40 protein-coding genes and 1 riboswitch (2 of these 41 cut by a window edge) are annotated in these 57671 nt (G+C 74.2%); of the genes, 15 read left to right on the top strand and 25 right to left on the bottom strand.

Annotated features, from left to right (window positions below):
- The 8 genes from hpnE to ACFVU3_RS06165 all read left to right on the top strand — a co-directional run.
- Positions 1-466: the final stretch of a hydroxysqualene dehydroxylase HpnE gene (gene hpnE, locus ACFVU3_RS06200; RefSeq protein WP_390064108.1), read on the top strand. Its footprint begins 935 nt before the window's first position; 466 of the gene's 1401 nt are visible here — the last part of the coding sequence; its start codon lies off the left edge, out of view; it ends in the stop codon at positions 464-466.
- Positions 463-1563: a polyprenyl synthetase family protein gene (locus tag ACFVU3_RS06195; protein WP_390064106.1), complete on the top strand. Its 1101-nt coding sequence runs from the start codon at positions 463-465 to the stop codon at positions 1561-1563. Before hpnE ends, ACFVU3_RS06195 begins: the two co-directional genes overlap by 4 nt.
- Before the next feature lie 108 nt (positions 1564-1671).
- Positions 1672-3690, top strand: coding sequence for a squalene--hopene cyclase (gene shc / locus ACFVU3_RS06190; protein WP_390064105.1), 2019 nt, complete (start codon positions 1672-1674; stop codon positions 3688-3690).
- On the top strand, positions 3690-4352 hold the full coding sequence (locus tag ACFVU3_RS06185) for a 1-hydroxy-2-methyl-2-butenyl 4-diphosphate reductase (RefSeq protein WP_390064104.1): 663 nt from the start codon (positions 3690-3692) through the stop codon (positions 4350-4352). The genes shc and ACFVU3_RS06185 overlap by 1 nt, the downstream gene beginning before the upstream one ends.
- 7 nt (positions 4353-4359) lie before the next feature.
- Positions 4360-5376, top strand: coding sequence for an adenosyl-hopene transferase HpnH (hpnH, locus tag ACFVU3_RS06180; RefSeq protein ID WP_390064102.1), 1017 nt, complete (start codon positions 4360-4362; stop codon positions 5374-5376).
- Positions 5377-5386: 10 nt separating this feature from the next.
- Positions 5387-6772, top strand: coding sequence for an aspartate aminotransferase family protein (locus ACFVU3_RS06175; RefSeq protein WP_390064100.1), 1386 nt, complete (start codon positions 5387-5389; stop codon positions 6770-6772).
- A gap of 73 nt (positions 6773-6845) precedes the next feature.
- Positions 6846-7475 carry a helix-turn-helix domain-containing protein gene (locus tag ACFVU3_RS06170; protein WP_390064099.1) on the top strand — a complete coding sequence of 210 codons (630 nt, stop codon included), beginning with the start codon at positions 6846-6848 and terminating at the stop codon, positions 7473-7475.
- Between the two features lie 22 nt (positions 7476-7497).
- On the top strand, positions 7498-7662 hold the full coding sequence (locus ACFVU3_RS06165) for a DUF6126 family protein (RefSeq protein ID WP_189848334.1): 165 nt from the start codon (positions 7498-7500) through the stop codon (positions 7660-7662).
- A 58-nt stretch (positions 7663-7720) separates the two neighbouring features.
- On the opposite strand, the gene ACFVU3_RS06160 is transcribed toward ACFVU3_RS06165, so the two are convergent.
- Entirely contained in the window at positions 7721-8542 is an 822-nt protein-coding gene (locus tag ACFVU3_RS06160) for a tyrosine-protein phosphatase (protein WP_390064098.1), read from the bottom strand.
- 388 nt (positions 8543-8930) lie between these two features.
- A riboswitch (cyclic di-AMP (ydaO/yuaA leader) is annotated at positions 8931-9094 on the top strand.
- 4 nt (positions 9095-9098) lie between these two features.
- Between ACFVU3_RS06160 and ACFVU3_RS06155 the strand changes: the two genes are divergently transcribed.
- Together ACFVU3_RS06155 and ACFVU3_RS06150 are read left to right on the top strand one after the other, a co-directional pair.
- Complete coding sequence (locus tag ACFVU3_RS06155; protein WP_390064097.1) at positions 9099-10082, top strand: peptidoglycan DD-metalloendopeptidase family protein; 984 nt, start codon at positions 9099-9101, stop codon at positions 10080-10082.
- A gap of 160 nt (positions 10083-10242) precedes the next feature.
- Positions 10243-11046: an SGNH/GDSL hydrolase family protein gene (locus ACFVU3_RS06150; protein WP_390064095.1), complete on the top strand. Its 804-nt coding sequence runs from the start codon at positions 10243-10245 to the stop codon at positions 11044-11046.
- Here the strand turns inward: ACFVU3_RS06150 and ACFVU3_RS06145 are convergent.
- From ACFVU3_RS06145 to ACFVU3_RS06125, 5 genes are read right to left on the bottom strand one after another with little or no spacing between them, the layout of a single operon-like run.
- Positions 11033-11899, bottom strand: a complete 867-nt coding sequence (locus ACFVU3_RS06145; RefSeq protein WP_390064093.1) for an STM4011 family radical SAM protein — start codon at positions 11897-11899, stop codon at positions 11033-11035. The two genes, ACFVU3_RS06150 and ACFVU3_RS06145, sit on opposite strands and share 14 nt — an antisense overlap.
- An 8-nt stretch (positions 11900-11907) precedes the next feature.
- A complete protein-coding gene (locus ACFVU3_RS06140) occupies positions 11908-13245 on the bottom strand; it encodes an STM4012 family radical SAM protein (RefSeq protein ID WP_390064092.1) in 1338 nt (445 codons plus the stop codon).
- Positions 13242-14063, bottom strand: coding sequence for an STM4013/SEN3800 family hydrolase (locus ACFVU3_RS06135; RefSeq protein ID WP_390064312.1), 822 nt, complete (start codon positions 14061-14063; stop codon positions 13242-13244). Before ACFVU3_RS06135 ends, ACFVU3_RS06140 begins: the two co-directional genes overlap by 4 nt.
- A gap of 29 nt (positions 14064-14092) precedes the next feature.
- Complete coding sequence (locus ACFVU3_RS06130) at positions 14093-15256, bottom strand: STM4014 family protein (RefSeq protein WP_390064091.1); 1164 nt, start codon at positions 15254-15256, stop codon at positions 14093-14095.
- The gene (locus ACFVU3_RS06125) at positions 15253-16212 is read right to left on the bottom strand and encodes an STM4015 family protein (RefSeq protein ID WP_390064089.1); all 960 of its coding nucleotides are present in this window, start codon (positions 16210-16212) and stop codon (positions 15253-15255) included. The genes ACFVU3_RS06130 and ACFVU3_RS06125 overlap by 4 nt, the downstream gene beginning before the upstream one ends.
- A gap of 168 nt (positions 16213-16380) precedes the next feature.
- On the opposite strand from ACFVU3_RS06125, the gene ACFVU3_RS06120 reads away from it, so the two are divergent.
- The 3 genes from ACFVU3_RS06120 (at position 16381) to ACFVU3_RS06110 (ending at position 18838) form a co-directional block, all read left to right on the top strand.
- Positions 16381-16707 (top strand): hypothetical protein, encoded by a 327-nt coding sequence (locus ACFVU3_RS06120; protein WP_390064087.1) that lies wholly within the window; start codon positions 16381-16383, stop codon positions 16705-16707.
- A 160-nt stretch (positions 16708-16867) separates the two neighbouring features.
- Entirely contained in the window at positions 16868-17914 is a 1047-nt protein-coding gene (locus tag ACFVU3_RS06115) for a DUF6745 domain-containing protein (protein WP_390064311.1), read from the top strand.
- Positions 17915-18043: 129 nt separating this feature from the next.
- On the top strand, positions 18044-18838 hold the full coding sequence (locus ACFVU3_RS06110; protein WP_390064085.1) for an SIMPL domain-containing protein: 795 nt from the start codon (positions 18044-18046) through the stop codon (positions 18836-18838).
- 29 nt (positions 18839-18867) lie between these two features.
- Here ACFVU3_RS06110 and ACFVU3_RS06105 read toward each other — a convergent pair whose 3' ends face one another.
- Together ACFVU3_RS06105 and ACFVU3_RS06100 are read right to left on the bottom strand one after the other, a co-directional pair.
- Positions 18868-19473 carry a TetR/AcrR family transcriptional regulator gene (locus ACFVU3_RS06105; RefSeq protein WP_390064084.1) on the bottom strand — a complete coding sequence of 202 codons (606 nt, stop codon included), beginning with the start codon at positions 19471-19473 and terminating at the stop codon, positions 18868-18870.
- 125 nt (positions 19474-19598) lie between these two features.
- On the bottom strand, positions 19599-20777 hold the full coding sequence (locus tag ACFVU3_RS06100; RefSeq protein ID WP_390064083.1) for a Glu/Leu/Phe/Val dehydrogenase dimerization domain-containing protein: 1179 nt from the start codon (positions 20775-20777) through the stop codon (positions 19599-19601).
- Between the two features lie 112 nt (positions 20778-20889).
- Here ACFVU3_RS06100 and ACFVU3_RS06095 point away from each other — a divergent pair, with 112 nt between their 5' ends.
- Positions 20890-22095 (top strand): MBL fold metallo-hydrolase, encoded by a 1206-nt coding sequence (locus ACFVU3_RS06095; protein ID WP_390064082.1) that lies wholly within the window; start codon positions 20890-20892, stop codon positions 22093-22095.
- A gap of 111 nt (positions 22096-22206) precedes the next feature.
- Here ACFVU3_RS06095 and ACFVU3_RS06090 read toward each other — a convergent pair whose 3' ends face one another.
- The 17 genes from ACFVU3_RS06090 to ACFVU3_RS06010 all read right to left on the bottom strand — a co-directional run bounded on the left by ACFVU3_RS06090 (position 22207) and on the right by ACFVU3_RS06010 (position 57351).
- Positions 22207-22782 carry a hypothetical protein gene (locus ACFVU3_RS06090; protein ID WP_390064080.1) on the bottom strand — a complete coding sequence of 192 codons (576 nt, stop codon included), beginning with the start codon at positions 22780-22782 and terminating at the stop codon, positions 22207-22209.
- Between the two features lie 78 nt (positions 22783-22860).
- Positions 22861-24057, bottom strand: coding sequence for a MinD/ParA family protein (locus ACFVU3_RS06085; protein WP_390064078.1), 1197 nt, complete (start codon positions 24055-24057; stop codon positions 22861-22863).
- Positions 24058-24111: 54 nt separating this feature from the next.
- Positions 24112-24729 (bottom strand): sigma-70 family RNA polymerase sigma factor, encoded by a 618-nt coding sequence (locus tag ACFVU3_RS06080; RefSeq protein WP_390064076.1) that lies wholly within the window; start codon positions 24727-24729, stop codon positions 24112-24114.
- A 279-nt stretch (positions 24730-25008) separates the two neighbouring features.
- A complete protein-coding gene (locus tag ACFVU3_RS06075) occupies positions 25009-26298 on the bottom strand; it encodes a S8 family serine peptidase (protein WP_390064074.1) in 1290 nt (429 codons plus the stop codon).
- A complete protein-coding gene (locus ACFVU3_RS06070; RefSeq protein ID WP_390064073.1) occupies positions 26295-29714 on the bottom strand; it encodes a right-handed parallel beta-helix repeat-containing protein in 3420 nt (1139 codons plus the stop codon). The genes ACFVU3_RS06075 and ACFVU3_RS06070 overlap by 4 nt, the downstream gene beginning before the upstream one ends.
- 16 nt (positions 29715-29730) lie before the next feature.
- The gene (locus ACFVU3_RS06065) at positions 29731-31227 is read right to left on the bottom strand and encodes a hypothetical protein (protein WP_390064071.1); all 1497 of its coding nucleotides are present in this window, start codon (positions 31225-31227) and stop codon (positions 29731-29733) included.
- Positions 31228-31306: 79 nt separating this feature from the next.
- Positions 31307-31741 carry a hypothetical protein gene (locus ACFVU3_RS06060; protein WP_390064070.1) on the bottom strand — a complete coding sequence of 145 codons (435 nt, stop codon included), beginning with the start codon at positions 31739-31741 and terminating at the stop codon, positions 31307-31309.
- Between the two features lie 107 nt (positions 31742-31848).
- Positions 31849-49017, bottom strand: a complete 17169-nt coding sequence (locus tag ACFVU3_RS06055) for a hypothetical protein (protein WP_390064069.1) — start codon at positions 49015-49017, stop codon at positions 31849-31851.
- A 130-nt stretch (positions 49018-49147) separates the two neighbouring features.
- Positions 49148-49456: a hypothetical protein gene (locus ACFVU3_RS06050; protein ID WP_390064067.1), complete on the bottom strand. Its 309-nt coding sequence runs from the start codon at positions 49454-49456 to the stop codon at positions 49148-49150.
- Complete coding sequence (locus tag ACFVU3_RS06045) at positions 49449-50006, bottom strand: YbaB/EbfC family nucleoid-associated protein (protein WP_390064066.1); 558 nt, start codon at positions 50004-50006, stop codon at positions 49449-49451. Before ACFVU3_RS06045 ends, ACFVU3_RS06050 begins: the two co-directional genes overlap by 8 nt.
- 56 nt (positions 50007-50062) lie before the next feature.
- Complete coding sequence (locus ACFVU3_RS06040; RefSeq protein ID WP_390064064.1) at positions 50063-52402, bottom strand: hypothetical protein; 2340 nt, start codon at positions 52400-52402, stop codon at positions 50063-50065.
- Positions 52403-52433: 31 nt separating this feature from the next.
- A complete protein-coding gene (locus ACFVU3_RS06035; RefSeq protein ID WP_390064062.1) occupies positions 52434-52877 on the bottom strand; it encodes a hypothetical protein in 444 nt (147 codons plus the stop codon).
- 191 nt (positions 52878-53068) lie between these two features.
- Complete coding sequence (locus tag ACFVU3_RS06030) at positions 53069-53365, bottom strand: hypothetical protein (RefSeq protein ID WP_390064061.1); 297 nt, start codon at positions 53363-53365, stop codon at positions 53069-53071.
- A 79-nt stretch (positions 53366-53444) separates the two neighbouring features.
- Positions 53445-53783, bottom strand: a complete 339-nt coding sequence (locus ACFVU3_RS06025) for a hypothetical protein (RefSeq protein WP_390064059.1) — start codon at positions 53781-53783, stop codon at positions 53445-53447.
- Positions 53784-53837: 54 nt separating this feature from the next.
- Positions 53838-55376 carry a type VII secretion protein EccB gene (gene eccB, locus ACFVU3_RS06020; protein WP_390064057.1) on the bottom strand — a complete coding sequence of 513 codons (1539 nt, stop codon included), beginning with the start codon at positions 55374-55376 and terminating at the stop codon, positions 53838-53840.
- A 58-nt stretch (positions 55377-55434) separates the two neighbouring features.
- Positions 55435-56814 (bottom strand): type VII secretion integral membrane protein EccD, encoded by a 1380-nt coding sequence (eccD, locus tag ACFVU3_RS06015; RefSeq protein ID WP_390064055.1) that lies wholly within the window; start codon positions 56812-56814, stop codon positions 55435-55437.
- 114 nt (positions 56815-56928) lie between these two features.
- On the bottom strand, positions 56929-57351 hold the full coding sequence (locus ACFVU3_RS06010) for a hypothetical protein (protein ID WP_390064054.1): 423 nt from the start codon (positions 57349-57351) through the stop codon (positions 56929-56931).
- 309 nt (positions 57352-57660) lie between these two features.
- Here ACFVU3_RS06010 and eccCa point away from each other — a divergent pair, with 309 nt between their 5' ends.
- Positions 57661-57671, top strand: the beginning of a protein-coding gene (gene eccCa / locus ACFVU3_RS06005) for a type VII secretion protein EccCa (protein WP_390064052.1). 4036 nt of this gene lie beyond the right edge of the window; only the first 11 of its 4047 coding nucleotides appear in the window; it begins with the start codon at positions 57661-57663; its stop codon lies beyond the right edge, outside the window.

The following is a 57671-nucleotide window of genomic DNA, read 5'->3' as shown; positions in this document are numbered from 1 at the left end:
GGTCTACGACCGCAAGGTGCTGAAGCGGCCCTTCTTCACCGCCCTCGGCTCCCCGGTCCAGTGGGTCTTCGACCGCACCGGGTCCTCCGGACTCACCGGCGGCGGCCAGTACCTGGCCGTCTCGCAGTCCGCCGCCCAGGACGAGATCGACGAGCCCGTCGCCGCGCTCCGCGAGCGCTACCTCCCGGAGCTGGAGCGGCTGCTGCCCGCCGCCCGCGGCGCCGGGGTCCGCGACTTCTTCGTCACCCGGGAGCGGACCGCCACCTTCGCCCCCACACCCGGCGTCGGGCGCCTCCGCCCCGGCGCCCGCACCCGTGCGCCCGGCCTGTACCTGGCCGGCGCCTGGACCGCCACCGGCTGGCCCGCGACCATGGAGGGTGCCGTCCGAAGCGGCTTCAGCGCCGCCGGCGCCGCGCTCTCCGCCTTCGGCCGCCGCCACGACCATCCGCTGCAGGAGGCGGCATGAGTGTGATCACAGGAACTAGAGGAGAGACCGTGCCGACCGTGCCCCCGGGGACCCCGGCCGTCGACACCGCGGACGTGAGCGCCCTGCTGGAGAGGGGGCGGACCCTGTCCACCCCCGTCATGCGGGCGGCCGTCGGCCGGCTCGCGCCGCCCATGGACACCGTGGCCGCCTACCACTTCGGCTGGATCGACGCCCACGGCAACCCCACCGACGCCGACAGCGGGAAGGCCGTGCGCCCCGCGCTCGCCCTGCTCTCCGCCGAGGCCGCCGGCGCCGCCCCCGAGGTCGGCGTCCCCGGCGCCGTCGCCGTCGAGCTCGTGCACAACTTCTCGCTCCTCCACGACGACCTGATGGACGGCGACGAGCAGCGACGCCACCGCGACACGGTGTGGAAGGTGCACGGCCCCGCCCAGGCGATCCTGGTCGGCGACGCCCTCTTCGCGCTCGCCAACGAACTCCTCCTGGAGATCGGCACCGTGGAGGCCGGCCGCGCCACCCGCCGGCTCACCACCGCCAGCCGCAAGCTGATCGACGGGCAGGCCCAGGACATCTCCTACGAGCACCGCGAGCGGGTCACCGTCGCGGAGTGCCTGGAGATGGAGGGCAACAAGACCGGCGCCCTCCTCGCCTGCGCCGTCTCCATCGGCGCCGTCCTCGGCGGCGCCGACGACCGCACCGCCGACAAGCTGGAGGAGTTCGGCTACCACCTCGGCCTCGCCTTCCAGGCCGTCGACGACCTCCTCGGCATCTGGGGCGACCCGGACGCCACCGGCAAGCAGACCTGGAGCGACCTGCGGCAGCGGAAGAAGTCGCTGCCGGTCGTCGCCGCCCTCGCGGCGGACGGGGAGGCGTCCGAGCGGCTCGGCCGGCTGCTCGCCGAGGACGCCAAGTCCACCGCCTTCGACTCCTTCTCCGAGGAGGACTTCGCCTACCGCGCCGCCCTCATCGAGGAGGCCGGCGGCCGTGAGTGGACCGCCGAGGAGGCCCGCCGCCAGCACGCGATCGCGCTCCGTGCCCTGCACGAGGTCGACATGCCCGCCCGGGTGCGCGACCAGCTGATCGCCCTCGCCGACTTCGTCGTCGTACGGAAGAAATGATCACCGACAGCCAGATATGAGTGCGCAGTCGCCGGCCGGTGCCACCCGGCACCGGCCGACGGCAGACCCGCAGGAGCAGAGGTAACCGACTGCCACGAAGGGGAAGCCATGACAGCGACGACCGACGGAAACGCCGGGGCCCTCGGCCCCCTCGCGTCCGCGGCCAGCACCGCACCACACCACCGCACCACCTCCGCGGACGGCCTCGCCGCCGCCCCAGGACTTCTGGAGGAGGCCGCCGCCCTCGCCACCCGCAGGGCCACCGACCACCTCCTCGCCCGCCAGGTCCCCGAGGGCTGGTGGAAGGGCGACCTGGAGACCAACGTCACCATGGACGCCGAGGACCTCCTGCTCCGCCAGTTCCTCGGCATCCTCGACCCGGACACCCTCGCGGCCGCCGCGCGGCACATCCGGAGCCGGCAGTACGAGGACGGCACCTGGCCCACCTTCTACGGCGGGCCCGGCGATCTCTCCGCCACCGTGGAGGCGTACGTCGCCCTCCGGCTCGCCGGGGACCGGCCCGAGGCCCCGCACATGGCCCGCGCCGCGTCCTGGATCCGGGCCCGCGGCGGCATCGCCTCCGCCCGTGTCTTCACCCGCATCTGGCTGGCCCTCTTCGGCTGGTGGCGCTGGGAGGACCTGCCCGAGCTGCCGCCCGAGCTGGTCCTCCTGCCGTCGTGGGTCCCGCTCAACATCTACGACTTCGGCTGCTGGGCCCGGCAGACCATCGTGCCGCTCACCGTCGTCTCCGCGAAGCGCCCGGTCCGCCCCGCGCCCTTCGCCCTCGACGAGCTGCACACCGACCCGGACCGCCCGGCGCCGCCGCGCCCGCTCGCCCCCCTCACCGGCTGGGACGGTCTCTTCCAGCGCCTCGACAAGGCCCTGCGCGTCTACCACCGGTTCGCCCCGCGCGGCCTGCGCAGGGCGGCCATGAACAGCGCCGCCCGGTGGATCGTCGAGCGGCAGGAGAACGACGGCTGCTGGGGCGGCATCCAGCCGCCCGCCGTCTACTCGGTGATCGCCCTCCACCTGCTCGGCTACGACCTGGAGCACCCGGTCATGCGGGCCGGCCTGGAGTCCCTGGACCGGTTCGCCGTCTGGCGCGAGGAGCCCGAGGGCCCGGTCCGCATGATCGAGGCGTGCCAGTCGCCCGTCTGGGACACCTGCCTCGCCACCATCGCCCTCGCCGACGCCGGCCTGCCCGCCGACCACCCGGCGCTGGTGAAGGCCGTGGACTGGATGCTCGACGAGGAGATCACCAAGGCGGGCGACTGGGCGGTGCGCCGTCCCGGACTCCCGCCCGGCGGCTGGGCGTTCGAGTTCCACAACGACAACTACCCGGACATCGACGACACCGCCGAGGTGATCCTCGCCCTGCGCCGGGTCCGCCACCCCGACCCCGCCCGGGTGGACGCGGCGGTGCGCCGCGCCGCCCGCTGGACCGCCGGGATGCAGTCCGGCAACGGCGCCTGGGCCGCCTTCGACGCCGACAACACCAGCGTCCTGCCGAACAAGCTGCCCTTCTGCGACTTCGGCGAGGTCATCGACCCGCCCTCGGCCGACGTCACCGCCCACGTGGTGGAGATGCTGGCCCACGAGGGCCTGGCCGACGCCCCCCGCACCCGCCGGGGCATCGACTGGCTGCTCGCCGAACAGGAGCCCAACGGCGCCTGGTTCGGACGCTGGGGCGTCAACTACGTCTACGGCACCGGCTCGGTGCTCCCCGCCCTCGCCGCCGCCGGGATCCCCGCCTCCCACCCGGCGGTCCGGCGGGCCGTCGCCTGGCTCGCCTCCGCGCAGAACCCGGACGGCGGATGGGGCGAGGACCTGCGCTCGTACGACGACCGGTCCTGGATCGCCCGGGGCGCCTCGACCGCCTCGCAGACCGCCTGGGCCCTCATCGCCCTCCTCGCCGCCGGGGAGAGGGAGTCGGAGGCCGTCCGCAGGGGTGTGGCCTGGCTGACGGAGACCCAGCACGAGGACGGCTCCTGGGACGAGCCGTACTTCACCGGCACCGGCTTCCCCTGGGACTTCTCCATCAACTACCACCTCTACCGGCAGGTCTTCCCGCTCACCGCGCTCGGCCGCTACCTGCACGGCGAGCCCACGCCCGGCGGGAGTCCGTGATGGACCGCGACCGCCCGCCGGGGGACTCCGGGGAAGCCGTCCCGCCGCTGCTGATCGCCTGCGCGCTCGGCATCGAGCGGTTCGCCCTGCGGGGCGGAGGCCGGGACGGGGCGCCCGGCCCGGTCCGCGTGGTGCGCACCGGCATGGGACCCGCCCACGCGACCCGCGGGGTCTCCCGGGCGCTCGCCCGGGACGGCTGGGGCGGGGCCGCCGTGATCGCCTCCGGCTTCTGCGCCGGGCTCGCGCCCGGCATGCACCCCGGCGACCTGGTCGTCGCCGAGGAGACCCGCGGCCCGGACGGCACCACCGTCTGCGACGGCGCCGACCTCCTCGTCAAGGCGCTGACCAGGGCGCTGCCCGGCCGGACCGTGCACACCGGCCCGCTGACCGGCTCCGACCACGTGGTGCGGGGACCCGAGCGGGCCGCGCTGGCCGCCGGCGGGGCGATCGCCGTCGACATGGAGTCCGCCGCCACCCTCCGTACCGCGCGGGCGGCCGGACCCCGGCCCGTTGCCGCCGTACGGGTGGTCGTGGACGCCCCCGAGCACGAACTGGTCCGTATCGGCACGGTACGCGGGGGAATATCGGCCTTCCGTGTCCTGCGTGCCGTCCTTCCCGCTTTCTTCGAATGGCACCGTTCTCTGCTGCTCCCCAGGAGGTGAGCGAGTTATGGCCATGCCGCTCCGTCAGTCCGTCCGGGTCGGGACCTATCTCTTCGAACAGAAGCTCCGCAAGCGGGACAAGTTCCCCCTCATCGTCGAGCTGGAGCCGCTCTACGCCTGCAACCTCAAGTGCGAGGGCTGCGGCAAGATCCAGCACCCGGCCGGGGTGCTGAAGCAGCGGATGCCGGTCGCCCAGGCGGTCGGCGCCGTCCTGGAGTCCGGCGCCCCGATGGTCTCCATCGCCGGCGGCGAGCCCCTGATGCACCCCCAGATCCACGAGATCGTGCGCCAGCTGGTCGCCCGGCGGAAGTACGTCTTCCTCTGCACCAACGCGATGCTGCTGCGCAAGAAGCTCGGCGACTTCACGCCCTCGCCGTACTTCGCCTTCGCCGTCCACATCGACGGACTGCGCGAACGCCACGACGAATCGGTCGCCAAGGAGGGCGTCTTCGACGAGGCCGTGGCGGCGATCAAGGAGGCCAAGCGGCGGGGATTCCGGGTCACCACCAATTCGACCTTCTTCAACACGGACACACCGCAGACGATCATCGAGGTGCTGAATTACCTCAACGACGACCTCCAGGTCGACGAAATGATGATCTCGCCCGCCTATGCCTACGAGAAGGCGCCCGACCAGGAACACTTCCTCGGTGTCGAACAGACCAGGGAACTCTTCAGGAAGGCGTTCGCCGGGGGGAACAGGCGCCGCTGGCGGCTCAACCACTCGCCGCTCTTCCTCGACTTCCTCGAAGGAAAGGCCGACTTCCCCTGCACCGCCTGGGCGATCCCCAACTACTCCCTCTTCGGATGGCAGCGCCCCTGCTATCTGATGAGCGACGGCTACGTCCCCACCTACCGCGAACTCGTCGAGGAGACCGACTGGGACAAGTACGGCCGCGGCAAGGACCCGCGCTGCGCCAACTGCATGGCGCACTGCGGCTACGAACCGACCGCCGTGCTCGCCACCATGGGCTCGCTCAAGGAGTCGCTGCGGGCGGTCCGCGAGACCGTCTCGGGGAGCTGAGGGGCGGGCCATGACCGACGGCTTCGACCTGCGGGCGCTGCTCGCCGAGCGCGGCGGCGAGCGGTACGAGCTGCACGCCCGGTACCTCAACCCGCAGCTGCCGCGGATGCTGCGCACCATCGGCTTCGACAAGGTCTACGAGCGGGCCGCCGGCGCCCACTTCTGGGACGCCGAGGGCAACGACCACCTCGACATGCTCGCGGGCTTCGGCGTCATGGGCCTCGGACGGCACCACCCCGTCGTCCGCGGGGCCCTGCACGACGTCCTCGACGCGGACCTCCCCGACCTCACCCGCTTCGACTGCCCGCCGCTGCCCGGACTGCTCGCCGAGCGGCTGCTGGCCCACAGCCCCCACCTCGACCGGGTCTTCTTCTGCAACAGCGGCACCGAGGCCGTCGAGACCGCGCTGAAGTTCGCCCGGTACGCCACCGGACGCCCGAGGATCGTCTACTGCGACCACGCCTTCCACGGGCTCACCACCGGCGCCCTCTCCGTCAACGGCGAGAAGGGCTTCCGGGCGGGCTTCGACCCGCTGCTCCCGGACGCGCCGATCGCGCTCGGCGACCTCGACGCCCTGGAGCGCGAGCTCCGCATGGGGGACGTGGCCGCCTTCGTGGTCGAGCCGATCCAGGGCAAGGGCGTCCAGGAGGCCCCGCCGGGCTTCCTCGCGGCCGCGCAGGAGCTGCTGCGCCGGCACGGGGCGCTGCTGATCGCCGACGAGGTGCAGACCGGTCTCGGGCGGACCGGCGACTTCTACGCGTACCAGCACGAGGACGGCGTCGAGCCGGACCTGGTCTGCGTGGCGAAGGCGCTCTCCGGCGGCTACGTGCCGGTCGGCGCGACCCTCGGCAAGGACTGGATCTTCAAGAAGGTCTACTCGTCCATGGACCGGGTGCTGGTCCACTCGGCCAGCTTCGGCGCCAACGCCCAGGCGATGGCGGCGGGGCTCGCGGTGCTGTCGGTGATGGAGTCCGAGGGGACCGTCGCGCACGTGCGGCGGGTCGGCGGACTGCTGAAGGGCCGGCTGGAGGAGCTGGTGCCGCGGTACGAGCTGCTGCACGAGATCCGCGGCCGGGGGCTGATGATCGGGATCGAGTTCGGCCGGCCGAGCTCGCTGGGGCTGCGCGGCCGGTGGGCGATGCTCCAGGCGGCCCGGAAGGGGCTCTTCGCGCAGATGGTGGTGGTCCCGCTGCTCCAGCGGCACCGGATCCTCACCCAGGTCTCGGGCGACCATCTGGAGGTGATCAAGCTGATCCCGCCGCTGGTCGTCGACGAGGCGGACGTGGACCGTTTCGTCACCGCCTTCACGGCGGTCATGGACGACGCCCACGACGGTGGCGGGCTGCTCTGGGACTTCGGGAAGACGCTGGTCAAGCAGGCGGTCGCCCAGCGCTGAGACCGGTCACCCCGGTTTTTGCCTCTGGGGCAAGAAACTTGCCTCAGAGGCACGATCCTGGCGGAATGGACTCATGGACCACGTCCCCCGGGGCTCCGCCCCGGAAACCGCCGCCCCCGACATCCTGCCCGACGTCGCCCCGCAGCTGCGGGCGCTGCGCCGGCGCCGGGGGCTCACCCTGGAGGCCGCCGCCCAGCGGGCCGGGCTCTCCCCGGCGCACCTCTCGCGGCTGGAGACCGGGAACCGGCAGCCCTCGCTGCCGATGCTGCTGGCCCTCGCCCGTATCTACGGTACGACGGTCGCCGAGCTGCTGGGGGAGACCCCGCCCGAGCGCGACCCGGTGATCCGGGCCGACCGCTCCGATCCGGTCGAGGCCGACGGCTGGATCTACCGGCAGGCCGGCGGCGCCGGCCGGGCCATGCAGTGCCTGCGCGTCCACGTGCCGTACGCCACCCGGGCCGACATCGTCCGCGTCCACCCCGGCGAGGAGTGGCTGCACGTCCTCGAAGGGCAGGTGCGGCTCGCGCTCGGCGAGACCGTGCACCTCCTCGATCCCGGGGACAGCGCGCACTTCGACTCGCTCACCCCGCACCGGATCGGCGCGGCCGGCCGCGCCGGCGCCGAGGTGCTGTTCGTCCACACGCTCCTGCAGAGCCCCGCCGCCGAGATGTGCCTGGGCGGCGGCGCCCCGCACCCCCGCTGAGCCCCCCGAAGGGTTGGTCGACATGTCCGACAAGTCAGTTAATTCCGCCCCGGTCACCGGCGAGGAGCGCGGTGAGGGCAAGTTCCCCAAGGGGCTGGTGCTCCGCCTCTTCGCGTACCTGATCGCCGGTCACCTCTTCGCCGGCTTCCTCTACCTGCTCTTCATGCTCGGCGGGCAGAACCAGTAGGGCCCGGTCCGGCGGACCGGGTGCGGGCTGAGCCCGGCCGGTCCCCCGGGGTGGTGGCTCACGCCTCCGTGAGGAACCGTTCCCGCAGCCGCTCGCGGGTCTCGGGCGCCAGCTTCAGGCCCTCCGCGAGGTAGGCGTCCACGGAGCCCCAGGTCGTGTCGATCGTCTCGAAGGCGGCCCGGAGGTACTCCACCCGCGCGTCGAAGAGCGGGCTCAGCAGCTCCATCACCTCGGGCGCCATCGCGTCCCGGGCGGTGGAGCTGCGGCGCACCTTGTAGCGGCGGTGCGGCGCGTCGGACTTCACGTAGTCGGCCTCGATCGCCGCGCGCTCCACACCCAGCGCGAGCAGGGTGATGGCGATCGAGAGCCCGGCGCGGTCCTTGCCGGCCGCGCAGTGCATCAGGGCCGGGACGGAGTCCTCGGCGAGGGAGTGCAGGACCCGGCTGTGCTCGGCGGTCCGCTCCACGATCATCCGGCGGTACGAGGACGTCATCCGCTCCGCGGCCTTGCCGTCGCCCAGCAGGTCCCGCAGCGTGACGAGGTCGCCCTCGCGGACCATCCGCCAGAACTCCTTGCCGTCGGCCGGGTCGCTCAGGGGTATGTTCACGTTCCGTACGCCGGGCAGCTCGACGTCCGGCCCCTCCACCTTGGCGTCGGCGGCGTTGCGGAAGTCGAAGATCGTGTGCAGGCCGAGGCCGTCGAGGAAGGCCGCGTCGGACTCGGTGGCGTCGGCGAGGTGGCCGCTGCGGAAGAGGGTGCCGGGCCGGACCGCGCGTCCGTCCGTCGTCGGCAGGCCGCCCACGTCCCGGAAGTTGCGGACCTCCGCGAGCTCGGGCTCGCCGGGTTCGAGGGGCTGGACCTGCGGCAACTGCTGCGTCACGGATGCTCCTGGGGGTAGGCGTTCGCGGGACCGGACGAGATCGGTTCCCCCCGCAATCATCCCGGCGCGCGGGTCGTGGCGCACCCCCCTGGTCGGTAATGGGCGATCTGTCCATATTCATGACGCTTGGGGTAACACGCCCTGGTTGAGGGGGAGATGGAATCCGGTGCGTGAGCAGGGTCATAGAGGTGACGGATCGTGGCCGACCGCCCGGTCCAATCACCCTTTCCGGAAAGGGAATCGAGGGACCGTCATCGACGGAGGGTGACCGGAATTCCGGGCCCGAAGATCGCCCCGGAATGCCCGTCGAATTCACCGGCTTGTTCGTGCCGACCCCGCTCGTCTAGCGTCGCCGTCAATCCGGTCGGACCGCCGAATCCTGCCACCGCCCGGAATTCGACCCCATCCCATCGCGTGGCAGGAGCGGGGGACCCAAGGAAGTACGCCGGTCCCGCGATGCAGGACGGCTCGGGGTGAAGCCGCGTGAGAAACGCGGCCGGGCATCTCCAGTCCGAACCCGACAGCTCACCTCGCAGGCGCCGGAGAGGAATTCGCCATGCCCGCGAACGGTAAGCACCGCCGCCAGAAGTCCACCCTGATCACCCGTGGCCTGGTCGCCGCCGGCACCGGCGGCGTCGTCGTCGCCCTGCCGCTCATCGGCGCCACCGGAGCCCACGCCGCCGAGCAGGCGGCCCCGGCCGCCGTCTCCGCCACCGTCGTGAGCGCCGCCGCTCAGACCCAGGCCGCCGCCGCGCCGGCCGCCCAGGCCGCCGCCCCGAAGACGTACTCCGTCGTCGCCGGCGACTACCTGTCCAAGATCGCCGTCGAGCAGAACGTCGCCGGCGGCTGGCAGAAGCTCTACTCCGACAACCGCCAGGTCGTCGGCGAGAACCCCTCGCTGATCCTCCCGGGCATGAAGCTCACCCTCGGCGCCAAGAACACCGCCGAGGCCGCCGCCCCGAAGCCCGCCGCCAAGGCCGCCCCGAAGGCCGCCAAGGCCGCCCCGAAGGCCGAGCGCAAGGCCGTCCAGAAGTCCCAGTCCGCCGGCGAGCAGACCCGCGCCTCGCGCTCCGCCGACCGCGCCACCGCCCCGGCCGCCGCCCAGTCCTCCGGCTCCTCCGCGCAGGCCACCTCCTCCGGCTGGGTCGCCCCCGTCTCCGGCGGCGTCTCCACCCCGTACCGCGCCTCCGGCTCCATGTGGTCCTCCGGCTACCACACCGGTGCCGACTTCATCGCCTCCTCCGGCACCACCGTCCGCGCCGTCGGCGCCGGCACGGTCGTCTCCGCCGGCTGGAGCGGCGCCTACGGCAACGAGGTCGTCATCCAGCACGCCGACGGCAACTACTCGCAGTACGCCCACCTCTCCTCCCTGTCCGTCTCCGCGGGCCAGTCGGTGAGCGGCGGCCAGCAGATCGGCCTCTCCGGCTCCACGGGCAACTCCACCGGCCCGCACCTGCACTTCGAGATCCGCACCTCGCCGAGCTACGGCGCGGACATCGACCCGCTGGCCTACCTGCGCCAGCACGGCGTCTCGATCTGACCCGTCCGGCCCATCGGCCGCGACGAAGGCCCGGCACCCCTGGTGCCGGGCCTTCGCCTATTCCGGCTTGGCAAATTCTTTATCGGTGGCATATATCACCCGCCGTCAACCCCTCCTTACGGTCGCGTAGGTCACATCCGAAACGGAAGGATGTGCTGCCGTGGCAGACGATTCGAGAGAAACAGACAAGAACGCGTTCGGTTCATTCGGGTCGTACGCGGCGATCGGTGACAGCTTCACCGAGGGCGTCGGGGACCCCGGGCCCGACGGGACCTACGTCGGCTGGGCGGACCGCTTCGCCGTGCTCCTCGCCGACCAGCGGCCGGACCCCGAGGACTTCCGCTACGCCAACCTGGCGGTCCGCGGGCGTCTCCTCGACCAGATCGTGGCCGAGCAGGTGCCCCGCGCGAAGGAGCTCGCCCCCGACCTGGTGACCTTCTGCGCGGGCGGCAACGACATCATCCGCCCCGGCACCGACCCCGACGACGTCGCCGAGCGCTTCGAGCGGGCCGTCCGGGACCTCACCTCCGCCGTCGGCACCGTCATGGTGACCACCGGCTTCGACACCCGCGACGTGCCCGTGCTCAAGCACCTGCGCGGCAAGATCGCCACGTACACGGCCCACGTCCGGGCCATCGCCGACCGCTACGACTGCCCGGTCCTCGACCTGTGGTCGCTGCGGTCCGTCCAGGACCGGCGCGCCTGGGACGACGACCGGCTGCACCTCTCGCCCGAGGGGCACACCCGGGTCGCGCTGCGCGCCGCCCAGGTCCTGGGCCTGCCGGTCCCGGCCGACCCCGACCAGGAGTGGCCGCCGCTGCCCGCCCGGGGCCCGCTGGAGGTCCGCAGGGACGACATCCACTGGGCGCGCGAGTACCTGGTGCCGTGGATCGGGCGCCGGCTGCGCGGCGAGAGCTCCGGCGACCACGTCGAGGCCAAGCGCCCCGACCTCATGCCCCTGTAGGACCCGGACGCGCGCCGGCGGGGATCCGCTCCAGGACCCCGCCGGCGAAGACGTCGTACAGCGGCAGCGTCTCCAGGTGGACGTAGCCGATGTGGCAGTCGCAGACGGCGAGGGGGCAGGCCCGGGGCCGCAGCGCGGCACGGTACGAGCCGTCGTACAGATTGCCCAGCTCGGCCCGGACGAAGTGGCAGCGGCGCACCGTCCCGTCGCCGTCCACCGACACCACCGACTCGCCCGTCCGGCAGGGCAGCCCCGCCGAGCGGTGCGGACGCCGGCTGTACGGGAAGAGCGGGTCGATCCCCGTCCACGCCGCCGCCTCCGCGTCGGTGTACGTGTGCCCCTCGGCGGCGTTCACCCACAGGTAGACGTGGTCCGGCAGCGCGGCCCGCAGCCGCAGCGCCTCCCCGTGGTGCTCGGGCAGACCCACCACGCCCACGCTGAAGCGGACGCCCCGCGCCGCCAGGTCCAGAGCCTTGCCGAGGAAGCGGTCGTACGGGGTCTGGCCCGGGTGGTAGGTGCACCACAGGGCCAGCGACCCGAGGTCGGCCTCGTCGAGCCACGAGGTCCGGCAGCTCAGATTGGTCTGGATCGCCACCCGCTCCACGTGCGGGAGCCGCGACAGCTCCACCATCGCCCGCCGGTACCAGGAACGCACCAGGCTCTCGCCCCACGGCGTGAAGAGGATCCGCAGCCGGTCCCCGGTCCGCCCGGCCGCCCAGCCGGTGAACCGCTCCAGCGCCGCCCGGTCCGCCCGCAGCGTCTCCGGACTGTCCCGCCGCTTGGCGAACGGGCAGTACGGGCAGTCGTAGTCGCAGGAGGCGAGCGGCCCCCGGTACAGCAGCGTCAGGTCCATGCCCGCCCCTACTTCGGCTCGTACGCGGCCATCGCGGCCCGCACGGCGGGGGAGAACAGCTCCGGGCCGAGCCCGTCCGAGTGCGCGAGCCCCTCCGCCGACAGCCGCAGCAGCCCGTCCGGCGCCGACCCGTCCAGCCACCCGTACCCGGCGAACCGCTCCAGCTCCGGACCGAAGTCCTCGTACGCCCCCGACCCGAACCGTTCCTCGTAGCCGGCGAGCTCCATGCCCTCCGCCTGGAGCAGCGACTGGAGGAGGTGGCGGCGCCGCGCCTCCGCCCCGTCCACCCACCGGCCCACCTGGGCCCGCGAGAAGTCCCCGGACTCCGTGTACGCGTCGATGATCGAGCGGATCTCCCGCATGTCCACCGCGTAGTCGAAGGAGTAGTGCAGCGCCGAGGTGTACGACCGGGCACCGCACCCCAGGCCGATCATGCCGTCCGTCTGGCAGGCGTGGTCCTCCGGCCCCGACGGGCCCGTGTCCGCCCGCCGGAACATCCGCATCGACACCTGCTCGTAGCCGTGCGACAGGAGGTGGTCCCGGCCGCGCCGGTAGAGCCGCAGCCGCCGCTCGTCCCACGCCCGGTCCGACTCGGCCGGACCCGAGCGGCCGAGCCCGGTCAGCGGCCGCACGTACAGCGGGTACAGGTACAGCTCCTCGGGGCGCCAGGCCAGCGCCGCGTCCAGCGAGTACCGCCAGGACTCCTCGGTCTGCCCGTCGATGCCGTAGATGAGGTCGATGTTGAGCACCGGCACCCCGGTGTCCCGGATCCGGCCGAGCGCCGCCTCCACGTCGGCGCGCCGCTGCGGCCGGACCGCCGCCCGCGCCTCGGCGTCCACGAAGCTCTGCACCCCGATGCTGAGCCGGGTGGCGCCCCGCCCGGCGAGGACCGCGAGCCGGTCGGCGGTGGCGGTGGCCGGCGAGGTCTCGACCGAGAGGGGCACCGCCCGCAGGTCCGCCCCCATGCGGTGCTCGGCGATGTCGCAGAGCCGCTCCAGCTCGGCGGCGGTCAGGAAGGTGGGGGTGCCGCCGCCGAACGCGGCCGTCGCGAACCGCACCGGCGCCGCGTCGCCCAGCGCCTCCCGGACCGCCACGGCCTGCCGGTCGAGCGCGTCGAGGTAGCGGGTCGTCAGCTCGTCCGGCGCGCCGATCCGGGTGAAGAGGTTGCAGAAGCCGCAGCGGACCTCGCAGAAGGGTATGTGCGCGTAGAGCGACAGGGCGTCCTTCGGCTCGTCCGCCCAGAGCGCGGCCAGCTCCGGCCGCTCGGGCAGCGGCCGGTACGCCGTCTTGTGCGGGTAGGCGTACACGTACGAGCGGTACGGACGCGGGTGCGGGGCGCCGGTCACGCGGCGGCTCCTTCCCGGGGACCGTCCAGCGTGAACTGCGCGTACGGCACCGTCCACACCACCTCGTGACCGAGCCGGTGGCCCGTGAAACCGTCGTCCCCGTACGCCGTGCCGTGGTCCGAGCAGACGATCGCGAAACAGCGGCGGCGGCTGCTCATCGCCGCGAACAGGCGCCCGATGTGCCGGTCCACGTACTCCAGCGCCGCCGCGTGGGTGGCCCGGGTGTCCCCGGCCTCGCGGCTCGCGCCCGGCGTGTGGAACCAGTTGGGCTGGTGCAGCGCCGCCACGTTCACGAAGAGGAAGAGCCTCCGGTCCGCGGGCAGCGCCGCGACCACCTCCTCGGCCCGCGTCACCTGCGCCTCGAACGAGGTCGGCGAGGCCACCCCGAAGGACGGCTCCCAGTGGCTCTCCTGGAAGAGCCCGGGGAGCACGGAGCCCAGCGGGGGCTGCTGGTTGAAGAACCCGACCCCGCCCACGCACACCGTCCGGTAGCCGTCGGCTGCCAGCGCCGAGACCAGGTCGGGGGCGTCGTACACATAGGTGCCGTCCGCGGTCGTCTCGCTGCCCGCGAAGCGCGCCGCGAAGAGCCTCGGGTGCGGTCCCGGCGCGGCCGGCGTCGGCAGGAACCCGGCGAAGATCGCCTGGTGGGAGGCGTAGGTGAAGCTGCCGGGGGCGTGCCGGCGCTCCCAGCGGCCGCCCGGGAGCCGGCGGGCCAGGTTCGGGATGCGGCCGGCGGCGGCCAGCTCGGCGGCCACGTCGTACCGGAGGGTGTCGAGGGTGACCAGGAGCAGGTCGTGGCTGCCGACGATCGTGTTCATGTCGGGCCGGTCCGCCCGGACGGGCTGGTTCACGCGGTGCTCGTTCCTGTGGTGCTCGGTGGAGTGGATCGGGTGGTGCGGGCCGGCGCGGGGAAGGCGCGCAGCAGGTCGGCGACCTGGGCGCCGTAGGTGTCCAGGCCCTCGGCGCCGCTGCCCGGGAGGCCGGTGAGGCCGGGCAGCAGGTCCCCGAAGGCGTTGGCCTCGCCGACCGCGAAACGGCGCCAGCCGGCGCCCGGCAGCAGGTCCACCCCGACGCAGCGGGTGCCGGGGAAGGCCGCAGCCGCCCGCTCGCAGACGGCGAGGGCGTCCTCCCAGCGGCCGCCGGCCGCGGCGATCGCGGTGCGGGCGGCGGCCAGGTCGCCCCGGGCGCCGCCGAGATGCAGATTGGTCAGCGGGGAGCGGCTGGTGCGGACGACCGCGTGGGTGGCGCGCCCGCCGGTCACCACCACCCGCAGGTCGGCCGCCCGGCCGCCCTGCACCGCCTTCGGCAGCCAGCGCTCCACGTGCAGCCCGTCCGGGGCGAGCGCGTCGACCAGGGCGCCGACCTCCCGCGCGCCCGTGTAGCGCCGCACCCGCAGCGAGTTGAAGAGCCGTCCGGCACCGTCCCGCTCCACCGAGGTGGCCGCCTGCACCCGGCCCGCGCCGGCCGTCTCCACGGCGAGCACCCCGGAGGCGGAGGAGCCGTGGGCCGGTTTCACGAAGACCCGGCGCAGCCCGCAGCCGGCCATCAGCGCCACCAGGTCGTCCCAGCCGCGCACCGGCGCCCCGCCGGGGCCGGAGGTCGGCGAGGCGGGGACGGGCACCCCGGCGGCGGCGAGCCGGCCGTGGGTGAGCCGCTTGTCGAAGAGGACCGCCGTCTCGGCGGGGTCGTCCACCAGCGCGGCACCGGCCCGCCCGGCCTCGGCGGCGAGGCCGGCGACGGCGGCGGTGAACCGCTCGTACCAGAGCCGGCCGCCCTCGACCCGGGCCGGGTCGTCGGTGCCGCGCAGCAGCCGGTCCACCTCGGGCACCTCCCCGGGCGAGTCGACGCGGACGGTCTCGCCCGCCGCGAACCGGACCCGGCCGCGCAGCACGTCGAGCCAGCCGACGGCCCGCGCCCCGGGCAGTCCGGCGGAGCGCAGCGCGTCCTGGAAGAACGCGACGCGCCGCCCCGTGGGGTCGCCGACGACGACGAGGCGCGGGCCGGCGGTCATTCGGCGATGGCGACGTAGCGCCAGACGTCCCCGTCGCCGTCGTCCTCGGCGGACTGCGGGTCGTCCAGGACGACCCGCACCCCGTGCGGGGCGAGCGCGGCCGTGAGCCGCTCCCGCATGGCCTCGGTGAGGTAGTGGTGCTCCAGGTCCAGCTCCCGCAGATGGGTCAGCGGCTGGCCGTCGAGGAGCGCGGCCGCGCCCTCGTCGGTGAGCACCCCCATGCTGAGGTCGAGCCGGTCGAGGCGGGCGACGACCGGGGCGCCCGCCACGGCCGCGGCCACCTGGTCCTCGACGACGCTGTTGCACAGCCCGAGGCTGCGCAGGGCCGGGAAGCCCTCGCCGGAGAGCAGCGGCGCCAGGTCCCCGGGGGAGGAGTCGCCGCCGTACTCGTCGGTGCCGAGCCACAGCTCGATGCTCTCCAGCGCGGGCAGGTCGCTGCCCACGATGCCCCGCACCACCTCGGCGCCGAGCCCGCCGGTCTCCACGACCAGGGTCTCCAGGCCGGTGTGGCGCAGCGACGGGAAGGCGAGGCCGGTGCCGCCGCGCACCCCGAACTCCCGCAGCGCCGGGTAGGCGGCGAGGAGCGGCGTCACGTCGGACTGGACGATCCAGGAGATCTCGCAGTCCTCGAAGGTCATGTCCCCGAGGAAGACGGCCTCCAGGGCGGTCAGCCGGTCGTTGGCGCCGACGAGCGCGGTGACGACGGCGGCCGAGGACGTGTCGTACGCGTCCTCCCAGCCGCCGACGACGATCGCGCGGACCCGGCCGGTGTCCACGGTCTTCAGGAAGCGCTCGAAGAGCGCGCCCCACTCCTCGTCCTCGGCGTCGCGGTACGTCGCGCCGGACACCCGCCAGGCCACGGCCGCCGCGTCGGGCAGCGCGGCGCGCGACGCGGCGTCGGGGAAGTCGAAGACGGGGAGGCCGTGGAACTCCTCCAGGTGGGCCCCAATGGTCATGACGCTGCTCCAGACGACGGACGGCTGTACGGACTGACGGCAAGAGTTCTACCAAGCCGCACCGACAGCGGGGCGCGGCGGGTGGCGGACCCGACGCGTTGTCAGTGGCGGCCTCTAGCGTCGTTCTCGTGTTCGGGCGCTGGGCTCCGGACGGGAAAGGGGAGAGCCATGTACCGGCAGGGGGACGTGCTGATCGTGCCCGTCGACGAGCGGGCCGTGCCCGCCCGGGCGAAGGACGCGCGGGGCGAGCCGAGGGACGGGCGGGGACGGCTCGTGCTGGCCTCCGGCGAGGTCACCGGGCACGCCCACGCGGTGCCGGGGCCCGGCCGGCTGGTGCGGGAGCCGGGGCCGTACGGCCCGTACCTGCTCGAACTGCCCGAGGGCGGGCGGCTGGTGCACGAGGAGCACGCGCCGATCGTCCTCCCCAGAGGCTGGTACCGGGTGGTGCGGCAGCGGGAGTACGTGCCGGGCGCGTACCGGATCGTGGCGGACTGAGCGGGCCGGAAGGCGGGCCCGACAGGACGGGGCCGGGGACGGTGCCGGGGCCGGGGACGGCGTGGGCATCGGGGAGAAGGGCGTGGGGGACGTGAGGGGCGCGGCGGCTGTGGAGGACGTGAGGGCTGTGGAGGGTGTGGCGGACGTGAGGAACGGGACGATGGGCGACGGCGGGGGAGCGGCCGCGCCGGACGGCGACGTGTACGAGAAGTGGCGGGGCGTCGTGGCCGCCACCGGGCCCGCCGACCGGACCGCGGTCGAGGCCGGGATCCGGCTGGCCTACCGGGCCGCCGGGCTCCCCGCGCCGGAGCGCGTGGTGTGGGCGCAGTCGCCGCTCGCCGGGGTCGAGCTGGTCGCCGGTCTCGCCGACCGCGGCCGGTCGGTGCGCGAGGAGGTGCGGACCCTGCCGTGGGCGGAGGAGCGGCGCCGGCTCCACGACGCGCTCGGACCGGCCGGCTGGACGGCGCACTGGCAGGCCACCGGCGCCCGGCTCTGGGAGCCGGCGCGGGCGCTCGCCGAGCGGATCAGGACCGGGATCCTGGACGCGCTCGGGGACCGCGAGGAGCCCGGCGGGCTCACCGAGCTCGCCGGCCGCGAGCTGCTGTACGACGCGGTGCTCGGCCAGCACGACGCCTCCTGGCTCGCCGCCTTCGACGGACACGGCGACCGGCTCGCCGGGCTCGCCGCCGTGGCGGAGCAGGCCGGCTGGTGGTGGCCGTACGAGAAGGTCGCCGTCGTCTGCGAACGCCCCGTCGAGCTCCACCGGGACGAGGCCGGCCGGCTCGACCGCGGCGACGGCCCCGCCCTCGCCCACCGGGACGGCTTCGCCCTCCACGCCTGGCGGGGCATGCCGGTCACCCCCGGCTTCCTGGCCGGGCTCGCGGATCTCGTCCCGGAGCGGATCCGCGAGGAGGAGAACGCCGAACTGCGCCGGGTGATGCTGGAGTTCTACGGCTACGAGCGCTACCTCGACGACTCAGGGGCCCGCCCCGAGGGCCGCGACGAGGCGGGCGTGCTGTGGCGGATCGAGCTGGACGACGACGAGGACGTCGTCATGGTGGAGGTGGTCAACTCCACGCCCGAGCCCGACGGCAGCCACCGCACCTACTGGCTTCGCGTGCCGCCCGGCACCCGGACCGCCCGCGAGGGCGTCGCCTGGACCTTCGGCCTCGGCGCGGAGGCGTACGAGCCCCTGGCGCAGACCTGACGGCTCCGGCCGCTGGTACGGAGAGGTGAAGGGCGGCGCCGGACAGGAGTGGCGCCCGGGAGGCGGCGGCCCCGGGTGCTGGGATGTGCCCGCCGGAGCCACCGGCACCCACCGTCGAAGGGACCGCCCGTGCCGCACCGCCCCGTGCCCGTCTCCCCGGACCTCCGCGTCCGCGCCGCCCGGCTGCTCGCCGCCACCGCCGGCACCGCCGTCCTCGGAGCCCTTCTCCTGGGCGCCGCCGCCCCCGCGTCGGCCGCGGGTCCGGAGCGCGCCGCGCCGCGCGCCGCCGCGCGGGCCGAGGCCCCGGCGACGGTCACCGTCACGGGCACCGGCAGCGCCTCCGCCGCTCCCGACCTGGCGATCCTCGCGGCGGGCGTGGAGGTCACCAAGGCGACGGCGAAGGAGGCGATGGCGGCGCAGAGCACCGCCGCGGAGGCGCTGCTCGCGGTCCTGCGCAAGGAGGGCGTCGAGGACCGGGACATCCGGACCGACAGCCTCTCCCTCGCCCCCGTCTACGCCCAGACGACGGGCGGCGAGTCCAAGGTCACCGGCTACCAGGCGAGCCAGACCTTCACCGCGAAGGTCCGCCGGATCGACCGGGCCGGCCAGGTCATCGGGGCGGTCAACGAGGCCACCGGGGGCGCCGGGCGGGTGAACGGCGTCGTCTTCGACGTGGCCGACCCGAAGGGCCTGCGCACCGAGGCCCGCGAGGCCGCCTACCGGGACGCGTACGAGAAGGCGTCCCAGCACGCCCGGCTGAGCGGCCACCGTCTCGGCCGGCTGGTCTCGCTCAGCGAGGGCGACTCGCTGCGGCCCGGCCACGGGGCGCTCCCGTCCATGCCGGCCGACGAGCCGAGCGTGCCGCTCGCCCCCGGCGAGATCGAGGAGCAGGTCACCGTCTCGGCCGTCTTCGAACTGCTCTGACCGCTCCCGCGGGCCCCGGCGGGCGGGGCTCAGTCCCCGTCCCGGGGCAGGCCCAGTTCGTGGGCGAGGGCCGCGTCCGCCCACCGGAGCATCGCCGACCGGGGGAGACCGTTCGCGTAGACGGTCGTCTGGACGGCGAGGCCGTCCAGGTAGGCGGTGAGCCGCCAGGCGGCGCCGGCCGGATCGGGGCAGGGGAACTCGCCGGCGGCGACCCCCTCCTCGATCACGGCGGTCAGCGCGGTCTTCCACTCCTGGTCGAGCGAGGCGGCGACCCGGCGCAGCTCCGGGTCGCGCAGTCCGGCCGCCCATGCCTCGATCCACAGCCGCCAGCCCTTGGCCTGCCCGGTCGGGGCGTACCAGCGGACGGCGGCGCGCAGCCGCCGCTCCGCCGTCGAGCGGCGGCCGAGGATCCGGCGCAGCTGGGCGAGGTCGCCCTCCGCCGCGTGTGCGAAGGCCGCCGCGACCAGCTGTTCCTTGGTGGAGAAGTGGTAGAGCACCAGCGCGTTGCTGACGCCGAGGGCGGTGGCCACGTCGGCGATCCGGACGGCGGTGGCGCCCCGGGCCTCGATCTGTTCGACGGCGGCCCTCAGCAGCTCCTCCCGCCGCTCGGCCACGCTCAACCGCACTCTCGCCACGTCGGGCAGCCTACACAGCACATGCCGGAGTCATGATCATTTACGGGCCCGGGGTGGCGTCCGCGTCCGGAGGCGGGTACGGAAACGGATTCGGATACGGATACGGATACGGATACGGGCGCGGGTCAGTACCAGCCGTAGCGGTCGGCGATCACCGGCAGCCGCTCCGCCACCAGCGCGTGCGCCGCCGCGCGCGGCAGCACGCCGTCGGCCTCGGCCCGGTCGAGCACCGCGCCGGTGAGGGTCCGCATCGCGCTCCGTACCCGGGCGAACGCCTGGTTCGCGTCGGCCTCGACGTCGCCGAAGAGCGTCCACCACCACCAGGCGTTGGTGCAGGAGTTGACCACCACGTCCGGCAGCACCGTCACCCCGCGCGCGGCGAGGGCCGCCTCGGCCTCCGGGAGCACCGGCATGTTCGCCGCCTCGGCGATCCAGCGGGCGCCGATCCGCCCCTGGTTCTCCGCGTCGATCGCGTACGAGACGGCGGCCGGCACCAGGACCTCCGCGTCGGCCGCGAGCCAGGCGTCGCCGGGCTCCTCGCGGTCGCCGGGGCGCAGCGCCGCCCGGTCCACGGTGGCGTGCCCGTCCCGGGCCGCGATGAGCCTCTCCACGTCGAGCCCGTCCGGGTGGGTGATCGTGCCGCGCACGTCGGCGACCGCCACGACCGTGAGCCCGGCCCGGGCGAGGAAACGGGCGGTGGCCGCGCCCATGGTGCCGAAGCCCTGCACGGAGACCCGGGTGCCCGCGTACGGCCGTCCGGCCCGGTCGAGGGCGACCAGCACCGACTCGGCCACGCCGAGCCCGCCGACCAGCGCGTCGAGGCCGATGCCGTCGACCTGGACGGCGAAAGCGTCCGCCAGCCGCTTCCGGGCCGCCGCCTCGTCCTCCAGGAGCGGGAAGACGGCCTGCACGGAGGAGTCGATGCCGGCCTCGGTCATCGCCCGGTCCACCGTCTCCTGGGTGAGCCCCAGGTCCTCGCCGGTGGTCCAGAACCGCTCCACGTAGGGCCGCATCGCCCGCAGGTAGCGGACCAGGACGCCGTACGCCTCGGGGGAGCGCGGATCGCAGTCGATGCCGCCCTTGGCGCCGCCCAGCGGCACGTACCGCGCGGTCGGGTCGTAGTGCAGGGCCTCCTTCATCGTCATCCCGCGGGCGAGTCCGGCGACCTCCTCGGCGGTGCACCCCTCCCGCATCCGCAGCCCGCCGCTCGCCACGCCCCTGACCAGCCGGTCGACGACCAGATGGCCGCGGCGGCCGGTGACGTGGTCGGTCCAGGCGAGGGAGAGCAGCGGGGCGGTGGTCATGGGATTCCTCCGGGGCGAGTTACTGAACGTCGGTTCAGTATGGCCGACAGGCCGGGACGGTCTCCGGCCCGGCCGCCCATAATGGAACGACCCCCACCGAGTAGGAGGTCCTGTGACCGGAACCGGCCCCGACCGTTCGCTGCGGGCCCGGCTGCGCGCCCTGCGGCCCGAGTCCTTCGGCGCCGAGCCCACGGGGGAGCGGCTGGCCCGCATCCGCCGCTCGCCCCACTTCGCCGACGGCGTCTTCCAGAACCCCGAGGAGGCCCGCCGCGGCCCCTCCGGGTCCACCTCCGAGCTCGCGAAGATCTACTTCGAGAAGGAGGCGCGCGCCCGCCGCGCCCCCGCCGGGGTGATCCCCGTCCACCCGACGACCGTCGCGGACCTCGCCCGCCCCGCCGCCACCGGCCTGCGGATCACCTGGCTGGGCCACTCCAGCGTGCTCGCCGAGATCGACGGCGTACGGATCCTCTTCGACCCCGTCTGGGGAGAGCGCTGCTCGCCCTTCTCCTTCGTCGGCCCCCGCCGGCTCCACCCGGCCCCCGCGCCGCTTGCCGCGCTCGGCCCGGTCGACGTGGTCGTGATCTCCCACGACCACTACGACCACCTCGACCTGCCGACGATCAAGGCGCTGGCCGGCACGGACACCCTCTTCGCCGTCCCGCTCGGCGTCGGCGCCCACCTGGAGCACTGGGGCGTCCCCGCCTCCCGGCTGCGCGAGCTGGACTGGCACGAGTCCACCGAGATCGGCGACCTCACCCTCACCGCCACTCCGGCCCGCCACTTCTGCGGCCGCGCCATCCGCAACCAGCAGCACACCCTCTGGGCCTCCTGGTCGGTCCGCGGCCCCCGCCACCGGATCTTCCACAGCGGCGACACCGGCTACTTCCAGGGCTTCAAGGAGATCGGCGCGGCCCACGGCCCCTTCGACGTGACCATGATCCAGATCGGGGCGTACGCGGAGTTCTGGCCGGACATCCACATGACTCCCGCCGAGGGCGTCCGGGCCCACCTCGACCTCCAGGGCGGCAGCCCCGGCGGCGTGCTCCTGCCCATCCACTGGGCCACCTTCAACCTGGCCCCGCACGCCTGGGCGGAACCGGGCGAATGGACGAAGGACGCGGCCGAGGAGGCCGGCCAGGCGGTCGCCCTCCCGCGCCCCGGCCAGCCCTTCGAACCCGCCGGCAAGCTTCCCGCGGAGCCGTGGTGGCGCCCGGTCTCCCGCCCCCTCGCCACCCCGTGGCGCCGGTCCCGCCCGGAGCCGCCGGCCGATCCCGGCGCGTCCCCCCGGCGCGATCTCGACCTGGCGGGAGACCGGTGACACCGGGCGGGGACGAGCGCCGGGCCGAGGCGTGTTCCCGCCCCCGGAGCCAGGACACCGCCCGGGCGGTGTGCTGTGCGGGCCGGACACCGGCGGCCGGCGGCCCGGGGTCTACCAGGGGCTGCTGCTGCTCGTCGACGTCGCGCCGCCGGTAGCGCCGCCGGCAGTGCCGCCGGAGGCGCCCCCGGAGGTCGAGGGCGGGGTGCCGAAGACGGAACCGCCCGAGACGGACCCGGTGGGTACGGAGACGGGGCCGGCCGGCGCCGTCCGGCGGGCCGGGGTGCTCGCCGTCGACTGGGTCACCGACCGGGCCGGCGCCTCCCGGACCGCCTCGCGCGGGCCCTCGTCCCCCTCGCCGGTCCGCTCCAGGCGCAGCACCAGGTTGCGCTCCTGCCGGACGCGCCCCGGCCAGTCCACGTCCTTGCTGGTGATCGTCTGCGTACGGACGCCGTCCACCGTCTCCCAGCGGGTCCTGACCGCGCGGACGTTGGGCCGCCACCGGCCCTCGTACAGGTGCTCCACCTCCAGGTGCCAGCTCGGCGCGTCCACGTGCCGGACCGTCCCCACCTCGCCGGGGATCTCGATCCGCGCTCCGCGCGCGCCGGACACGGTGACCACCGCGCGCTGCGGCCAGTCGGCGTCCAGGCCGATGACGGTGATCCGGCAGGGGCCCTCGTACCAGGCCATGGGTGCTCTCCAGTGTTCTCGGGGACGGGCGGGGAGGAGGAGGACGGGTGGGGACGGGGGACCGGGGGACGGGCGGCGTCAGCCGTGGGGGAAGTTCCGGGCGACGAGCGTCGCGAGTTCGTGGTACGCGGCCCTGGTCCGGCCCCGCACCGCCTCCGGGTCGACCTCGCCACCCCGGGCCAGACGGGGGTCGTACGGGACGGTCACCACGGCCCGGCAGCGCTGCCGGAGACGGGCGACGGCCTCGTCCATCAGGGCCGGCCGCCCCGAGGACGACCGCACGCCGGAGACGACGGTCACCGCCTCCCGTGCCTTCTCCCCGTGGCCGAGGGCGGCCAGCCGGTCGAAGACCAGGCCGGCGCCGCTCATGCCGTCCTCGCCCGGTGTGGCCGCGACGATCAGCTGGTCCGACAGGTCCAGGACCGCGCCCAGGAGGTCGTGCGGCATGCCGGTCCCGGAATCGGTGAGGACCAGCGGGTACTGGCCGGCGAGCACCTCCACGACCTGCCGGTACTCCCGCTCGCCCACGGTCCGCGGGTCCGCCGGGTCCGGATCGTGCGCCACGACCTCTAGTCCGCTGGGCGTCTGCGACGTGAAGGCCCGGATGTCCATGTAGGTGCGCAGCCGGGGCAGCGCCGCCACCAGGTCGAGCACGGTGGCGTCCGACTGCCGCCGCACGCGGCGGCCCAGGGCTCCCGAGTCCGGGCTCGCGTCCACGGCGACCACCCGGTCGGCCCGCTCCCGCGCCAGGACCGCGCCGAGGGCCAAGGCGGTCGTCGTCTTCCCCGCCCCGCCGTTCAGACCGATCACCGCGATCCGATGGCTGCGCAGCAGCGGGGCCCGGAGGACGTCGGCGGCACGGCCCGACCCCCCGCGCCGCCCGATCCGGAAGAGGGGGCGGGACGCGCGCCGCACCGGGCGCGCCTCCGCCACGGGCCCGGCCGGGACGGCGGGGGCCGGCACGTCGGAGGCGGGCACGGTGGGGGCCATGGGCGGCTCCGCCTCCGGCGGATGCTCCCGCGGGGGCTCCGTGACCGTCGCCGCCGGTACGGGCTCCGCCGGGGCGGGCGCGGCCACCGGTTCGGGCTCCGCCGGTTCGGGCTCCGCCCCTGCGGGCGCGGCCACCGGTACGGGCTCCGCCTCCGGGGCCGCCTCCGCCGGCGCGTCCGGCGGGGTTTCGTTCCGCCTCGCGCGCCAGTGCCCGGGGCTGTAGTCGGGCGCGTCCGTCCAGTGCTCCGGCGCGTCCATGTCGTTCCTGGCTACGGCGGTGACCACCTCGGTCCCCTCTCGTCGGTCGCCCGGAGGAACGGCCCGGCGGGCACGGCCGGTTCAGACGGGGCGGAGCGGGCGGGCCGCCGGGGCGAGGCCGTGCCGTTCGAGGACGGGACGCAGCGCCCGCACCGCGTAGAAGTTGCGGGACTTGACGGTGCCCGGCGGAATGCCGAGCACGGCGGCCGCGTCCGTGGTGGACCGGTCGTGGAGGTGCAGCTCCACCAGCACCTCCCTCTGGTGCTCGGGCAGTTCGGCGAGCGCGTCGCCGACGGCGTGCGCGGTCACGATCTCCTCGTACGGGTCGTCGAGGCCCGCACGGTCCTCCGGCGTCTCGTCGCCCAGCTCCTTCACCCGGGCGGACTGCGCCCGGAAGTGGTCGATGGCGATCCGGCGGGCGACGGTGAACAGCCAGGGCCGGCCGTGCTCCGGACCCCGGACGAGCGCCTGGGGGTTCTGCCAGGCGCGCAGGAAGGTCTCCTGGAGCATGTCCTCGGCCCTGCCCCGGTCCCCGCTGGTGAGGCGGAGCAGGGCGCGCAACAGGGCGGAGGCGTGCAGCCGGTGGAGCTCCGCCAGGGTGTCGCGGTCCATGGTGGGGCGGGGCCGCGCCTCCGCGTGGACGTCCGGCCCCGCTCCCGCGCGGACCGCGCCGTCGGCCCCGTCTTCGTGCCTGGTCACCCCGGTCGTTCCTCCCCGCCGCGCGTCGGCGACTCGGGGGTGGCGGACGGCGGCACCGATCTGCCGACGGCTCCGGGCACGTCGGACTGGTGGGAACGACTTTGGCAATCTCGACTAATGCATGACTAATGTTCAGGTGTGATCGAGGGCTGTCCGGTAACGCCCCCTGTTCTTCTGATCGGCGTGAAGTACCGGTGCCCTGGGGGCGGATGGCCCCGGCGGCCCCGCACGCGCCGCGGACCAGGCCCGCGCGTCCGGCGGAATTCCTGACGCGCGGGCCTAGGAAGGCGGGAACGGCTCCGGCCCGCTGCTTCTCACGGCCTCCGGGGCGCGGTAGCCGCCCGGCCGCCACCCCCGCCGGCGGCCCCGCGGCAGGACGGCGGCCGCACCCGCCACCCCCGCCAGCACCGCCAGCGAACCGGCCGCCACCCACCCGGCGGACCCGGCGGCGGACGGTCCCGGCGCGGGCGGCATCACCACTCCGGGAGCCACCGCCCGGACCGCCGCGCCGCCCCGCTCCTCGGGGAGCACGGCCGTGACGGCGGCGATCGGATCGACCGGGCCGTACCCCCGCGTCCGGTCCGGCACCGGCCCGCCCGGCCCCGTCGTGGTGGCGCGGAGCCGGTGGACCAGCGCCTCGGCGCTCAACTCCGGTCGGCGGTCCAGGACGAGGGCCGCCGTACCGGCCACCAGCGCCGCCGCGTAGCTCGGCCCGGAGGCCGTGAAAGCGCCCCGGCCGCCCGGCCCGGGGCCCATCACCGCCTCGCCGGGTGCCGTCAGGTCCACCCGGCCCTCGGGGGCCTGCCCGGACGCCTTCCCGCCGGGGCCGGTCGCCGCCACCGCCACCACCTGCGGATGGGCCGCCGGGTACGCCGGGCCCTTCGCCCCGTCCGGTGCGGCCGGGGCGATCACGACCGCGCCCTCGGCGACCGCGTACCGCACGGCGTTCCGCAGCGCCGGGCTGTCCGTGCCCGCCACCGCCACCACGGCGATCACCCGGGCGCCGCCGCCGACGGCCGCCCGGATGCCCCGGGCGAGGAGTTCGGGGGTGGTGTCGCCCCGCCGGTCGGTGACCGGCACGTCGAGGATCCGCGCCTCGGGCGCGATCCCCGCGAACCCCGCGCCCGGAGTGCGGGCCGCCGCGATCAGGCCGGCCGTGAACGTACCGTGCCCGACGCAGTCCGCGGCCCCGCCGCCGCCGGCGAAGAGGCGCGGCGTCCGCCTCAGCCGGTCGCCCAGCAGCCCGGCGCCGTCGTCCACCCCCGAGCCCACCACGGCCACCGTCACCCCGGCCCCTTCGGACAGCGGCCAGACCGTGTCCGGGCGCAACAGCGCCTGCGGCCAGGGGAGTCCGGTGACCTTCCGGTCCGACGCCTTGCGGCAGGCGTCGCCGGAGAGCCGCTGCGTGACGGCGGGCAGCGAGGCGGGATCGGTGCCCGCCGTGCCGGCCACCGCCCCGGCGCCGGTCCCGCCGTCCGGGCCCGGCACGGCCGCCGCGCTCCCCGGCAGCAGGGCCAGGGTCCCGCACAGCAGGGCCGCCGGGAGGACCGCCGCCCCGCCCCGCCTCACGCGACACCGTCCGGCACCCGGTCCCAGGGCACGTCCTGGGGCAGCAGCAGGCTCAGCTCGGCCACGTCGTCGACATCGAGCCGGCTGAGCCGGCCCGCCTGCCGGGTGATCATCGTCTCCAGGACCTGGCGGGCGAAGCGGCCGTTGCCGAAGTTCCGGTCGCGCGGCACCGCCGCGAAGAGCTCGCCCAGCGCCGCCAGCGTCTCCGGCGGGCACACGTACCCCGCCTTGTCGGACAACGCCTCCACGATCCGCACCAGTTCCTCGTCGGTGTAGTGCTCGAAGACGACCGAACGGGAGAAGCGGGACGCCAGGCCCGGGTTGGAGTCCAGGAAGCCCCGCATCTCGTCGGCGTACCCGGCGACGATGACCACGACCTCGTCGCGGTGGTCCTCCATCAGCTTCATGAGGGTGTCCACCGCCTCCTGCCCGAAGTCGTTGCCCGTACCGCCGCGCGGCGTCAGCGTGTACGCCTCGTCGATGAACAGCACGCCGCCGCGCGCCCGGTCGAAGGCGTCCTTCGTCAACTGCGCGGTGTGGCCGACGAACCGGCCCACCAGGTCCGCCCGCGCCGTCTCCACCAGCTGACCGCCCGGCAGGACGCCCAGCTCGGCGAGCAGCTGCCCGTACAGCCGGGCCACCGTGGTCTTGCCGGTGCCGGGCGGGCCCGAGAAGACCACGTGATGGCTGATCGTGGCCGTCGGGAGCCCGGCCTCCTTGCGCCGGTTGACCTGCTTGATCAGATTCACCAGGTCCTCGACCTGCTCCTTGGCGGCGGGCAGGCCGATCATCGCCCGCAGCTCGTCGAGGAGTTCCGTCCTGCGCTCCGCCGGCGCGCCGGACGCCGCGACCGCCCTGGCTGCCTCCGCCCCCACGTCCTGCGGCGTGAGCAGCGCCAGGTCGGCGTTGCCGATCTCGGGCAGGGCGGCCAGCCGGGACGCCTGCCGGTCCACCATCTCCTCGAACACCTTGCGCGCCGCCCGGCCGTTGCCGAAGTCGGCGCCCTTCGCCATCGTCCCGAAGTGCAGCGTCAGCGCCTCGCGGGTGCCGTCGGCGAGCTGGTAGCCGTGCGAGGCGGCGGACATCGCGACGATCGTGGTCAGCTCGTCGTCCGCGTAGTTCTCGAACTCCACGGTGCGGCTGAACCGGGACGCCAGGCCCGGGTTGGAGTCCAGGAAGCCCCGCATCTCCTCCGAGTACCCGGCGACGATGACCACGACCTCGTCGCGATGGTCCTCCATCAGCTTCACCAGCGTGTCGATGGCCTCCCGGCCGAAGTCCGGCCCGCTGCCGCCGGTCCCCTGCGACAGGGTGTACGCCTCGTCGATGAACAGCACGCCCCCCAGCGCCTGCTGGAAGACCTCCGTCGTCTTGATCGCCGTCCCGCCGATGATCGACGCCACCAGGTCCGCCCGCGCCACCTCCACCAGATGGCCCGACGGCAGGACGTCCAGCTCGGCGAGGATCGAACCGTACAGCCGGGCCACCGTCGTCTTGCCGGTGCCGGGCGGCCCCGCGAAGATCAGGTGGCGGCTCATCGGCAGCGCGGGCATCCCCGCAAGCTCCCGTCGCCGGGCCAGCTTGTTGAGGTTGACCAGAGTGGCGACCTGTTCCTTCACCCCGTCCAGGCCCACCAGCGCGTCCAGCGCCTCCAGCGGCCCGTCCGGCCGGCGCGACGCGGCGGGTGCCGCCGCCTCCGCCCCCTCGCGGGCGGAGCCGTCCGGAGCGCCCTCGCGGACCTCCGCCCCGCGAGGCCCGTCCGGCTCCGGCCCCGGCCCGCCGGCCTCGGCCGCCGACTCCCCGTACGCGTCCGGCAGCTCGTTCTCCGTGCTGGTCAGGTTCTCCACCGCGAGCCGCGCCGACGGCGTGAGCCGGCGCAGCCCGGAGCCGCCGTTGCCGGAGACCGTGCAGTCGTGCACCCGTACCGCCTCCGTGGAGTCCACGCGGATGCCGTCGCCGGTGTTGTCCACCGCCTCGCAGCGGTTCAGCGAGGCCCGGCCGCCCGCCGCGACCCGGAATCCGTACCGCCGGCAGGACCGCACCCGGGTGCGGGCCGCGGTCAGCTCCCCGCCGTCCTCGACCAGTACCCCCTCCTGCGGCGCGTCGGCGACCTCGCAGTCCCGCAGCGTCGCCGTCCCGCCCCCGCCGACCGACACGCCGGCCGCGCCGGTCTCCCGGACCGTGGTGGTGCCGACGTACGCGTCGCCGCCGTCGGCGATCCGCACCCCCGCCTGCCCGGTGGCGGAGATCTCCGAACCCTCCAGGCGGCCCCGGCCTCCCCGGGTCACCTCCACCCCCGCTCCGGCCACGTCCGACACGCCGAGACGCCGCAGCATCGGGTTCGCGCCCTCCAGCACGCGCACCCCCGCCCCCGCGCCGCCGCGCACCGTGAGCCGGTCGAAGTCCGGGGCGCTGTCCCCGGTCAGCTGGACCCCGGCCTCCCTCGCGTCCCGCACCGCGCACCGCTTGAACGAGGGGCCCGAGGACTCCTCCACCCAGATGCCGGTGCCCTCGGCCGCCGTGACCTCGCACTCCTCGAACGTGCCGCGCGAACGCCCGGTGACATGGACGCCGTTGCCCTTGGTCCGGGAGACCCGGCAGCGGCTCAGCACCGGATCGGTGCCCTCGGCGAGCGCGATGCCGTGCACCTTCGTCGCGGACACCGAGCAGTCCTCCAGGACCACCCGCTCCTTGGAGCTGATGTACACGCCGAGCAGGCAGTCCCGCACCGAGGTCCGCACCACCCGGGTGGCGCTGTTCTGCTCCAGGGCGATGGCCGGCTTGTCGGTCGCCGAGATCTCGCAGTTCTCGATCAGCCCCCGGCCCTCGCCGTTCGCGCACACCCCGTTGCCCCGGGCGTCGCGCAGCACGCAGTTGCGGAAGGTCGGATTGGCCCGCTCTCCGATGACCACCGCCGAGGTCCCCAGGTGCTCCACCACGCAGCCGTCGATCACGCTGGTGCCGGTGGACGTCTCCACGATCCCCGCCCCACCCGGGTTGGTCACCCGGCAGCCCCGCATCGCCAGCGAGCCCTGCTGCCGGGTCAGCAGGGCCGTCCAGGCGTTCCCCACCACCTCGCAGTCCTGGAGCGCCGCCTGCCCGCGCGGCACGTCCACGACGGGCAGCTCGTCGTCCAGGCCCTGGAGCAGCAGCCCCGTCAGCTGCACCGCCTCGGCCACCACCTGCACCACCGTTCCCCGGGGCGGCACGATCCGGACGGTCCCGTTCGGGTCCTCGGCGGTGATCGTCACCATCTTGGTGACGACCAGGTTCTCCTCGTACCGGCCCGGGCGCACCGAGATCACCGCGCCGCTGCGCGCGGCCTCCAGAGCGGCCCCGATCGTGCGGTACGGGCCGCCGGCGGACGGGCGGTCGTGCTGCGCCTCGGCGCTCACGGTCAGCACATGGCGCGACATGCGTGGTTGATCCCTTTCAGGCGGAGGTGCACTGGACACGGGCGGCGTCGCCCGCGTGATGGGCGTAGGTCTTCTGCGAGCCGGACCAGTCCAGGCCCCGGTCGTGCAGCTTCACCGTCAGCACGCCGCCGGTGATGCGGACGCTGCCCGCGCTCACCCACTGGCCCCGCAGGGACGGCTGGTCGACGTTGAAGGACCGCAGGATCGGATCGCTGCCCGTGGTTCCCGCGTGCACCGTGTAGTACGCCGGTCTGCCGCCGACCGCCTTGATGTCGCCGTTGTTCGGGATGTGCACCGAGACCTGGCAGGTACCGGAGGTGACGGCGCCGGTGCGGAAGGTCCAGCGCAGCGCGTTCCCGGCGTCCGAGCCCGCCTTCCCGGACATCGGCAGCGAGAGGAAGCTGCCGTTGCAGCCGTCGCCCGCGTGGCCGCCGGAGCCGTACTTCTGCCAGCCCTCCTTGCCGTCCGTGTACCAGCCGCTGTACGTGAAACTCGCGCCGCTGCCCGCGCAGTCCGGCCCCGCCACGGCCGAGTACCGCTCCTTCGCCGGAGGGGGCGGGGGTGCCTGGGTGACCGGCTTCTGCGGGGCGGCGGTGGTCTCCCGGGGCGCGGCGGGGGCCGTGGTGGGCGCGGAACCGGCCCCGGCGGCGGAGGTCGGCGCCGGGCTCCGTCCCGCACCGGGTGCCCGGGAGGAGGCGGGCTCCTGGGAGGAGCCGGGTGCCCGGGACGAGGTGGGCGCCGGGCCCGCGCCGACCCCGGCGCCCACTCCGGCGCCGGCCCCGGCGACGCTCGTGGACAGGGGGGCCTTCCCGGCGACCGGGGACGTCCTTCCCGGGGCGCTCGTCGTCCCCGGTGCGAGGGGGCCGGGCAGCCCGGAGCCCTTCTCCGGCGCGTCGGCCCGCGGCACGAAGCCTCCCGGGCCACCGTCGGCCTGGCTGTACCCGGTGGGGCGCGGCGGCAGGGAACCGGGTCCCGAACCGCCGCCGCCGCCGATCTGCGAGAGCAGCAGCGGCACGCCCATCAGGACCAGGCCCGAGGTGGCCGCCGCCGCGATCACCGGCTTCGACAGCCGCCGGGCGGGCCGGGATCCGGCCCGCGCCGCCGTTCCGGCCGCTCCCGCGGCCTGCGCGGCGAGGCCGTCCGCGTCGGAGGCGGCCTGCGCGCCCTCCGCGGAGGCGCCCTCTGGAGCGTCCTCGGGGCCGGTCGTTCCTGTGCCGGCCTCGGCATCGCTCCCGGTCCCGCCGGCGGCGGGGACGGCCGGGGCGGCGCCGGTGGTCGCGGCCGGGGGCTCCGGCTCGGCATCGGCCTCCGAGACGGGTCCGGGAGCCACGGCTCCCGTGACCGGTCGGCTCCCGGCCCCTCCGTCCGGCTCCCCGCCCGGCTCCGTCTCCGGCTTCGGCCCGGGTTCGCCCTCCGGCTCCTCGTCCGCCTGCTGCCAGGCGACCGCGGGCAGGCTGATGGATGCCGCGTCCCGCCCGGCGTCTCTTCCGGCCCGCACCTCGTTGTCGTCCACCGTCATTCCCCTCGGTCGTCGCGAACCCTCCGCGCACGTACGAACGGACCGGCGCCGCCCCGCGGTTCACCATCCCCGGTCAGCCCAGCGGATGGACCTCGGTCCCCTCCGGCGCCGGGGTCAGGACGAAGGCGGCGGCGCGCTCGACGACGTCCTGCCCGAGGGGGCCGGGCGCCGTGTAGCCGGGGTCGCCCAGGTGCGCCAGCAGCTCCGGGTCGGGGGCGAGCGCGTAGTGCTCCAGGTAGTAGGTGACGGTGTCCGTCCACACCCACCGCCCGTCCGTACGGAAGGTGAGCGGCACCTCCGCGACCCGGGAGGCGTCGAGCACGTCGTCCATCAGGACCGGCGTCGCGAGCACGGGCGTCCCGGCCGCCAGCCGCTCCAGCAGCAGGGCGTGCAGCTCGGGGTCCTCGACCACCGGGTGGTCCGTGGCGAAGCCCGGACCCGTCACCGGGTCCGCGTGGTCGAAGACGGAGGCGAGCCGGAACTCCGGCCGGGGCTCGGGGTCGGTCATGGCGGGTTCCTGTCCTGGGGTTCGGGCGGGCCGGGGGCCCGGCGTTCCGTGCGCTCCCGGGGGAACGTACGGAACGCCGGCACCGGTTCAGATCCGCCGCGAACGGGTCAGGACGTCCAGTCCACGGTGGGCAGGCTGAAGGAAACGGTGGGGCGGCTCCGCTTCGGAGGCCCGGGCGTCCCCGTGGTCCTGGTGGTCTCCGTGGTCTCCTCCGCCTCCTTCGTCTCCTTCGTCGTCGTCTCCTTCGTCGTCGTCTCCGTCGTCTCCGTCGTCTCCTTCGTCTTCGGGGTCGGCTTCGCGCCGAAGTCGTCCTGGTGGTTCTTCAGCAGGGTGTCGACCGCGGTGTCGGACAGGAGGCCGATCAGGCCGCCGGGCACCTCGATCTCGACGGTGGTGTTCCGGCTGCCGGTGAGGACCCAGGTGACGTCGGCCCTGTAGTAGTGCTGGAGCCCCTTCTTCCTGTCCCGCTCGTCGACGGTCTCGCTCCGGCTGGTGCCGAGGTTGTTCCCGGACTCTCCGCCGATGCCGAGGAGCTGCGCGTTCAGGTTCACGGCGAGCTCGGAGGCACCCGGTTCCCCCGGTTCTCCGAGGCTCGTGGAGTGGAGGCGGACGTCGGGGGCGGCCGAGGCGGACCAGGCGGTCGTGCCCTTCTCCCGCTCGCGTTCCGCCTCCCGCTCCCGGGCGCCCGTCTCCACGTTCGTGTCGAGGGTCTCCGAGGCGATGTGCGTGGTGCGGTGGACGAGGAGCCGTACGGTGACCTTCCCGGTGCCCGCCACCGGGACCTCGTACCCCCCGCCGAGCAGCTGCCGGACGTGGGCGCGCAGGTTCCGCTCGGTGGTCAGCAGGTCGGTCCGCAGGCCCGCCAGGGTCGTCGGGGCGAGGTCCCCGCGGGTCAGCGCGTCGGTGTCCCCGGCCTCGACCCGGTGCGGCCGGGCGGCGGCGGTGGGCAGCCACTTCACGACCGCGTCGAGCTTCGGCAGGGACAGGGCCTGGATCTCGGAGGCCAGGGCCGTGCCGAGCCGTTCGACGCGCGGCGGGACGACCGAGGGGCCCTGCGGGCGGACCGAGACCTTCGGCTCGGCCCGCGCGGGGGGCGCCGGGGCGGTCTCCCCGGTCAGGTGGTCGGGGACCAGCAGCCGGACCGTCTTGCCGGGGATCGTCTCGTTCTGCTTCGGCGTGTGGCCGGACGGGAAGAACCGATCCCACTGCTCGCCCCACCGGTCGGCCAGCCAGCGTTCGGCCCGGCCGTCCGTGGCCCGGTCGACGAGCCGCGCGGGGGCCTTGAGCGCGGTTTCCGCCATCTGGGCCAGCTGGTGGGGTTCGGAGGCTTCGAAGATGTCCACCTGGTACCTGACCGGGTGCGTGAACTGCTGGACCGCACCGGTGAACTCCAGGGTGTGCTGGTCGCGTTCCGAGGAGGTCTCGGTCCGGGTCGAGCCGGTGGTCCCCTCCAGGCCGCCGCCGGCCCTGACCCCGGCCACCGGCTTGCCCGCCGCGTCGAGCCCCTTCACGGCGAGGGTCCCCTGCAGGCTCAGTCTGTTCGACGTCCCGGTGGCGGACGCGCCCGACGCCGTGGCGGTGTCGCCGGTGACGAGCGTGGCAGTGTCGCGGGAGCCGGTGTGGGCCGGGGCGCCGAGCTCGGCCTTGACCCGGATGCCGATCAGCCGGGTGCCACCGGTCCTCTGCCGCAGCGTGACGAGCTGGCGTACCGAGGTGGTGGTGAGCGCGGTGAAGTCGGCGCGCAGCGACTCCGCGGAGAAGACCGCGCTCAGGCCCCGGGACAGATCGGTGGGGATGCTGCCGTCGACGTCCGCCGGCATGTCCGGCAGGGCGCCGAGCAGCCTTCTGACGGTCGGCAGGACGTGCTCCGCGTCGAGCTTCTCCACGTGCGCGACGGCCTTCGCCAGGTCGGCGTCGAGGTACACGCGGTTCCCCGCGGTGGTGCCGGACCCGGAGGCGGACCCGGCCGCGGGGGAGGGCCCGGCGGGCACGTCGAGGGCCAGGGCGCGGGCCTCGGGTTCGGGCACGGACAGCTCCAGACCGCCGTTCACCTGCACGTACCGCGTCGTCGTGGTGTGGTCCGACGGGCCGGTCGTGAGGCGGTCCGCGGGCTTCCAGGTGTGGTGGGTGATCTCGTAGTGGGCGTCGGCGCGGTAGCGGTGGGTGGTGCCCTTGTGCGTCAGGGTCGAGGACAGGGTGTTCGCCGAGGCGTCCGTCCGCACCGCGGTGTGCGTACGGGTGTAGTCCAGGGTCGCGCTTCCGGCGACCGAGACGCCCCGGTCGGTGAGACCGGCGAAGCCGCCGGCGCCGGCGCCGAAGCCGAAGTTGTACGAACGGGTGGTGGCTGTACTGGACTTGGTGCCGGTCTCCGCCACGTATCCCAGGCTGGTCCCGGCGCCGGTCCCCTCGTGCTGGAGCCGGCCCGCGCGCAGCCGGATCACGAGGGCCTGCGAGCGGCCGGACGAGGTCCGCGGCAGCGGGAACACCGCGCCGTCCGCCCCGATGAGCTGCTCGAACCGGGACTGGAGGAAGGTCGGGGTGAAGACCTTCTCGATCTCCTGGGTGAGACCCCGGCGCAGGGCGCCGACGGCGTCCTCGGAGTGCCGCGCGAACGCGTCGTCCAGGCCCTGGGGCGGGTTCTCTCCGCTGTCCCCGGCGACCGTCCGGGCCGTGACGAGGGCGAGGTGGGAGGTGCCGAGGAATTCGGGGTGGATGGTTCCGGTGCCCTGGCGGAGGGCCGGCATGACCCGCCGCTCGGTGTGGTTCTCCCACGCGGTGTCGTCCGCGACGTGGTCCCGCACGGTGCCGACGGCGGGGGAGACGGGCGCGCCGGGGGCCGCCAGGTGGTCGTCACCGACACGGACCTTCGCGGACACGCCGGGGCCCTCGACGGTCAACGCGGTCCCGGAGACCAGCTCGCCCCCGCTGGCGTGGACCGTGGCGGTCAGGTGGTGGACGACCTCGTAGGAGAAGACGGTGTGGCCGCCGCTGGTCTCCTGCTCGCGGGAGGTCTTGACGGTGGCGGCCACCGACTCCTTGGTGTTCGAGAACGTGACGCCGCCGCCGATCCGGGCGGAGGGCATCTCGATCCGGTGGTCCTTCTGGGGCTCGAACCGCGGCGTGAAGCCGAGGGAGAGCGAGCCGCCGCTCTGGTCGCCGACGCCGACGGCCTGGTTCGTGCTGTGGGTCACCGCGCGGGTCGTCGACAGGCCGTCCTCGGTGGACCTGCCCCACAGGTCGAGGAGTTCGCTGCGCAGGTGCAGCCGGATCTCCCGGCCGCCGACGTGCAGGACGAGGGGGACGCCCGAGCCGAGGAGGTCGGCGAAGTGGGCCCGCAGGGCGGGCGTGCCGAAGGACGCCTCCAGCTCCCGGTGGAACTGCGCGTACCGCTCCTCGTCCAGCCCGTTCTTCAGGCCGTTCCGCTCCAGATGGCTGTCGAGCCAGTTCCGCGCGGCCTTCAGCACCTGCTCGCCGCCGGGAAGTTCGGAGGCCACACCGGAGCCCAGGCCGGTGCGCGAGGCGAGGGCGGCCGGCTCCCTCGGGTCCTTGGCGAAGTCCCGCCGGCGGACGGGTCCGGTGACGGTGCCGTCCGCCGCCACCTCGACCGCGTAGCCGCTGGGTCGCCGGTCCTCGACGGCCCGGGGGGTCCCGCCGTCCTGGAGGACGGTCAGGCCGGGGTCGTCCCGGAGGCTGTGGGCGAGGGCGTCGGCGTGCGGATACCCCGGGTCGACCCGTACGGCCACCGGCTGGTCGAGGGAGCCGAGGCGGCGCAGGTCGACGACGACGTCCTGGACGTCACGGGGCTCTGGCGCCGTCGTCTCCGCCGTCGTCCGGTCGGGGCCGGGGGCGTGCTCGATCGGGTGGTGCACGGTGCCGAGCACGGTCAGTGTCCCGTCCGGGCCGGGCCGGACGGGCAGCCGCGGGACGCCGGCGAGGCCGGGCGGGACGAGGACCGACGGGCCGTCCGGGGTGGACCGCACGTCGAAGGCGAGCTGAGGGTGGCCGGCGTGGAGCTCGGCGAGCCGGGCCGCGTGGTCCGCCGTCTCCAGGGTGCCGAACGCCTCGGCGAAGGTGGAGGGACGCAGCCGCTGCACGCCCGTGATCCGCCCGAGGGCGTCCACCTGGTAGCGGAGGGCCGGGGCGGAGGCGCCCGGAGGGACCGGCGTGTACAGCTGGTCCAGGGCGACCGGCGTCACCCGCGGGTTGCCGTCCAGGCCCGCCCACGCGGCACCGGCCGGGAGCCGGCCGCCGGGGGCCGCGATCTCGATCGGGTGCCGCTCGGACGCCTTCAGCAGCCCCGCCGGGCCGGTCACCGGCCTCTTCGGGAACGGCGGCGCCGTCGTGCGGTCGAGGAGGGCGGACGGCTCCTTGCGGGCCGGCCGCAGCGCGGCGAGCACGGCCGCCCCCGCCGTCTGGAGGCGCGAGGGGTGGTGGGCCACCTCGGAGGTGTCCCGGACCGGCTGCTCCTTCGCCGGGGTCCGTTCCGCCTCCGGGCCGAGCAGCAGGTCCTCGAAGTCGGCGGACCGGGAGGCGGGGACGCCCACGGCCAGTTCCACCGTCGAGGTGAAGGTCAGCGGCGGACGCCTGGACGTCGAGAGGAACTCCACGTGGAATCGGGCCGTGGCGTGGTACTCGGCCTGGATCTCCTCCTTGTGCTTGATCTTCACCTTGCCCTTGTCGGAGCCGCCGACGTCGAAGTTGTGCGTGCGGGACGCGCTGAAGCCCAGCTCCCCGTTCGGGGCGAAGGAGAACGCCGAGGTGCTCAGCGGCACGGTCGCGCCGAACGCGATGCCCGACCTGTCGGCGTGCTTGTTGCTCGACTTCACGCCGAACGTGGCGGAGAAGTCCTCCCGCACCCGCAGCGCGCTCCCGGTGGTGCCCTTGGGCCGCAGGCCGGTCAGCGCGGCGCCGACGACGAAGTGGCCGCCGAGCGACTTCCGCAGCCCTCCGCCGCTGAACGCCCGGGAGGTCAGACTCCCGGTGCTCCACCACTGGTTGCCGTCCTTGAGGGACTTCTCGTTGAAGAAGTCGTCGGCGACGTCGGAGACGAACCGGGAGACGGCGTCCGGGGCGAACCCGGCCTTGTGCAGGGTGGCGGCGAGGTCGACCAGGAGCGGTCCCGGCGCGATCGCGTTGACCGTGGACAGCACGGTCTTGAGCGCCTCGGGCCGGACGACGTGCCAGTCGTCCTCCGGCGCGTCGGGGGTGACGTCCGCCGGGAAGGCGAACCTCAGCTGCACGGGGAGCGACGCCTCCGCCGTGGAGGCGTCGCCGTTCCTCCCGATGACGTGCACCCGGAGGGCCACGCCACCGGTGAACTCGTTCATCGCCTTGAGCACGGTCCGTCCTGCGGCCTGGGTCTCCGCCGTGGCGGTGCGGGCCGAGCCGTACGAGCCGCCGGCCTGGACCTTGACGGTCGGGGTCACACCGGTCGGGGCCCCCAGGCCCGCCAGCTTCGTCACGGCGTCCAGGCCGCCGGAGAACCCGAGGTTGCCGCCGGAGGACTGGACGTGACCGGCGACGGGCTGGTTGCGCGAGGCGTACGGGGCCGGCTGCCCCTCGGGCTGGACCGAGGAGTGGGTGAGACCGCTCGGCCCGGCGGTCACGATCACGGTCCTGTCGCCGAGGGGGAAGGCCGCGCCCTTGCGCAGGAACCCGTCCCAGTCGGCGGGCGTGTTCCCGCCGAGCAGCGGGGCCAGCTTCCGGGCGATCCGGTCGACCGTCTCCCTTCCGCCCAGCCTCTCCGCCAGGGGTGCCAGGGCCCTCTCCAGGTCCTTGCGCCGGGGGGCAGCCCCGGTCACGGTCATGACCTGCCCGTCGCCGAGCGCCTGCCGGGCGGTGTACCAGGGGGCCCTCGGGGACGGGGAGTCCTCCGAGGAGGAGGTGGTGGCGGTGACGGCGTCGTGAGGGCTTCCGGGGCTGACGCGGGAGGTGTCGTCGGCGCGGGAGCCGTCGGCGGCGGGGCGCGGGGTGGCAAGGAGTGCGGCGACGACGCGTTCGGCGAGGGCGCGGCGCCGGGCCTCGTCGCGGCGCCGGGCGTCGGTGCCGTGGTCGGTGGCGGCGCGGCGCCGGGCCTCCTCGCGGCGTAGGGCCGCGGCGCTGCTCTCGGGCCGGCCGTCGCCGGCGTCCGAGGCCGGGCCGAACGGCACGGCGCGGGAGGAGTCCCCGTCCGCGGGGCCGTCGTCGACGAGATAGCCCTCCGGCGCCGGAGTCGTCACCGGCACGTCGTCGGGGGAGAGCGCGTCGTCGGGCAGGACGCCGTCCGGCGGCATGTGGGCGCCGAGCAGGGTGGCCTCGACCGCGCCGTCCCCGTCCGCCGGCAGGGACAGCCGGACCCAGTGGTCGGGGACCAGCCGGGGCGTGCCGTCGGCACCCCAGGCGACCTTCCGGGCCACCACCGTGTGCCCGGTGCCCGAGGGGTCCGTACCGGTCACCGAGGGGACGAACCACAGCGTGGACCGGGGGGCGTACGCGGTGAGCGGCAGCTCGGGCCGGAGCCTCCTCAGCTCCCGCAGCGTGTCGGCGGCGTACGAGCGCTCCACGTCCCCGCCCAGCCCGCAGGCGGCGAACCGCAGCGGCTTCGCGGTGTCCCACGCCCCCTGGTCGGCGAGCCGGGACAGCACGGCGGCCAGCTCGCCGGGCGTGACCCGCTGCCCGCGCCAGACGGGCGCCCCGTCGTTCCCCGTGATGTGACTGGCGAGCGTGAAGAACCGGTCGTCCCGGGGGAAGCGTCCGACGGCACCGCGGATCCTGTCCGCCTCGGCGTCGCCGGCGTCGGGGTCGACGAGGTGGCGGGTGCCGTTGTCCTGGTGGGAGCGGGTGAGGGCCTCGACGAGCTCGCCGATCCGCTCGTCGGAGGCCCGGACGGTGGCGGGGGCGTCGTCGAGGGCGTCGGCGGAGGCGGAGGAGGGTGTGGCGGAGGAGGGTGTGGCGGTCGGGGCGGAGGTCCGGTCGTTCCCGAACTCGATGAACAGGTCGTCCGCGCCCTCCTCGTCCAGCAGGTTGGTGACCTTCTTCACCTTCTTCTGGGCGGGTGCCTCGGAGTCGTCCCCCTTCGCGTTCTTCTCGTCGCCCAGGTACTTCGCCTCCTGGCGCATCCGCTCCCCGCCGACGCGCTGGTAGTGCTCCCTGAAGCTCTCCTCGCTCTCGAACATCTTCGCGAGCTCGTGGTACATGCCCTCGTAGTCCTTGTGGGGGGAGAGGCCCTCCGGATCGTCGAACATGGTCGCGATCCCGTAGTGCCGCTCCAGGTCGGCGAAGACGAACCGCAGCGAGGACCTCCCCCGCACCGGGGACGTCTCGGCCGTCCTGGGGCCGGTGCCGTAGGGATTGTCCGGGTTCAGCACCAGCTTCTTCTTCTCCGGCACGGGGGCGAAGAGCTCGGTGAAGGTCTTCTGGCCGGACTTCACCGCGTCGAGCTCGCGGGACGCGATCCTGAAGGAGGGCGCGGGGGGCAGCTGCGGCAGGGGATCGAGCCCCTGCTTCTCGCGCTCCGCGTTCTCCTCGGCCCGCCGCCGGGTGGTCCTGGCGTTCTCCTCGGCCCGCGCTCGCTCCTCCGGGGTGGTCCGCGGCTCCTTGTAGCCGACGTACGTGCTGTAGGTCGTGTAGGAGGAGAAGTCCGCCTGGTAGTACTGGTGGAACTCGTGGAACAGCCGGCGGATGTCCTCGGTGTCCTCCGTGGTCAGCTCGGCCAGGCGGCGCACGTCGCCGTCGGACGTCACCAGATCGCGCCCGCGCAGCCTCATGGCCGACTCCACGATCCAGTGGAAGGTCACGTCGCGGTTGAGCCTGCCGCTTTCGGCCCTGGCGTCGTCGTCGGAGCCCTTCGGCCGGAGGAAGTGGTGCTTGTCCCGGTAGTAGAAGCCGAAGGGGTCGGAGTCGACCATCATGACGGCCGCCCGGTACGCGAACCGGGCGGACGGGTCCTTGTCGACGTCGCCCCACAGGTAGCGGTACCGGTTCATGACCTCGACGGCCCCCCGGTGCTCGGCCTCGTGGTCGTGGAGCTCCGCCTTCCTGGCCTTGGACTTCCCGTCGCCCCCGTACATCAGCTTCGAGTTGGCCTTCTCGATGTCGTGGAAGAGGATCGCCTTGACGACCGCGTCCACGGGCACCAGCCGCTCCGCGCTGTCCCGGTCGCGGTGGGCGAGCTTGAGGTACTGGCCCAGGACCATCTGCGCGTGCTGGAAGAAGGTGTATCCCTCGCTCGTCGCGCAGATCTCCTTGTAGAGGAGGGCGAGTTCGGGGTAGTCCCGGATCAGGCGGTCGATCACCCGGTGCGGGGACGTGCCCTCCCGCCACAGCCCGGTGAGCTCCTCGCCCACCTGGCGCTGGAGGTGGGCCTCCTCCGGCTGTCGCCGCCGCATGTCGTCGAAGTCGTGGACGAAGGGCGAGTCGGTGATGTTGAGGTCGTTCTTGACCTCCTGGCTCTGGAGGGAGAGGACGAGTCCGATCTCGGCGTGGGAGGCCCAGGGCAGGACCGTGTTCTTCATGAACGTCTCCACGGCGGCACGGGCGTCGAGGTCGGCGGGGGACTTCAGGTCCGGGTCGGGCGTGCCGAGGAAGTCCAGCGGGACCGGCTTGTTCTGCGGGTCCGTCAGGTACTGCTTGTGCTCGTCCAGGAACTTTTTGAGATCGGCGAGCCGCTTGCCGAAGGCCAGGTTGGGCCGGTTCCCGTAGGGCTCCGGAGGCATGTCGGGCTCCAGGAGGTACCCCACCCTGCGCTCGGCCGGCCGCTGCCGGGACTGCTTCCACGTCTCGTGGAACTGCCGCAGCTGGCCGGAGATCCCCCGGAGGACGTCGGGGGAGTTGACGTGCCCCGCGTTCTGGACCCACGGGTTGTACCGGTCCTTCAGCTGCGGCGCGTCGACGGACGGGATGCCGAGGCGGTCGCGCAGCACGTCGACGTGGACCGCGTCGCCGTCCCGGTAGTGCCCCGTGTCCCCGTCGGGGGTCAGGCCGGGCTTCTCCCGGTTGCCGTAGTACGTGATCAGGGAGTGCGGCCGGATGCTCCTGCGCAGCAGGAGGAGGTTCTCGCCCCGCACGCCGAACTGGTTGCGCTCGCCGGACTGGTCGGTGTTGACGGGCCGTCCGGCGAGGGGGCGGTCGACGGTGGGCTCGGGGTCCTCGTCGGCGCCGTGGGACCTGTCGGTCTCCGTGTGCTCCGGAATCGGGACGGGAGCCGAGCCGGGCGCCCGGCGGTTCCACCGGGCCTGGTAGATCTTCTCGACCTCGCTCTCCGGGTTCTCCTCGGGGTCGCGCAGCCCCTCGGGCGTGAGGGAGGCGCTGCCCCGGTAGGGGTGCCCGAGCGAACCGGCGTCGTGCTCCGGAACCGAGGCCGACGTGATCCGCTGGTAGACGTGCAGGGGGACGAGGAAGGAACGGATGAGCGGCTGCTTGTCCGGGAACTGTGCCTGGTACTTCATGGCCCAGCCGATGGCCCGCGCGGGGGTGCCCATGCCGACCCACAGGGTTCCGCCCGGCTTGTCCCCCGTGGCCACGACGACCTCGCCGGTGTCCTTGTGCTGCTGGACGTCCTTGTGCTCGGCGGTGAACTCGTGGGGCTTCTCGTGGGCCGTCACCGTGTCCCGGCTGACCACCGCGGTGTAGAAGCGGACGTAGGGCTCGCCGTCCTCCATCTCCACGTCCACCTCACCGCGGTGGATGTAGTACGCCTGCTGGAACTCGTAGTGGCCCGAGGTCTGGGGCGCGTCGTCCGGGTTCGCGTCCGGGTTCGCGTCCGGGTTCGGCCGCGCGCTCGCGCTCGCGCTCGATTCGGCTTCCGTCCCGGGCTTCCGCTTCTCCTCGGCCGTCGTCCGGGGGTCCTTCTCCCTGCCCTTCTTCCTGCCCTTGCCTTCGCCCTTGCCCTCGCCGTCCTTCGGCCTCAGGTCCTCCTTGACGTACTTCAGGGTGGAGTCGAAGGGCCGGTTCGGGCCCGGGTAGCCGACACCGGGCAGGCCGAGGACCGGCTCGCCCCGCTCCGGACCCTCGGGCGGCCACACGGTGTCCGGGCCGACCTCCAGCAGGGTCACCAGGGAGCGGCCGGAGTCCGTCCGTTCGAAGGAGGCCACGTGGACGAGCGTGCCGGGGGTGAAGAGCGACATGTTTCCCGTCAGGTGGCGCTGGCCGCCCCCCTGCGCCGTCTGCACCTGGATGACCAGGTTGTGGTTGTCCGGGAGGTCGGACGAGGACTTCCAGAAGATCCGCGGACCGGTCAGCTCGTCGAGGGAGACCGCCGTGCGCTCGGCCACGGGACGGTCCGCCATCCGCCGGAACAGGTCCACCGCCTGGGCGGTCGTCTCCACGGACAGCGTGAGCCGGGGACGGTACGCGCTCTCGTACGTGACCTCCGCGGTGGCGGTGGCCCGGCGGCGCCGGGCCGTCCGGGACACGTCGCCCGACGTGTCGAGCCCCCTGATTCCGGTGAGGCCCCGGGAGAGGAGGGTGAAGCTCGCCAGGCCGGGCGCCGTCTCCGCCTGGGCCCTGCTGATCGCCTTCTCCTGCCTCAGGCCCTGCGCCAGGCGGTGGATCTCCTCCTTCAGCAGGAGGGAGACGGCCTGGGCGCGCTGCCAGCCGGTCTTCTCCGCGGCTCCCGGCCGCAGGTTGTTGCCCGCCGCGACGATCTCGATGCGCAGCTCGCCCAGGGAGGGGTCCCCGGCGCGGCGGACCAGCTCGGGGAAGAGCTCCGCCGCGAGGTTCCGGAGCTCCGTCTCGTCCTGCGGGCCGAGGGTCTTCTCCCCCTTGCCGAACGAGACGGTCCGCCTCTTGAGGTCGGGCAGGCCGTCCACCAGCATGCTGACCGCGACGGCCTCGTCGTCCCCGTCCGTGTCCCCGTTCCCGACACCGGCCTCGCCCCCGTCCTCGTCGTCGGTGTCGCCGCCGAACCGCACCGCGCCCTCGTACTCCGGGCCGGTCTCGTCGCCGTCCGTGAGGCGCTCCGCGTCGGCGGGGGCCCCGTCGTCGCCGGCGGGTGTGGTCTCGGCGGTGTGGTCGGGGGCGCCGGTGTCGGTGTAGCGGTGCCAGTCGGCGCCGCCGAGGACGGTCATCCGGCCGTCGGCGGTCACGCCCACGTGGCGGGCGGTGAACACCCGGTCGCCGCCGGGCACGTACCAGACCGGCGCGTCGGCGGCGAGCGCGGTGAGCGGGCTGTCCTCGCCGTTCTCGGCGCGGTGCTTCCACAGGCCGCTCATCACCGTCCGCACGGTGGACCCGTGGACGGGGGAGGCCAGGCCGCAGCCGGTGAAGCGGATCTCGGTGACGCCGTCGAGCCGGCCCTCGTCGTGGGCGTCGGTGAGCGCCTTGAGGAGGACGGCCGGGTCGTGCGGGGCGTCCGGGTCGGTGTGGGTGCCGACGACGAAGACGCCGGGGCGCGCGGGGAGCGCCCGCAGGGCGGCGGCCTGGGCGGGGGAGAGGGCGCCGACGGCGATCCCGGCCGGGATGTCCCGTACGGGGGAGGGCGACGGCACGGTCCAGGAACCCGGACCCTCGTTGTCGTGGAGGACGGAACCGGACTCCGTGGCGTCCTCGACGGCCTCCAGGTAGCGGCGGGGCAGGGTTCCGTCCGGCAGGACGGACGTCGCCATGACCCCGGACGCGTCGGCCCGGTCGGGCGTGTGCCGGAACAGCGTCTCCGCGTCGTGGTAGCGGTCCGGCAGCCCCGCGTAGTGCAGCAGCTCGTGCAGCAGCATGGCGTCGTCGCGGCCGCGCGCGTCCGGATCGGAGCCGTCGGCGTGCAGCCGCAGGTTCAGCTGATCGGACCGGGTGCCGGGTCCGCCGTCCCGGGTCACCCGCACCAGGTCCGCGCCGCCGGGGGCCGGGACCAGGTCCACCTCCATGTGGAGCTGGTCGCCGGTGCGCGGCAGCCGGAAGCCCAGGTTGACGTGGCTGTCCAGCAGCCCCTGCATCCGGTCGCGCAGCGAGGCCGCGTCGGCCGCGGAGAAGGAGTCGCCGACGGCCACCGGCAGCGTCACCCGCACCAGCCGGACGGGCCCGCCCGGCGCGCCGTCCCCGTCCTCGGGCACGACGAACCGCTCGACGTCCGCGCGGATCAGCGTCCGCCGGCCCGCGAGGGTCCCGTCCTCGTTCCGCCGGTCCGCCGTGCCCGGGAAGGGGCCGGTGGCGTCCGGGTCCGCCGCCGGGTCGAAGCGCTCGGTACGGACCCGGGCGGGCGGCGGCACGTCCTCCCGGCCCGGCGCCCACCGCCACGACGCCCACCGGTCGGCCGTGACCGGTCGTGCGGCCGGGGAGACCTCCTCGGGCCGCACCCGCCCCGGCAGGGTGTGGGGGGAGTTCTCGGGGACGTTCGCGGCCGTGTCACCGTCGTCGTCGCCCTGACGGGGCCGCTTGGGGTCCTGCATGAGGACGTCGCCGTCCTCGTCCCTGTCGTCGGGGTTCCCCCTCTTCCTGCCGGAGGAACCGGAGGAAGAGGGCTGGGACACGGACTCGTCGAGGTCCATGTCCGCCGAGGCGCTGCCGGCGGGCCCGCTCTCCTCGTCCCGCGCCGCGTACGTCCGCCGCAGTTCCTCCATGGTCCGTTCGGCGATCTCGTCGGGGAACCTTCCTTCGTGCGCGACGTACGCGCGCAGCTCCGCCTCGGGCACGAGGTTCATGGTGCGGTAGTAGTCCCGGCCGGGCTCCGAGGGAGGCGCCTCAAGGGCCGCGATGTCGTCCGGCAGCGGCCGGCCGGGGTGCTTCTCGCGGTAGTACGCGGCGAAGGCGGCGGAGCCCGCCATGACCTCCGGCAGGGAGTGGTGTCCCTGGTTGATGAAGGAGGCGACGATGGCGAGTCGCAGTGTCCTGTGGCTGATCCTCGGGAACCATCCGCGTTCGACCATCAGCTGGGCGTACCGGTGGAACATGAAGCCCGAACCCGACGTGCCGGCCGTGACCAGACGCTCCTGGGTCTGCTTCAGGTACAGCAGCTCCGTCTTCAGGAGGTAGCGGGCCCCGCCGGGGATCCACCGCACCTTCCTCTCCGCGTTCAGGGCGAGCGGCCGCTCCCGCGCGCTCAGGCGGGGCACGATGTCCGCTTCCCCGAAGCTCCTCAGCTCGGCGGACAGCTGCTTCCACCTGCGGTCGCGCTTCTCGAAGTCCCTCCGCGCCTCCTTCTTGCGCTCCTTCTCCTCGTCGGTCCCCTCCGGCATGGCGGAGACCTTTTCCCGCAGGGCGGGCACCTGGTCGGTGAGCTTGCGGTAGGCGACGAACTCGTGGTTGTCGTACCGGTACTTGCGCTCGTCCAGGATGGAGGACGGCGGGGCCGGGGCGTGACCGATCCTCTCGCCGAGGGCCTTCGAGGAGATGGCGTTGAAGTACAGGGCCATGCGTTCCCGCAGGTTTCCGTTCCTCGCGACCTGCTCCAGCTGCGCCCACCCGGTGCCCACGGCGCCGGGCGACTCGTTGCTCTGCGTGCCCAGCCGCTCGTGGATGCCCTCCATGCGGTGGAGCTTGTCCCAGAGGACGCCGGACAACTGCCCGGCGAGTTCCTGGACGTCCCGCCGCCGGGCCAGATAGGCGGCGAGGTTCCTCTCGTACTGGACCGAGGCTTCCGTGTACGCGATGCGGTCCATGTCGTCGAGCGAGGCGTCCTGGGCCGAGGCGAGCGGGTCGTCCTGGGCCGGCGGGCGGTCGTCGCCGTCGCCGTCACCGAACTTGACCGCGTCCGGGTGCTCCGCGTCGACCGCGGGCGTGCGGAAGAGGAAGGCGACCGCGTCGTCGGGGAGGGCGTCCGGGTCGGGGGTCGTCCGGACCGGGGTGTGCTCCGGGTCGCCGCTGTCGCCGTACACGTGCCAGGCGCCCCGGTCCACGACGGCGATCTTCCCGTCGGGGGTGAGGCCGATGTGCTGGGCGGTGAGGAGGTGGTGCGTGCGGTCGGGGTCGCCGCCGGTGGTGGGGACGTACCAGACGGGGGCGTCGGCGGCGCGGGCCGTGAGCGGGTCCGGCGTGGGCGCGGCACCCGACTGCGCGCGGTGCTTCCACAGGCCGCTCATCACGGTCCTGACCGTGCCCTCGTGCACGGGCGCGGCGAGGCTGCAGGCGGTGAAGTGGATCTCGGTGACGCCGTCGAGCCGGCCCTCGTCGTGGGCGTCGGCGAGCGCCTTGAGGACGGTGGCCTGGTCGTTCGGGGCGTCCGGGTCGGTGTGCATGCCGACGACGAAGACGCCGGGGCGCTTCGGGATCGACTGGAGGGCGGTGGTCTGGGCGGGGCTGAGGACGCCCAGGGCGATGCCGGAGGGGATGTCCCGGACGGGCGGGCCGGACGGGGGGTCGTCGTCGCGCCCGCCGTCGTCGCCGTGGGTGTCGCCGGCGTCGTTCCCGACGGTGTCGCCGCCCTCGACGGCGTTCCCGTTCCCGTCGTCTCCGTCGCCGGTCCCGCCGTCGCCGGCCTTGCCGTCGGCCCGGTCGCCGGAGGGCGTACGGGCGCTGTCGTCGTCGGCGCGGGTGTCCTCGCCGTCCGTGCGCGGGGCGTCGTCGACGGGGAGGTACAGGAGCTCGTCGTCGCCCGGAGTCTCCAGGTGCTCCCAGTCGTAGGGGGAGGGGGCCTCGGCCGTCGTCCGTGCCCGCGCCGGGGCGTCGGTGTCCTGGGGCACGGAGGCGCCGAACGCGTCGCCGCCGCTCAGGGTGACGGGCCGGCCGGCCGGCGAGGGGGCCGGGATCTCCGTGTCGTCGCCCAGCAGGGAGGAGAGGTCCGAGGAGACGGTGGCCCGGGGCGGCGCGGTGACGCCGGTGCCGCCGGCGTCCTCCTCCGTGGTCAGGACGGCGTCCGGCCCCCCGTCCGCGACCAGGTCGCCGTCCGACTCGGTGCGGAACAGCGGGTCCTTGGCGATCTCGTCGCCGAACGACGGCCCGAGGTCCAGGTCGAGGGGCGTGAAGGCGTCGCCGTCGCCGTCGTCGTCGGCCGTGGCGTCCGGCCGCTGGGGCAGGTCGGCGAAGAAGGGGGTGCCGGTGATGGGGTGGGAGAAGACCCACTTCACCATGTCCTTCATGTCCTGCCTGAAGCTGGTCTCCTCGGCCCCCGCAGTGGGGCGGGGGACCGGCCACGGGGCCGGGTTGCCCGTCATGTTCGACACGAACGAGGCGATGTTGATGGGGTGCAGCAGCCCGAAGTACTTGCTGTCGGTGGGGTTGTCGGCGTGCTGGTGGCTGAGGACCCAGTTCTGGTACTTCACCATGACCGGCTCGAACGCCCGGTGCAGACCGGCGCTCAGCGCGCCCATGGCCACGCCGGAGGCGAAGGGGCCGCCGCTGACCTTGAACGTGCCGTCCCCGAAGATCAGGTTGTAGAAGCCCTCGCTCAGCATCTCGTTCGTGCCCTCGTTGAGGAGGGAGGCGACGGCACCGCCGAGCTGGTACATCGGACTGCCCTGGAGCGGGTTCTCCTGCTTGAAGACGCGGGCGAGGACGTTGCTGTGCTCGGACCGGGCGAACAGGGTCGGCATCGAGTCGGCGAGGTTCTTGAGCGGCGCCAGGTTGCCCAGGTCGCCCATGGCCTCGGTGAGGAGTTCGGGCAGGTCGGCGTGGTCGGCCCCGGCCCGCCCCCACTTCTGGGTCAGCATCTTGCCGAAGTCCTGGCCCGCCTGCTCGGCGCCCTCGTGCGCGAGATGCTTCTTGAACACCTCCCCCATCTTGTCGGCGAACGAGTCCGCGATGCTGCCGGCGCCGTGCCGCATGAACCCGGTCTCCAGGTTGCGGGTGACCCCGCCGAAGAGCTCGCCGATGTCCTTGGCGAAGGCCGAGCGGGCCTCCGGGGTGGACAGCAGGTCGTCCAGCGGGTTCTCCACGTCGCCCGCGGCGCGGCCGACGGGCCCCGGCGCGTCCGCGGTCCTGGAGCCCGCTCCGGCCGCCGGCACGTCCCCGGAGCCCGTCCTGCCCGCGCCGGCACCCGCCCCGGCCGTGTCGCCGCCCTCCGTCCTGGGGGCGTTCGGGACCTCGGGCTTCTCCGCGCCGGGCACCTCGCCCTTGCCCGTGGTCGGTACCTCGCCCTTGCCCGTGGTCGGTACGTCTCCCTTGCCCGCGCCCGGCACTTCCCCCTTGCCCGCCGTCGGCACCTCGCCCTTGCCCGTCGTCGGCACGTCCGCCTTCGGCGGGGTGGCCGGGACGTCGCCCTTGCCGGTGACCGGGGCGGTGCCCTTGCCGGCGGCCGGAGCGCCCGGCTTCCCCGCCGCGGGGGCGCTCGGCCCGTCCTTGGCCCCGGCGCCGGCCGGCGTCTCCGGCTTCGGCCGGCCGGTGGCGGGCGGGGGCACGAGGCCGTCGCCGACGGTCTTCGGCGGGACCGGCGGGGCCACGTCGCTCTTGGGCGGAACAGGCGGGGCCACGTCGCTCTTGGGCGGGACCGGCGGCGGGGCCGTCTCGGTCCTCTTCGGCGGGACCGGCGGCGGGGTCACGTCCGCCGGCGGCGTGTTGGGCGGGGACGGCGGCAGGTCCTCCTTCGCCTTCGGGCCCTCCGGACCACCCGGCTTGCCCGCCCCGCCCGGCGGCACGTCGGGCTTCGGGTTCGGCGTGACGTCGTCCAGCTTGTCGTCGATCTTGTTGAGGACGTCGTCGACGCGCTTGCTGATGATCGAGGCCGGCGGCTTGCCGCCGAGGAGCCGGCCGAGGATCTTGCCGCCGTAGTGGGACAGGATCTCCAGCGGACCGGCGACCACGCCGCTCAGCGCGCCCTGCTTGACGGAGTCGAGCAGCGACTCCGTGTTCCAGCTCGACGTGTGGCCCGAGGTGAGCTGGTAGAGCTGGATCACGGTGTCCTGGAAGACGCCGCCCATGATGCCGATGAAGGTCTGGCTGAGGATCGTCTGGAGCAGCCAGCGGAAGAGCTGGTGGAGGCCCTCGCGGGTGGCCGCGAACAGCGCCGACACGGGACCCCACACCGCGCCGAAGGTGAAGGCGGAGAAGAGGGTGGCGAACAGGATCTCGGCCAGGAGCTGCACGAGCTGGAGGATCGCCATGATCTTCGAGTACTCGACCTGGTTGGCGACCTTCAGCGCCACCTCGGACAGCCGGCGGGACAGCTCCGCCGTCTGCTCCAGCTGGTTCGCGCCCGCCGTCTGGCCCGTCAGGTCCCGCATCGAGACCAGGAACGACTCGGCGGCCTCGCCCTCGAAGTCGTTCTTGACGATCGGGATGAGCTCGATGACGTACCCGGAGAGCGTCTCCAGGTCGTCCGCGATGGTGTTGTAGTGCTCGGCCACCCGCCGCATGAGGTCCTCGTCGGCCTCGGGCCACTCCATGCCCGACACGAAGGCGAGGAAGTCGGCGATCCCCTCGGGCGGGTTGATGGCCATGGGCGGCGGTCCTCTGATCGGCGGGCGGCTGTGCCCGGGAGAACGGCGACGGCCGCCCGCGCGGTTCAGCACGGCGCGCGCCCGCCGCCTCCGGCCGGGGACGACGGGCGCGCCTCCACCGGGACCCGGCTCAGAAGCCGTCCACGTGGGAGCCGGCCTCCTCGTCCGACTTCGCCATCGTGTCGGTCGTCTCCTTGCCCGCGTCCGTCACCGCGCCCAGCCGCTTGGTGACGTACGCGAGGGTCTCGGTCAGGTTCTCGGTCGGCTTGTCCACCTGCTTGTGGTACGTCTTCCCGATCTCGTCCTGGCCCGCCGACTCCTTGTTGATCCGGTTGATCTCCAGGATCGTCCGGCTCAGGTCGGAGAGGCAGCGCTGGTACTCCTCGTAGTGGGCGAACTTGCCCTTGAGGTCGCTCAGGACCTTCAGGTCCTCAGCCACTGAACTCCTCCTGCTTCCCGGTGGGGATGCGGTTCTCGGCCTCGGCCTCGAACTCGTCCTGCTTCGCCTTCTGTTCGGAGGCCCGGCGGGCGGCCTCCTCCTCGGCGGCGAACTCCTCCTGCCTGGTGGCCCTCAGCTCCTCCAGGGCCTCCTCCTGGCCGAAGGCCGGGGCCATCGCCCGCAGCGGCTTGAGGAGTTCGTCCATCTCGACCGGCGTTCCGGCGAGCCCCGTCACGCTGCGCAGGTGGCCGCTGAAGTCCTGGAAGCCCTTGATGCGCTCGATGACCTCGCTGCCCATGGTGGCCCGCGCCTCGTTGAGGACGGTGACGAGGGCGGCGGCCAGTTCGGCCGGAGCCATCGACTGGTACGCCTTGGTGTGGAAGGTCATCGAGACCACCTGGCCCTGGGGGCCGACCGTCACGGACACCATGCGGTCCTTGGAGGTGGCGGACGCGGTCGCCGCGTCCAGTTCGCGCTTGGCCTCCAGCATCCTGTCCCGCTGCTCGTGCAGGGCGGACATCGCGTCCTTGAGGATGCTCTCGAAGTCCATGGCCATGGGGCCGCCTTTCATGGGGGAAGGGGGATCGTTCGTCGCCGGCGGGCGGGTCAGCGGCCGATGACCCCGCTGACGGAGCCGGTGTCGGTGCCCCAGGTGTCCTCGTCCTCGGTGAGCCAGGTGGTGCGCTGCCGGTCCTTGCCCTGGTTGGGCTGGCCGCCGGCGCCGGCGGCGCCGGGGCTCATCGGCGGCATCATCGGGGACTGCGCGGTCTGCGGACCGCCCGCGCCCGTGCCGCCCCCGGCGCCCGTCCCCGTGCCCCCGCCCGTACCGGCACTGCTTCCGGAGCCGGTTCCCGTGCCGCCGGCGGAGGCGGTGGTCTGCGTCCCGCTCTGCTCGCCGAGCATCCGGGCGACCCGCTCGCCGGTGCCGCCGACGCCGCCGCCGACGACCGACGAGACGCTCTTCGTCCCGCTGCCGCCGATGCCGGAGCCGCCGGAACCGCCCGAACCGAGGCCGTTCAGGCCGAGCTTGCGGTCGCCGCCGCCGGTGCCGGTGTCGATCCGTTCGAAGACGTTCCTCCCGCCGCTGGTGGGGTTCTTCTGCTCCGGGCGGGTGGAGAGGGCGTATTCGGCGTTGGTGAGCAGCTGATGGCTGCGGCTGATCGGGTTGCCGTTGGCGTCGATGACGACGCCGTCCTTGAGGGTGGCGCCCTTCGGCAGCACGTAGGGGTTGCCGTTGGAGTCGAGCAGCGGCTTGCCCTTGGCGTCCACCACGCTGCCGTCCGGCAGGACCTTCGCGCCCTCGGGGAGCCGGATCCGGTCGTAGCCGGCGCCCGGCGTGCCGCCCGTCTGGCTGTCCTCGCGGGCCGCAGGCTGCGGCGTCCCCGTCCTGCCGCCGGGAGGCGCGACGATCTGCTTGCCGTTCGACCCGAGGACCGGGTTGCCCTTCGCGTCGTAGACCTTGCCGTCCTTGCCGATGCGGGAGCCCGGCGGCAGCATGACGGGCTTGCCGTCCGCGCCGGTGACGGGCTTGCCGTTCTTGTCGAGCAGCGGGACGGTGTTGCCCGTGTTCGGCCCCGAGCCCGGCGTGCCGGTCGTGGAGTCGGGGACGGTGATCGGGGGGACCTTGGGGATGTCGGGGAGCCCGCCGGGGTTCTTGCCGTTCCCGCTCCCGTCCTTGCCGTTCCCGCCGCCCTCCTTGCCGGTGGTCACGTCGGGAACCTTGATGCTGCCCCCGCCCCCGCCGCCGATGCCGCCCCCGGAGCCGCCCGCGCCGTCGCCGTTCCCGCCCATCCCGTCGGGCAGGCCGGACCCGCCCCCGCTCCCGCCCCCGCCGGTGCCCCCGGGACCGCCCGCGCCGCCCGTGCCACCGGGAAGGGCGAAGTTCGGCTGGTGGAGCACCGGAGTGAGCGCGGCCGCGAGCTCCAGGTAGGCGTCGTCCAGGGGGTTGATGTGGGTCGTCGCGGTGGCGTCGAGGAAGCTGAGCGACTCCGTCCACTCGGTCTTCGCGTGCTGTTCGACCATCCTGACCCAGTCGGGGGAACTGACGTCCTTCCCGTCCTTGTCGTAGATGGCGTGGAATTCGGGAGTGGTGGACGTGGTCGTGCCGCCGCGCCCCGTACTGGTCGACGTGGTCGTCGTCCAGGAGGTGTGGAGCGTCGCGCCCTGCATGAGGGCGTAGAAGTTGGCGCGCAGCAGCTCCACACCGTTGTGGATCCGGTAGAAGTGCGTCGAACCGTCTGCCTTGACCAGGTGGCTCTGGAGCTTCTTCCACTCCTCGAACCCTCGGTACATGCCCCAGTAGGAATTGACGAGCTCGGTCTGGGACTTCTCCAGCAGGGTCACCAGATTCTTCGGCGTGGTGATGTCCAGCCAGACCTTGTACATCTCGCCGTAGATGACGTTGACGAACTTCTTGAACGAACCGGCGGCGCTGCCCCGCCACTCGCTTCCCTCGGACTCCAGGTCGTCGCCCCAGCCCTTGATGATCGGGTTCCACTTCTCCATCCACTTGACGACCCCGTCCACCTCGTTCTTCGCGTTCTCGAACGTGTAGGGGTTGACGACGTCCGTCCTCGCCGTCGACGGTCCGCTCACCAGAGGGTGGAGCCCCTTGTTCGGCTCGTTCAGGAACAGGTTGTACGGCGAGCTGCCGTCGTCGAAGTAGCCCGCCCAGTTGGCGCTGAAGCCCACCACGTACCGGGCTCTGTGACTGCCGTAGGTGGTGACGAACTCCCACCAGAAGTCGAAGACCGTCGAGTAGTCCTTGCTGAAGGCCGCGTTCTTCTCGATCCGGAAGGTGCCGAAGTCGGACCAGTCCTTGGAGCCCGGACCGGCCACCGCGGTCCGGGTCGTCAGGGTCCCGGTGCTGTCCAGGAAGATCTTGATGGCCTCTTCCCAGGTCCGCTTCCGCGCCGGCGGCTTCGGGACGATCGGCTGTTCGGTCACACCCGGTTCCTTTCTCCGGTGGGGGACGGGGTCACTTCGAGGAAGTGCTTCCGGAGTTGCCGGTGTTCTGGCCGTCCCGCTGGATGTAGCCGAGGAGCTCCCACATCTCGGCCGTGTCGAGGGATTCCCCGACGGCCTCGCCGAGGACCTGCTTGACGCTGCCCAGGTTGATGTAGCCGCTGTTGGCGATGGCGTTGAGCTTGCCGAGCGCCGTGTCCAGCTCTCCGGCCACCTTGGCGAAGAGCCTCTGCACCTGTTCGGCGCTGGCCAGGGCCTTCGTGTTGCCCGGGACGAGCTTGCCGTAGTCGCCGACGAGGGTCTGGTTCTTCCACTCGGCGAGCCTCTTCAGGTACGGGTCCGAGATGAACTCGTTCATCAGGCTCTCGAACGCCTTCTGCTTGGCGAGCAGGACGTCCAGCGAGACCGTGGTGGAGCCGCCGTCGTCCTCGTTGTCGTCGGGTTCGCTGGTCGCCATGGGCCCTCTCCTGTCCTGTGCCGTCCCCGCCGTACGCGGTCCGGCACGGAGAACGGAGGGCCCCCGCCCCGGGGTTCAGTCCGGGCCCGGTCCGATGCGGGTCCGGCCCGGCTCCGTCCGGTCGGGTGCCCGGGAACGGCGGAACCCGGCGCACCCGCGAGGGGTGGGCCGGGTTCCGGGCGGGGCGGGGCTCAGCGCTGGAACAGGTAGGCGCTCTTGCGGTCGCCGTTGCGGATGATGCCGTGGGCGTCCGCCAGCAGGTCCGCGCCCTTGTCGAACTGGTGCGACAGCGTGGAGTCCAGGTTGTTCACGACCTGCTTGAACTCCTCGAACTCCTTGGCGGCCTCACCGGTGAACTCCGACTGGATGGCGGCCAGGCGCCCCACGATGGTCTGCACGGCCGCGCTCATGGCGGCCGCGACCTGCTTCATCTGGTCGTTGGCGTCCTGGAGGGCGCCGTGCTTGATGTCCATGTCCATGGGGTCCATGCGCGTTCCTTACGACAGAGGGGAGAGGAGGAAGGGGAGGGAGCGGGGAGCGGGAGGCGGAGGGGACGCTCCGCCCCGGTCACTTGCTGAGGATGTCGTAGACGTCGCCGCCCCACATGTCCATGTTGGACTCGGCCTCGCCGGCCGTGTCCGCCATGACCCTGCTGGTCATGCCGACGGCGTCCACGAGGTCCTTGTACTCGGCCATCACCGTGCGGTAGCCGCGCTGCCAGTTCTCGATCTTCGCGATGAACTTGGTGCCGGCGGCGGACTTCATGCTGTCCCCGACCTGCCGGGCGATCTCCTCGGACTGGGCGTAGGACCGCTCCATCGTCTGGAGGTGGTCCTCCAGCTCGTTGAGGGTCTGGGTGAGTACCGCTGACGAGACCTTGAGGTTGGCGTTGGGCGCGTCGGTCACCTGAACTCCTTCGTCGTAAGGGCTGGGTGGTTCCCGGCAGGGAGAACGGGCGCCTCAGGGAGCCGGGTTCACCGCCCGCCCGGCGCCGGTGGCCGTCCCCTCCGTCACCGGCACCCCCTTCACGGCCTTCCCGCCCTTCGGTCCCTCCCCGGGGCAGACCGGTGCCGGCACGCCCGCCGTCGCGTCGACGACCCCCGCCGTCGTCAGCGCCGACGGGTCGAGGGCCGGGCCCGACGGCAGCAGGGACAGCAGGGTCGCGGGCACGCCCACGCCCGCCGCTCCCGCGTAGCCGAGGGCCTTCGCGGAATCCGCCGTCGGCAGCGGGTACTTCACGCCGTTGTCCGCGACCAGATACGTCGTCCCGGCCGCCCCGGCCCCGGACAGCGCCCGTACCAGCGCGCCGCCGCCGGGCCGTACGGAGACCAGGTCCGCCGCGCCGCACGCCGCCGTCACGCCCGGCTGGGGCGTCACCGGACGACCCGCGACCACCGCCGCGTCGGCCACCGTCACCAGGGTGGACGCCCCGCCCTCGGCCGAGGGCCGCACGGTCGTGCACACGCCCTGCCCGGACCCCGGTTCCACCAGCTCCGGCGGCGCCTGCGGAAGGCCGCTGTCCGGCAGCGTCCCGGCCGGCGCCGGATGGGCGGCCAGATCGGCGGCGCCCACCGCGACCGCGACCGCCGGAGCCCCCGCGTACGCCGCCCGCTGTGTGCGCGGATCGCCGCGTAGCAGCTCGAACAGGGTGCGGTCGAGCGGCGCCAGCCCCTTCCGCGTCAGCACGTACGGCTCACCGCCCGGGCCCGTGAAGAGCTGGCCGATCCGGGTCTCCCGCCCGGCCAGGGCGGGCCCGGGCGTGCCCCGCCCCGCGATCTCCGGCAGGACCAGGTCGGGGCCCGCCGGAAGGGAGTTGAGGTAGGCCGCCGCCACCGGGAACGGGGTGGCCGTGCCGTAGCCGAGCGCCGCCCCCGCGCCCGGGCCGAGCCGCAGCCGCCGCCCCTGCCACAGCACGTGGCCGGTACCGTCCGACGCGGTCACCAGCACGGCCTGCCCGGGACCGAGCGCCCGGCCCGTGCCCGCCGCGCCGACGGCCACCGACACCACCGGGCCGGGCCGCCCCGACGCGGTGGCCGCCACCAGTCCGCACACCAGCCAGTCGCCCCGGGCCAGCGCGGACGCGGCCGGCAGCCCGTCCGGCGCGCCCACGATCCCCAGCGGGCCGCCGCGCGGCACCGTGCCCAGCGAGCCCGTGCCGACCTGCGTCACGGTCATCCGGTCCCCGGCCACGAGCCGGGCACTGGCCTGGTTGAGGACCGGCCGCAGCTCACCGCCGACGAACAGGTACCGGGCGCCCGTCTCCTTGACCACCACCAGGGTGCCCGGCTTGGCCCAGCCCGTCGCGCCGCCCGGCTTGATCGCCCCGTACAGGCCCATCACCAGGGCGATGACCACGGCGATGAACAGTCCGGTCCGCACCCCGCGGGTGGTCCGCCGGGTCGGGAGGTCCAGGGCGTCGGGCTCGCCCCGCAGCATCCCGGCCCCGAGCCTGCTCATCACGAACAGGTGGGCCTGCACCTGGTCGCGCCTGGACTGCATGTGAACTCCTGGGTGGGAAGGGGGTGTCGGGGATCGGAAGGGTCGCGGGGCGGGTGGCTCAGCCGGTGAGTCCGCGCACCCACGTGAAGACCCCGGCCTCGGTCAGCGCCAGCGGGATCAGGCTCAGCGCCAGCGCGCTGTGCAGCAGGTCGGCGGCCCGCCCCCAGTACGGCAGCAGCCGCCGCCCCGGCACCGTCCAGGCGAAGATCGCGAGCGCCGCGGCGGTGGCCGTCAGCCCCGTCAGCAGGCCCATCCGGCCCGTCGGGCCGAGTGAGAGCGCCCACCCGGTCGCGAGCAGCGCCAGCCCGTACACGCCCGGCAGGATCAGGGCCAGCCGCTGCCACCGGGAACCGACCTCGCGCACGTGCAGGACCAGCAGCAGCGACAGGACGGCCGCCAGCGTCACCGGCGCCCAGCCGGGCGCGCCCGCCATCAGCGTGAGACAGGCCGCGCACAGGGCGCCGGTCACCACGTGGAAGGCGGTCAGGTAGCCGTCGGCCACGGCGCTGCGGTCCACGACCTCCCGCGCCGGATACGGCTCGATGTCCTCCTGGAGCTCCTCCGCCCGGCGCGGCAGCGAGGGCAGCCTCAGCCCCGACAGCCGGAAGGCGAAACCGGGCAGGAACGCCCCGAACGCCACCACGAGCACCGCCAGTGCCCCGGCCGTCTCCGGCGCCGACAACCCCGCCAGAACGAGCGCCCCCGCCACGGACGCGGCGACCGAGGTGACGAGCAGCCCCAGGAACAGGGGCGCGGAGCAGGCCACGGCCGCCAGCGCCAGGACCGAGGCGCCCGCCGCCGCCGAACCGCCCGCGAGCAGCCGGGCGGCCGCCAGATCGCTCTCCCCCGCCGGCAGCAGCGCCCCGGCCAGCGCCAGATAGGGCACCGCCGCCGCTCCGAGCGCCGTGCCGGCCCCCGCGTCGCCCACCGCCCGCGCGGCGCTGCCCGCGCCGATCAGCAGCAGGATCCCGGTGCCGGCCCCCGCCACCACCCGCAGCGGGCCGAGGTCGCCGGAGAGCGCCAGGAGCACGAAACCGCCCGCCAGGGCGAGCAGCGCGACACCGAGCGCCAGGTGGTGGGTGAGGGCGGGGGTCCAGCCGTCGCCGCGCTGTCCGAGACCGGCCGCGACACCGTCCACGATGTCGTCGAAGTGCGCCTCCGGCAGTGCCTCGCGGCGCATCCGCAGGTAGAGCCGCTCACCGTCGCGCAGCCCCAGGGCCTCCGCGGTCCGCTCCTCGTCCAGGGGCTCCTCGCCGAGCCGCTGGAGCACCCAGCCGCCCGCCTCGACGGCCTTCTCGTCCAGGTCGTCCCCGGAGTAGCCGACGATGGTCGGCAACAGGTCCGCCAGGGGGACGTCGGCCGGTACGGAGAGCTCGACCACCTTCTGCGGCCCGTGGAACCTCAACCGGCACAGCCCCGCCACCGCGCTACCGCTCACTGCCCGCGTGTCCTTCCCGCTGTCCAGCCGAGGCCGGAAATCCCTCGGCGGACAGAGGAACGGACACACCGCGCCGCCGGGTTCAGCCCTCCCGCGCGAGGGGGACGGCGGGGCTCAGCCGTCCCCGCGCGCGGTGCCCCGCAGCTCCCGTACGAGCGCCTCGACGCCCTCCTCGCCGCGGCGGGCCACCAGGGCGGCGGCCAGCCCGGCCACCGACCGCCGTTCGCCCTCGCTCCAGCGGGCCGCCGACGGATGCTCGTCGACCACGAACACGCGCGCGATCAGCAGGGCCTCCGGATCCGGCGACCCCACCGGGGCCGTGGTCCCGAGCAGCCGGACGAGCACGCCCGTCACCTCGGCCGCGGTGGCCTCCGGCACGTCGAGACCGGTCACGGTCCCGTCGAGCGGATCCTCGTCCTCCGGGCCGACGTCCGGCAGCCACGCGCGGGGGAGCCCCCGTGCCTCGTACGCCCCGCCGGTCCCGAACCCGAACCCGTCCTCGGCCCCGGTCCCGGCGCCTTCACCGTCCCCGTGCACCGCGCTCCTCCCGACACCGCCCCGGCAGGCGTACGCGCACCGCCTCGCCCACCCGGGCGGCCGGCCGGACCGGCGCTCCGGGCGGCCCGGCGGGCATCCGTACGCGCGCACGCTCTCCCCCGATCCTCCGCTCCCTCCCTGCCGCAGTGGTCAACGGTCCTCCTCTCCGCCGGGGTTCATCCGGCGTCCACCCGGAGGCGCCGTACGGCCGGGATGAACCGTCCCGCACCCCCCGTCCGTTCCCGACTGACGAGGAAACCGCACGAAGTCGGCCGCCCGGCGTGCGCCAGGCGTGAGGAGCGTTGTTCGTTGAGCGTCGT

The organism is Streptomyces sp. NPDC058052, from assembly GCF_042885515.1.
In the GTDB taxonomy this organism is placed as follows: domain Bacteria; phylum Actinomycetota; class Actinomycetes; order Streptomycetales; family Streptomycetaceae; genus Streptomyces.
Note: the sequence above shows the minus strand (reverse complement) of the source record. Positions and strands in the feature narration are given on the sequence as shown.

Coding starts and splice junctions, on each gene's coding strand:
- ACFVU3_RS06195 (WP_390064106.1), top strand. CDS start 463: ATGAGTGTGATCACAGGAACTAGAGGAGAGACCGTGCCGACCGTGCCC.
- shc (WP_390064105.1), top strand. CDS start 1,672: ATGACAGCGACGACCGACGGAAACGCCGGGGCCCTCGGCCCCCTCGCG.
- ACFVU3_RS06185 (WP_390064104.1), top strand. CDS start 3,690: ATGGACCGCGACCGCCCGCCGGGGGACTCCGGGGAAGCCGTCCCGCCG.
- hpnH (WP_390064102.1), top strand. CDS start 4,360: ATGGCCATGCCGCTCCGTCAGTCCGTCCGGGTCGGGACCTATCTCTTC.
- ACFVU3_RS06175 (WP_390064100.1), top strand. CDS start 5,387: ATGACCGACGGCTTCGACCTGCGGGCGCTGCTCGCCGAGCGCGGCGGC.
- ACFVU3_RS06170 (WP_390064099.1), top strand. CDS start 6,846: ATGGACCACGTCCCCCGGGGCTCCGCCCCGGAAACCGCCGCCCCCGAC.
- ACFVU3_RS06165 (WP_189848334.1), top strand. CDS start 7,498: ATGTCCGACAAGTCAGTTAATTCCGCCCCGGTCACCGGCGAGGAGCGC.
- ACFVU3_RS06155 (WP_390064097.1), top strand. CDS start 9,099: ATGCCCGCGAACGGTAAGCACCGCCGCCAGAAGTCCACCCTGATCACC.
- ACFVU3_RS06145 (WP_390064093.1), bottom strand. CDS start 11,899: ATGGACCTGACGCTGCTGTACCGGGGGCCGCTCGCCTCCTGCGACTAC.
- ACFVU3_RS06135 (WP_390064312.1), bottom strand. CDS start 14,063: ATGAACACGATCGTCGGCAGCCACGACCTGCTCCTGGTCACCCTCGAC.
- ACFVU3_RS06130 (WP_390064091.1), bottom strand. CDS start 15,256: ATGACCGCCGGCCCGCGCCTCGTCGTCGTCGGCGACCCCACGGGGCGG.
- ACFVU3_RS06125 (WP_390064089.1), bottom strand. CDS start 16,212: ATGACCATTGGGGCCCACCTGGAGGAGTTCCACGGCCTCCCCGTCTTC.
- ACFVU3_RS06120 (WP_390064087.1), top strand. CDS start 16,381: ATGTACCGGCAGGGGGACGTGCTGATCGTGCCCGTCGACGAGCGGGCC.
- ACFVU3_RS06115 (WP_390064311.1), top strand. CDS start 16,868: ATGGGCGACGGCGGGGGAGCGGCCGCGCCGGACGGCGACGTGTACGAG.
- ACFVU3_RS06100 (WP_390064083.1), bottom strand. CDS start 20,777: ATGACCACCGCCCCGCTGCTCTCCCTCGCCTGGACCGACCACGTCACC.
- ACFVU3_RS06090 (WP_390064080.1), bottom strand. CDS start 22,782: ATGGCCTGGTACGAGGGCCCCTGCCGGATCACCGTCATCGGCCTGGAC.
- ACFVU3_RS06070 (WP_390064073.1), bottom strand. CDS start 29,714: ATGTCGCGCCATGTGCTGACCGTGAGCGCCGAGGCGCAGCACGACCGC.
- ACFVU3_RS06060 (WP_390064070.1), bottom strand. CDS start 31,741: ATGACCGACCCCGAGCCCCGGCCGGAGTTCCGGCTCGCCTCCGTCTTC.
- ACFVU3_RS06055 (WP_390064069.1), bottom strand. CDS start 49,017: ATGGCCATCAACCCGCCCGAGGGGATCGCCGACTTCCTCGCCTTCGTG.
- ACFVU3_RS06045 (WP_390064066.1), bottom strand. CDS start 50,006: ATGGACTTCGAGAGCATCCTCAAGGACGCGATGTCCGCCCTGCACGAG.
- ACFVU3_RS06035 (WP_390064062.1), bottom strand. CDS start 52,877: ATGGCGACCAGCGAACCCGACGACAACGAGGACGACGGCGGCTCCACC.
- ACFVU3_RS06030 (WP_390064061.1), bottom strand. CDS start 53,365: ATGGACCCCATGGACATGGACATCAAGCACGGCGCCCTCCAGGACGCC.
- eccB (WP_390064057.1), bottom strand. CDS start 55,376: ATGCAGTCCAGGCGCGACCAGGTGCAGGCCCACCTGTTCGTGATGAGC.